The 42,975-nt window shown below is 73.8% G+C and carries 32 protein-coding genes; 23 read left to right on the forward strand and 9 right to left on the reverse strand.

Translation table 11 applies throughout. The annotated features are described in order from the left end of the window. Positions 1 to 61 precede the first annotated feature (61 nt). The gene (locus ACFV4F_RS28160; RefSeq protein ID WP_380439577.1) at positions 62 to 1,609 is read right to left on the reverse strand and encodes an MFS transporter; all 1,548 of its coding nucleotides are present in this window, start codon (positions 1,607 to 1,609) and stop codon (positions 62 to 64) included. Positions 1,610 to 1,790: 181 nt separating this feature from the next. On the opposite strand from ACFV4F_RS28160, the gene ACFV4F_RS28165 reads away from it, so the two are divergent. The 3 genes from ACFV4F_RS28165 to ACFV4F_RS28175 all read left to right on the forward strand — a co-directional run bounded on the left by ACFV4F_RS28165 (position 1,791) and on the right by ACFV4F_RS28175 (position 4,135). After that, positions 1,791 to 2,495: a TetR-like C-terminal domain-containing protein gene (locus ACFV4F_RS28165; protein ID WP_380439496.1), complete on the forward strand. Its 705-nt coding sequence runs from the start codon at positions 1,791 to 1,793 to the stop codon at positions 2,493 to 2,495. Between the two features lie 156 nt (positions 2,496 to 2,651). Then, positions 2,652 to 3,350, forward strand: a complete 699-nt coding sequence (locus ACFV4F_RS28170; RefSeq protein WP_380439498.1) for a ribonuclease HII — start codon at positions 2,652 to 2,654, stop codon at positions 3,348 to 3,350. 101 nt (positions 3,351 to 3,451) lie between these two features. Next, positions 3,452 to 4,135: a hypothetical protein gene (locus ACFV4F_RS28175; protein ID WP_380497491.1), complete on the forward strand. Its 684-nt coding sequence runs from the start codon at positions 3,452 to 3,454 to the stop codon at positions 4,133 to 4,135. Between the two features lie 190 nt (positions 4,136 to 4,325). On the opposite strand, the gene ACFV4F_RS28180 is transcribed toward ACFV4F_RS28175, so the two are convergent. After that, a complete protein-coding gene (locus ACFV4F_RS28180) occupies positions 4,326 to 4,997 on the reverse strand; it encodes a hypothetical protein (RefSeq protein ID WP_380439502.1) in 672 nt (223 codons plus the stop codon). A gap of 405 nt (positions 4,998 to 5,402) precedes the next feature. After that, a complete protein-coding gene (locus ACFV4F_RS28185; protein WP_380506556.1) occupies positions 5,403 to 7,601 on the reverse strand; it encodes a RecQ family ATP-dependent DNA helicase in 2,199 nt (732 codons plus the stop codon). A 229-nt stretch (positions 7,602 to 7,830) separates the two neighbouring features. Here ACFV4F_RS28185 and ACFV4F_RS28190 point away from each other — a divergent pair, with 229 nt between their 5' ends. Further along, positions 7,831 to 9,438 (forward strand): DUF4192 domain-containing protein, encoded by a 1,608-nt coding sequence (locus ACFV4F_RS28190; RefSeq protein WP_380506558.1) that lies wholly within the window; start codon positions 7,831 to 7,833, stop codon positions 9,436 to 9,438. Between the two features lie 43 nt (positions 9,439 to 9,481). Here ACFV4F_RS28190 and ACFV4F_RS28195 read toward each other — a convergent pair whose 3' ends face one another. Beyond that, positions 9,482 to 10,795 (reverse strand): alpha/beta fold hydrolase, encoded by a 1,314-nt coding sequence (locus tag ACFV4F_RS28195; RefSeq protein WP_380506561.1) that lies wholly within the window; start codon positions 10,793 to 10,795, stop codon positions 9,482 to 9,484. 695 nt (positions 10,796 to 11,490) lie between these two features. On the opposite strand from ACFV4F_RS28195, the gene ACFV4F_RS28200 reads away from it, so the two are divergent. The 7 genes from ACFV4F_RS28200 to ACFV4F_RS28230 all read left to right on the forward strand — a co-directional run bounded on the left by ACFV4F_RS28200 (position 11,491) and on the right by ACFV4F_RS28230 (position 21,294). Next, positions 11,491 to 13,572 (forward strand): glycogen debranching N-terminal domain-containing protein, encoded by a 2,082-nt coding sequence (locus ACFV4F_RS28200; protein ID WP_380439580.1) that lies wholly within the window; start codon positions 11,491 to 11,493, stop codon positions 13,570 to 13,572. 88 nt (positions 13,573 to 13,660) lie between these two features. Then, positions 13,661 to 14,419 (forward strand): NUDIX domain-containing protein, encoded by a 759-nt coding sequence (locus tag ACFV4F_RS28205; RefSeq protein WP_359964826.1) that lies wholly within the window; start codon positions 13,661 to 13,663, stop codon positions 14,417 to 14,419. Positions 14,420 to 14,627: 208 nt separating this feature from the next. Then, positions 14,628 to 16,121 carry an ATP-binding cassette domain-containing protein gene (locus tag ACFV4F_RS28210; RefSeq protein ID WP_380506564.1) on the forward strand — a complete coding sequence of 498 codons (1,494 nt, stop codon included), beginning with the start codon at positions 14,628 to 14,630 and terminating at the stop codon, positions 16,119 to 16,121. Positions 16,122 to 16,124: 3 nt separating this feature from the next. Next, entirely contained in the window at positions 16,125 to 17,030 is a 906-nt protein-coding gene (locus ACFV4F_RS28215) for a hypothetical protein (RefSeq protein WP_380439510.1), read from the forward strand. A gap of 162 nt (positions 17,031 to 17,192) precedes the next feature. Next, a complete protein-coding gene (locus ACFV4F_RS28220; protein WP_380439512.1) occupies positions 17,193 to 18,071 on the forward strand; it encodes a FadR/GntR family transcriptional regulator in 879 nt (292 codons plus the stop codon). A gap of 450 nt (positions 18,072 to 18,521) precedes the next feature. Then, entirely contained in the window at positions 18,522 to 20,177 is a 1,656-nt protein-coding gene (locus tag ACFV4F_RS28225; protein ID WP_380506567.1) for an RNA polymerase sigma factor, read from the forward strand. Positions 20,178 to 20,490: 313 nt separating this feature from the next. Then, positions 20,491 to 21,294: a S1 family peptidase gene (locus ACFV4F_RS28230; RefSeq protein WP_380506600.1), complete on the forward strand. Its 804-nt coding sequence runs from the start codon at positions 20,491 to 20,493 to the stop codon at positions 21,292 to 21,294. A 177-nt stretch (positions 21,295 to 21,471) separates the two neighbouring features. Here ACFV4F_RS28230 and ACFV4F_RS28235 read toward each other — a convergent pair whose 3' ends face one another. Continuing rightward, a complete protein-coding gene (locus ACFV4F_RS28235) occupies positions 21,472 to 21,705 on the reverse strand; it encodes a hypothetical protein (RefSeq protein ID WP_380439516.1) in 234 nt (77 codons plus the stop codon). 539 nt (positions 21,706 to 22,244) lie between these two features. Between ACFV4F_RS28235 and ACFV4F_RS28240 the strand changes: the two genes are divergently transcribed. The 6 genes from ACFV4F_RS28240 to ACFV4F_RS28265 all read left to right on the forward strand — a co-directional run bounded on the left by ACFV4F_RS28240 (position 22,245) and on the right by ACFV4F_RS28265 (position 29,300). After that, positions 22,245 to 24,356, forward strand: coding sequence for a type IIA DNA topoisomerase subunit B (locus ACFV4F_RS28240; RefSeq protein WP_380506570.1), 2,112 nt, complete (start codon positions 22,245 to 22,247; stop codon positions 24,354 to 24,356). Positions 24,357 to 24,515: 159 nt separating this feature from the next. Continuing rightward, positions 24,516 to 25,001: a DUF1453 domain-containing protein gene (locus ACFV4F_RS28245; protein ID WP_380506573.1), complete on the forward strand. Its 486-nt coding sequence runs from the start codon at positions 24,516 to 24,518 to the stop codon at positions 24,999 to 25,001. A 65-nt stretch (positions 25,002 to 25,066) separates the two neighbouring features. Next, entirely contained in the window at positions 25,067 to 26,224 is a 1,158-nt protein-coding gene (locus ACFV4F_RS28250) for a sensor histidine kinase (RefSeq protein WP_380506576.1), read from the forward strand. Beyond that, positions 26,221 to 26,922: a response regulator gene (locus ACFV4F_RS28255; RefSeq protein WP_380439524.1), complete on the forward strand. Its 702-nt coding sequence runs from the start codon at positions 26,221 to 26,223 to the stop codon at positions 26,920 to 26,922. The genes ACFV4F_RS28250 and ACFV4F_RS28255 overlap by 4 nt, the downstream gene beginning before the upstream one ends. 126 nt (positions 26,923 to 27,048) lie before the next feature. After that, positions 27,049 to 27,624, forward strand: a complete 576-nt coding sequence (locus ACFV4F_RS28260; RefSeq protein ID WP_380439525.1) for a DUF485 domain-containing protein — start codon at positions 27,049 to 27,051, stop codon at positions 27,622 to 27,624. Then, positions 27,621 to 29,300 carry a cation acetate symporter gene (locus ACFV4F_RS28265; protein ID WP_380439527.1) on the forward strand — a complete coding sequence of 560 codons (1,680 nt, stop codon included), beginning with the start codon at positions 27,621 to 27,623 and terminating at the stop codon, positions 29,298 to 29,300. Before ACFV4F_RS28260 ends, ACFV4F_RS28265 begins: the two co-directional genes overlap by 4 nt. Positions 29,301 to 29,352: 52 nt before the next feature. Here ACFV4F_RS28265 and ACFV4F_RS28270 read toward each other — a convergent pair whose 3' ends face one another. Next, positions 29,353 to 30,042 carry a response regulator gene (locus ACFV4F_RS28270; RefSeq protein WP_380506579.1) on the reverse strand — a complete coding sequence of 230 codons (690 nt, stop codon included), beginning with the start codon at positions 30,040 to 30,042 and terminating at the stop codon, positions 29,353 to 29,355. Further along, positions 30,042 to 31,634: an ATP-binding protein gene (locus ACFV4F_RS28275; protein ID WP_380439530.1), complete on the reverse strand. Its 1,593-nt coding sequence runs from the start codon at positions 31,632 to 31,634 to the stop codon at positions 30,042 to 30,044. Before ACFV4F_RS28275 ends, ACFV4F_RS28270 begins: the two co-directional genes overlap by 1 nt. Positions 31,635 to 31,958: 324 nt before the next feature. Here ACFV4F_RS28275 and ACFV4F_RS28280 point away from each other — a divergent pair, with 324 nt between their 5' ends. From ACFV4F_RS28280 to ACFV4F_RS28290, 3 genes are read left to right on the forward strand one after another with little or no spacing between them, the layout of a single operon-like run. Next, complete coding sequence (locus tag ACFV4F_RS28280; RefSeq protein WP_380439532.1) at positions 31,959 to 32,768, forward strand: ABC transporter ATP-binding protein; 810 nt, start codon at positions 31,959 to 31,961, stop codon at positions 32,766 to 32,768. Continuing rightward, entirely contained in the window at positions 32,758 to 33,627 is an 870-nt protein-coding gene (locus tag ACFV4F_RS28285) for an ABC transporter permease (protein ID WP_380506582.1), read from the forward strand. The genes ACFV4F_RS28280 and ACFV4F_RS28285 overlap by 11 nt, the downstream gene beginning before the upstream one ends. 36 nt (positions 33,628 to 33,663) lie before the next feature. Beyond that, positions 33,664 to 34,737: an ABC transporter substrate-binding protein gene (locus tag ACFV4F_RS28290; RefSeq protein WP_380506585.1), complete on the forward strand. Its 1,074-nt coding sequence runs from the start codon at positions 33,664 to 33,666 to the stop codon at positions 34,735 to 34,737. A 115-nt stretch (positions 34,738 to 34,852) separates the two neighbouring features. Here the strand turns inward: ACFV4F_RS28290 and ACFV4F_RS28295 are convergent, their stop codons facing one another. Together ACFV4F_RS28295 and ACFV4F_RS28300 are read right to left on the reverse strand one after the other, a co-directional pair. Then, the gene (locus ACFV4F_RS28295; protein ID WP_380439538.1) at positions 34,853 to 35,755 is read right to left on the reverse strand and encodes a sucrase ferredoxin; all 903 of its coding nucleotides are present in this window, start codon (positions 35,753 to 35,755) and stop codon (positions 34,853 to 34,855) included. Between the two features lie 152 nt (positions 35,756 to 35,907). Then, complete coding sequence (locus ACFV4F_RS28300) at positions 35,908 to 38,358, reverse strand: DNA topoisomerase (ATP-hydrolyzing) subunit A (RefSeq protein WP_380497510.1); 2,451 nt, start codon at positions 38,356 to 38,358, stop codon at positions 35,908 to 35,910. Positions 38,359 to 38,609: 251 nt separating this feature from the next. On the opposite strand from ACFV4F_RS28300, the gene ACFV4F_RS28305 reads away from it, so the two are divergent. The 3 genes from ACFV4F_RS28305 to ACFV4F_RS28315 all read left to right on the forward strand — a co-directional run bounded on the left by ACFV4F_RS28305 (position 38,610) and on the right by ACFV4F_RS28315 (position 42,856). Next, a complete protein-coding gene (locus tag ACFV4F_RS28305) occupies positions 38,610 to 39,956 on the forward strand; it encodes a M16 family metallopeptidase (RefSeq protein ID WP_380439542.1) in 1,347 nt (448 codons plus the stop codon). A gap of 20 nt (positions 39,957 to 39,976) precedes the next feature. Continuing rightward, positions 39,977 to 41,341: a M16 family metallopeptidase gene (locus ACFV4F_RS28310; protein WP_380439584.1), complete on the forward strand. Its 1,365-nt coding sequence runs from the start codon at positions 39,977 to 39,979 to the stop codon at positions 41,339 to 41,341. Positions 41,342 to 41,662: 321 nt separating this feature from the next. Further along, positions 41,663 to 42,856 (forward strand): RtcB family protein, encoded by a 1,194-nt coding sequence (locus ACFV4F_RS28315; protein WP_380439544.1) that lies wholly within the window; start codon positions 41,663 to 41,665, stop codon positions 42,854 to 42,856. Positions 42,857 to 42,975: the final 119 nt, after the last annotated feature.

A 42,975-nucleotide genomic window follows, 5' to 3' on the forward strand; every position in this document is an offset into this window, starting at 1 on the left:
GGCTGGGAGCGTGGTGCTCCCGGCCGGCCCGTCAGCCGTTCTGAGGTCGAGGCCCGGGGCCTCAGTGCATCGCGACGCCGGAGGTCTCCGACGGCAGGTCGCTCGCCTTGGCCTTGATCGCGAAGACCGCGACCAGCAGCGCGACCGCCGCGAGGGCGGCACCCACGATGAAGCCGTGCGAAGTGCCCTGGATGAGGACGGAGTTGGCCGCGTCGGTGCCCGCGGGGAAGTCGTGGTGCTCCTTGAGGTAGCCCAGCTGCTCCGGCGTGGCCGTCTCCATGAACTTCGGCAGCTGCAGCTTGGCCTCGGCCGTGGCGTAGTGGGCGAAGACCGTGGTCAGGATCGACAGGCCGAGCGAGCCGCCGATCTGCTGCATCGAGTTGAGCAGGCCGGACGCTGCGCCGCTCTCCTCGCCGGGGACGCCGGCGACGGCGAGCAGCATGACCGGGACGAAGATCAGGCCCATGCCGAAGCCGAACACCACCGTGGGGCCGAGAACCCCGTCGAGGTAGCCGCTGTCCTTGTCCATCTGGGTCAGCCAGGTCAGGCCGATGGTGACCAGCAGCGCGCCGCCGGCCATGAACGGCTTCGGGCCGTACTTGGCCTGGAGGGTGGACGCGACCTGCGCGGCGATGATGATCGCCACGCTGATCGGCAGGAACGACACGCCGGCCTTCAGCGGGCTGTAGCCGAGCGGGCCCTGCACGAAGAGCACGACGTAGAAGAAGATGCCGAACATGGCCGCGGCCAGGCAGAGCATCATCACCAGGCCGCCGGTGCGGTTGCGGTTGGCGAACAGGTGCAGCGGGGTGATCGGCTGGGCCGTCCGCCGCTCGATCACGACGAACGCGGCGAGCAGGATCACGCCGGCCGCGAAGGAGCCGATCGTGAGCCCGTCCGTCCAGCCGTAGTCCGGGTTGGCCGCGCGGATGAACCCGTAGACGAGGCCGACCAGGCCCAGCGTCGAGGTGAACGCGCCGGGCAGGTCGAAGCGGCCGTCGGTGCGCTCGGACTCGGCGATGTAGCGCGGCGCGGCGATCGCGATCAGCACCGCGATCGGCACGTTGACGAAGAAGACCCAGCGCCAGTCCAGGTACTCGGTGAGCAGACCGCCGGCCAGCAGGCCGATCGCCGCGCCCGATCCCGCCACCGCCGAGAACACGCCGAACGCCTTGTTGCGTTCGGGCCCTTCCTCGAAGTTGGTGGCGATCAGCGCGAACGCCGTCGGTGAACAGATCGCGCCGCCGATGCCCTGGAGCGCGCGGGCGGCCAGCAGCAGGGTGCTGTCCTGGGCGAACCCGCCCAGCAGCGAGGCCAGGCCGAACAGCAGGGTGCCGAAGATGAAGACCCGGCGGCGGCCGAGGATGTCACCCGCGCGACCGCCGAGCAGGAGCAGCCCGCCGAAGGTCAGCGTGTAGGCGTTGATGACCCATGACAGGTCGGTGGTCGAGAAGTTGAGCGCGTCCTTGATGCCCGGCAGCGCGATGTTCACGATGGTCGCGTCGAGTACCACCATGAGCTGCGTCGCCGCGATGACCGCCAGGGTGATGCCCTTGCCCCGGCTCGGGCCGCCGCGCGGTGGTGAGTTCTTGCTGAGAGTGTCGGAAATAGCCACGAAAATGCCCCCTGGCTGGCTATGTGCGTGATGTGCTGCGGACCGTGGGCCCGGCGGAGAACCTGCGCCGTGCTGCAGGCTAGGAAGGAACGGGATCGTTCACTAATCTGGACGATATCCTGGGCCAGTTTGTGAACGCAAGCGTTCCTTAAGGTTGGTGGCAATGGATCATTCGGTGCGACGCCAGGTGACGGACCGGTCGGCCGGCCCGGCCCCGGAGGGAGCGGCGGCGCCGTCGGCGCGGTCGGCGTCCGGCCCGCCGGCGCTGTGCCGGGTGCGGGTGGCCACCGAGGTCCTCACCCGGCCGGTGCGGCGCCGCGGGAAGGAACTGGAGAACGCGATCTTCGCGGCCGCGCTCGACCAGCTCACCTCCGGCGGGTTCGCGCGGCTGACGATGGAGGGCGTCGCCGCTGCGGCGCGGACCGGCAAGGCCGCGCTCTACCGGCGCTGGGCCTCCAAGGTCGAACTCGTCGTGGACGCCCTGGACTCCACTCTCCCACGGCCGAACGGCGTCCCTGACCTCGGGTCCACCCGCGATGAACTCCTGCAGCTCATCGAGGTGTTCGCGGGTGCGATGAACTCGCGCGCGGGCAGCGCCCTGCAGGCGTTGATGGGGGAGCTCGACCACGAACAGGCACAGCTGTTCAAGGACTTCATCGTGCAGCGGGTCGTCGCGCCGACCACCGGGACGATCCTCGACATCCTCCGCCGCGGAGCGGAGCGCGGAGAGGTCCGCCCCGGGGCCGTCACGCCGATGGTCGCGGACGTCGCCCCGGCGATGCTGCTCTACCAGGTCAAGATCTGCGGGCGCGAGAACACCCCGCCCGACTACGCCGTCCGCCTGGTCGACGACGTGCTGATGCCGATGATCGGGGCCTGAGGCGCGCCGGTGACCCGCGGTGACTCCGCGGTGGTTCCCCGGTAGCCGGTGGTGGCTCCGTGGTCGCCCCTCCGGCGTGGCGCGGGGCACCTCGGCGACGGGCTTAGGCTGGAACAGCCCCAGCTGAACGGGCCGCCCAGCCGAACGGAGCCTGTGATGCCCATCGTCCCGCCGACGCACTCCGTCGAGCGCTCGCTCCGCCGGGCCGGCGCCAAGGTCGTCGTCGGGCTGGACGAGGTCGGGCGCGGCGCCTGGGCCGGACCGGTCACCGTCGGCGCGGCCGTCACCGGACTGCGCCGGCCGCCGGAGGGGCTCACCGACTCCAAGCTGCTCACCGAGCTGCGCCGCCGCGCGCTCGCACCGGTCCTCGCCGACTGGGTCACCGCGTACGCGCTCGGCCACGCCTCGCCGCAGGAGTGCGACGAGCTCGGCATGACTGCCGCCCTGCGCCTGGCCGCCGTCCGCGCCTTGGAGGCGCTGCCGGTCGAGCCCGACGCGGTGATCCTCGACGGCAAGCACGACTACCTCGGCGGCCCCTGGCGGGTGCGCACGGTGATCAAGGGTGACCAGTCCTGCATCTGCGTCTCCGCCGCCTCCGTCCTCGCGAAGGTCCACCGCGACGGGATGATGGCCGAACTCGGCGAGCAGCACTCCGCGTACGGCTTCGCCGACAACGCCGGCTACCCGTCCCCGGTGCACCGCGCGGCGCTGGAGGAGTTCGGGCCCACCGAACACCACCGGCTCTCCTGGGCGTACTTGGACGCACTGCCGAAGTGGCGCCACCTGAAGCGGATCCGGCCGGGTCTGGAGGCGGCCGAAGGCTCCGCCGACGAACAGTTGACGCTCGGTTTCTGACGGTCCGTCTGGAATTGCCCCGGGTGGGTCCGGCAACGTCTTGGTGCCCAATGGGTGGGGCGCCCGTGCGCGTTCGACCGGCATTTGATAGATATCCGGGTATGCCTGTCTTCCCCGAGGAGCCGGAGATTCACGAGAGCCTCCCGGGCCCCGGCGTTCCCTTCCCCCGAGAGTCGGACGCACAAGCCCTCCGCGCGCCTGCCACCGGCAGTGCGCCCGCCACCGCACCCACCACCGTCGCCGCGCCCGCCCCGGTGCCCGGCCCGCGCCCAGCGCCGCCGCGCCCGGCACCGCCGAGCGCCGGCCGGCCCGGTCCGCAGCCGCGTCCGGTGCCCAAGCCCGGCCCGGCACCGCGCCGTCCGGCCCCGACCGCACCCCAGATCGAGGTCCGGCGGGTCGCGGCCACCCCGGCCGAGGCGCTGGAGCGCGCCGACGAGGTGGTCGACCAGTTGCTCGACGCCGGGCGCAGCCCGGGCGAGATCCTGGTGCTGACGGTCGGCGAGGCGCACCCGTGGCAGCAGCACGAACTCTCCTTCGGCGAGGAGCGCTACTGGGCGCAACTCGCCGAGGGCGGGGACGTGTTCTACGCGGACGCCGTGCCGACCCGCCCGGCCCGCCGCGAGGTGGTCGTCCTGGTCGCCAACGGCGGACCGGCCGCCCGTGCCGCGGAGGCGTACGCCGCGGCGCTCGGCCACGCGTCCGTGCTGCTCGTGGTCTGCGGCGACGCCGGCCCGGCTGCCAAGGGTGCCGCCGGAGCGGCGCCCGGTCGTCCGGTCAGCGCCTGAGCCGAGCGGCCCCGCCCGGGCCCGGTGCCGTACGGTGCCGGGCCCGCGGGCCGTCGTACCCCGCAGCCGGCCGCAGCCGGCCTGGGAGGCGTGGGGACGGCGGGGTCCTGGGAGCCCATGGCGGCTGCTTGGAAGCCTGTGAAGCTCATGGAGCCCGTGGAACTCGCGGAGCCCGTGGAGGACTCGGGGCTCAGCGGGTCCCGGTGCGGCGGGCCGGTTGGACCGCGGAGAGCCTGGCGGGCGTCCAGGGCCGCTCGGACGTCTGGCGCAGCGCGCGCCGGCCGCCCGGAGCGTCCAGGGCCGTGCGCGGGGGCAGCTCCGTCACGGTGTGGACCGGTCCGTCCGCCCACGAACCCGCGTGCGGATTGCGGCCCTGCCGCCCGTCCCCGAGGATCTGCCAGCCGGCCGGGGTCAGCCCGATGTAGGAGCCGCAGCGCAGTCCGTGCAGGACGGCCGCGTCCCGCAATGCCCACATCCAGGCCCCGTCCTGCTCGGTCCAGCCCGGGGCGCCCTCGCGGCAGCGCAGCAGCACCGCGGTGCGGGTCGGCACGGGCTGGCGCAGGTCGTGCGGGGTGATCTGGCGCAGGTGCGCGAGCAGGGCGTTCCGGTGCTGCCAGCCGTCCGTGTCGTGCGGCCAGGGCGTGAACGAGGCCGAGGCGCTGAGGTGGTGCACCGCGTCGAGGACGGCGACCACGACCGTGCCCGGCTGGGGCAGGTGGCGCTGGTGCAGCTCCAGGACGAAGTCGCGCGGATCGCGCAGCAACGGGATCCCCGAGGCGGTCCAGGTCTCCAGGTCCAGCAGCCGTCTGGGCGCCGAACTCCGGGCGAGGGGAGACTGACCTCGGCCGATACCGTTGATCACGATCCTCCTTCCCGACCCACGGGCACGCGGGTACCTGCGTACGCCGAAGGCAGGGTCCACCGGACCGGGTTTCGGGTACCCGCCAATTCTCGTGGCATCGGGGGCGGAGCGGCAACGATGAAATGATGAACGCCGCCCGAAAGCCCACGTTCTGCCGGATATATTCCCCTCTGGCGCAAGCGGTACTCAGGCATCTCCGCAGCCCGGCGAGGGCCAGGGTGAACGGCCCGTGAACTGGGTTCCGCAATGTCATCGCCCCTCTCCCGTCGTCGGTGCCGCGCGAGCGCCCCGCCGATGTGATCTCTCCCTCCTTTAGGCCATTCGAGTGAGTCCGTCCGAACGGACGGTCCACCTCCGTTCGGGTGTGCGGCCCGGGTGCGCGGCCCGCCGCCCGGGCCGCGCGGATCAGGCCTGCACGGCCAGCACCAGGGGCAGCACCGCGCTCGCCCCGGCCCGGCGCAGCAGGCGCGCGGCGACGGTGACCGTCCAGCCCGAGTCGACGAGGTCGTCCACCAGCAGCACCGGACCGCCCGCGGCGGCCACCGCCTGCGCCAACTCGGGCGGCAGGACCAGCGCTTCGGTCACCGAGCGCAGCCGCTGCGCGCTGTTGCTGCGGGCGCCGTGCGGGGGCCGCCCGTCCGCGTACTCGATCCGCCCGAGCAGCGGCAGCCGCCCGATCTCGGCGATCCGCGCGCCGAGCGTGCCGACCAGCTGGGGGCGGGCCGAGGAGGCCATGGTCACCACGCCGGCCGGCCGCTCCAGCCGGGCGCCGTCGGCCGAGGCCGGCCCGGCCCAGCCGCCCGGCCCGCGCGCCCAGTCGGCGAGCACCGTCACGAGGGCGTCCACCGCCTCGCCGGGGACGGGCACGTCCGGCGCCTGCTCGGCGAGCAGGCCGCGCAGCCGGGTGCCCCAGCCGATGTCGGACAGCCGGCCGAGCGCCCGGCCAGTCTCGGCCTGCTCCCCGGCCGGGATGCGCCCCTTGAGCGGCACGCCGACGGTCTCCATGCCGGTGGGCCAGAGCCGGCGCGGCTCGAAGCCGACCCCGGGGCGGCCGAGCGCGGCGCGGGCGGCCTCCAGCGTGGCGGCCGACACCTCCGGGGTGTGCAGCGGCCCGGCGCAGTTGTCGCACCGCCCGCACGGCGCGGCCTGCTCGTCGTCCAGCTGCCGCCGCAGGAACTCCATCCGGCAGCCGGTGGCCGCCGCGTACTCGCGCATCGCGCGCTGCTCGGCCTCGCGGGAGGCCGCGACCTTGGCGTAGCGGGCGGTGTCGTACTCCCAGCTCTGCCCGGTGGCCGTCCAGCCGCCCTTGACCCGGCGGACGGCGCCGTCCACGTCGAGCACCTTGAGCATGGTCTCCAGCCGGGTGCGGCGCAGGTCCACCCGGGGCTCCAGGGCTGCCGTGGACAGCGGGCGGCCGGCCTCGGCGAGCGCGTCGATCGTGCGGCGCACCTGCTCCTCGGGCGGGAAGGCCAGCGAGGCGAAGTAGCGCCAGATCGCCTCGTCCTCGCGACCGGGCAGGAGCAGCACCTCGGCCCGGTCGACGCCGCGCCCGGCCCGGCCGACCTGCTGGTAGTAGGCGATCGGGGAGCTGGGCGAGCCCAGGTGCACCACGAAGCCGAGGTCGGGCTTGTCGAAGCCCATGCCGAGCGCGGAGGTGGCGACCAGCGCCTTGACCCGGTTGGCCAGCAGGTCGGCCTCGGCGGTGCGGCGCTCGGCGTCCTCGGTGCGGCCGGAGTAGGAGGCCACGGCGAAGCCGCGCTCGCGAAGGAAGGCGGTGACCTCCTCGGCGGCGGCCACCGTCAGCGTGTAGACGATGCCCGAGCCCGGCAGGCGGTCGAGGTGGTCGGCCAGCCAGGCGAGCCGGTGCGCCGGGTCGGGCAGGGCGAGCACACCGAGGGTGAGGCTCTCCCGGTCGAGCGGGCCGCGCAGCACCAGGGCGTGCTCGTCGGTGGTGCCGGTGCCCAGCTGCTCGGCGACGTCGGCGGTGACCCGGGCGTTGGCCGTGGCGGTGGTGGCCAGCACCGGGACCCGGGGCGGGAGGTCGGCGAGCATGGTGCGCAGCCGGCGGTAGTCGGGGCGGAAGTCGTGGCCCCAGTCGGAGATGCAGTGCGCCTCGTCGACCACGAGCAGGCCGGTGGAGGCGGCGAGCTTGGGGAGCACCTGGTCGCGGAAGTCGGGGTTGTTCAGTCGCTCCGGGCTGACCAGCAGGACGTCGACCTGCCCGGCCGCGACCTCGGCCTGGATCGCGTCCCACTCCTCGGTGTTGGCCGAGTTGATGGTGCGGGCGTGGATGCCGGCCCGGGCCGCGGAGTCGACCTGGTTGCGCATCAGGGCGAGCAGCGGCGAGACGATCACCGTGGGCCCGGCGCCCCGGGCGCGCAGCAGGGCGGTGGCGATGAAGTAGACGGCGGACTTGCCCCAGCCGGTGCGCTGCACGACCAGGGCCCGGCGGTGGTCGACCACCAGGGCCTCGATGGCCGTCCACTGGTCGTCGCGCAGGGCGGCGCCGGGGCCGGCCAGCTCGCGCAGGACGGCCTCGGCCCGCGCCCTGACCTCGGCGCGGTCGGCGGCGGTGGCGGTGGTGTGGATCTCGTGCGGCTGCATGGCGTCCATGTAACCCCGAGGCGCCGACAACGGGCGAATGCCGGGGCACGTGAGAAGGGTGGAGCCGGGGTGTATGTCATCCGATCTTCGGCTGAACGGCAGTCAAATATCAGTCGGGAGAGTGGCGATGACGTGCTCCGAACGAGGGAAGCGGAATTCCGGCCCGGAGTTGTCCACAGGAAAAAACAAAAGTCAGCCGCGGATTTCGGGGCGCGGCACTCTTCCCGTCATGAACGCCATGAACAGCGACAGCGCCATGAACAGCGACAACGGCATGGACAACGAGAACGGCATGAACGACGACACCACGACGAACGGGGACAACGTGACGCTCTCCCTGGGCCCCGCCTCCGGCCACCGGCCGGTGACGATGCGCGGCCCGGCCGACATGGCCGAGCTGCTGCCCTACCTCCTCGGCTTCTTCCCCGACGACAGCATCGTCGCCGTCGGCCTGAACGGTCCCGACCTCCACCAGGGCGGGGTGCTCCGGGCGGACATCCCCGCGTCCCGCGCGCAGTGGCCGGCCGCTGCGGAGGAGACGGCCGCCCTGCTGGTCGACGTCTCGGAACAGCGCGGCAGCCGCCCGATCCAGGTGCTCCTCTACCTCTGCCAGGATCCCGTCCCCGGGCACGGGCCGCCGGTGGTGGACGGCCTGCGGCCGCTGGCCGACGGCCTCCGGGCCGCGTTCGCCCGCAGGGGCGTGCCGGTCAAGGAGTCGCTGTGCGTCTCGGACGGTCGCTGGTGGTCCTTCCTCTGTCGCCGGGAGGGCTGCTGCGATCCGGCAGGGAACCCGATCCGCCCCGCCCCCGCCCCGGGGCCGGCCGCCGCCGCGGCGACGTTCGCGGGCCTCGCCCCGCGAGGCAGCCGGAAGGCGATCATCGCGGGGCTGGCCCCGATCGGCCCGCCCGGTGCCGAGGTCCAGCGGACGGCCCTCGCACGGGTCGGGACGGCCGATCCGTCGGCGCCGGGGATCGCCCTGCTCGACCAGGCCTTCGCCGAGTTCGCGGCCGGTGCCCGCGAGCTCGACGAGGACCGGACGGCACGGCTGCTGCTCGCCCTGCGGGACCGGCACACCCGGGACCGCGGCGCCGAGTACGTCCGGCCCGCCGAGCTGGCGTCCGCCGAGCGGCTCTGGCGCTTCCTCGCCCGGCGCGCGGTGCCGCCGTACGAGGGCTGCGCGGTCGCCCCGCTGACCTTGCTGGCCTGGGCGTCCTGGGTCGCGGGGGACACGGCGACGGCCCGGGTGGTGCTCGGCCGCGCCCTCGACCTCGACCCGTCCTACCTGCTGGCCGATCTGCTGCACGAGTCGCTCAACGACGGCATGACCCCGGAGGCGCTGCTCGCGGCCGTCGAGGGCCAGCGGCTCCGCCGGGAGGCGAAGCGGGCGGGGGAGGCGAAGGAGGAGAACGGGGTGAAGGAGGAGACGACGGTGCCGGAGCCGACCGACGAGGAGAGCGGCGGCCCGGCCGCCGATCCGGGCGGAGCACCGGAAGGGACGCCGGATGGGACGCCGGACGAGCCGTCGGGCGGCCCCCGGGAAGGGGCGCCCGGGCGGGGGAAGGCCAGGCGCAGGCGCCGGGGCGGCCGTCGGGCGGGCGCCGCTGCTCCGGGGACGCCGGGCGGTGTTCCCGGTGGGCCCGCCCCGGCCCTGCCGGAGGCGGACGGCCCCGGGCCGGTCGCGCTGCTCGCGGAGCCGGGCCGCGGCCGGGGGGAGCGCCCCGACGCGACCCTGAGGCTGGGCCGCGGCCGGGCGTGCAGCGGGGCGGCGGTGCCGCTCGGGAGCGGGGCGCACAGCTGCATCGGGAGGTCGGCCCGGGGAGCCCGTCATGGGCGCTGACGTCCTTCTCCGCCCGCTCCGGGCTCCCCGGGGCCGGGCCGGGCTACAGCTCGCCGTGCGCCATCTTGATCAGGCGGTCCAGCACCTTGCCGCCGCTCACCCGCAGGCCGTCGTGCTCCCACTCGTTGGTGATCCAGGTCCGCAGGCCGCGCACCGCGCGGGCGGTCTCCAGCGAGTCGGCGGTGTCCACGTACATGTCGTCGTGGTACACGGCCGCCACGACGGGCACCTCGTTGGCGGCGAGCCGCTGCGGGTCGTAGAGGTCGGGCCAGTCGGTCCGGGCGGCCAGCAGCTCGGCGGCCTCCTTCAGCGGCCGCAGCGCCGGGTCGGTGTCGAACATCCAGGGGTAGATCATCTCCCCGGTGAACAGCACCGGGGCCTCTGTCTCCAGCGCGGCCCGGGCGTCGAACCCGGGGAACTCCTTGCGGAGCCGCTCTGCAGACCACGCGGTGCCGCCCGCGTCCACCGACCGCTGGCCGTAGATCGACTCGTGCAGCACGGCGTACAGCGGGCCCTCGGCGAAGGAGATCCTGGCCTGGACGCCGTACAGGAAGGTGTCGGAGAGCTCCGGCCCGTCCGGGCCCTCCACCCAGGCCTCCTCCAGCAGGTAGTGCAGGGTGCCGGAGCCGCTGCCGCCGCCCAGCATCATCCCGAGCGACTGGAAGGCCTCGACGGTGAGCAGGCCGCCGTCGGGCAGCGTCGCCGGGGCGGCGGCGAGGTGCGCGGCGATCCGCCGCACCGCTTCGACGTCCTGCGGGAACCGCTCGTAGTGCCCTTCGTTCTTGCGGACCACCCGCGGGTAGGCGGCCCGGTAGACGTCGTCCGCCGAGCTCCGCAGGCCCGCGAGGCCGCCGGTGACGAAGGCCTCCGTCAGGCCCTCGGGGGCGATCGAGAGGTAGGTGAGGGTGCAGAAGCCGCCGAAGCTCTGGCCGAGCACGCTCCAGCGCCGGTCCGCGCCGAGCAGGTGGCGGCGGATCAGCTCGGCGTCGCGCACGATCGAGTCCGCACGGAATTGCGCCAGGTAGTCCGCCTGCTCCCGGGCGCCGCCGCGCCGGGCGAGGGTCCGGCGGGTCGCGGGCGTCGAGCGCCCGGTGCCGCGCTGGTCGAGCAGGAGTACCCGGTAGTCGTCCAGGGCCCGGTCCAGCCACGCGTCCCGGCCGAGCGGGCGGGCCGCCTTGCCACCCGGGCCGCCCTGGAGGAAGAGCAGCCACGGCAGGTCGTCCCGCTCGCGGCCGGCGGCCACCACCTCGCGGGCGTACACCGAGATCCGCTCGCCCTCGGGGGCGGCGTGGTCCAGCGGGAGCTGGAAGACGTGGTCGGTCGTGACAATCCCGGGCAGCCGGCTGGCGGTGGACATACAACTCCTCGGTCTCTGCAGGTCACAGCGGTCACGTCGCCGTTCACGGTGTCACCGGGTGCGGGCGCCGCGACACCCGCACCGTATCCTGGCCGCCGTCGGGCGCCGGTCCGACGGCCGTGCTCCTCCCCGGGGCGCGCCCGGGACCGGCCGCCGCCGGGGTCGCGCGGTCCGCTGCCGGGCCCGCGATGACGGCCCGCCACCGACCGTCCGGGTGCGGCGCGACAGGAGCGCCCGAGCCCGGAGCCTCCGGCCGAGCGTGACCTGGGGCCGGTGTGCGGCGTTGACTCCGGGGGCCCTGTGCGCGCACCGCGGCGGGAACCGCGCCGTACCGGCGTCCCGAACGCCGGACTCGCGAGCGGCCGCACACGGCACCGCGACCGGCCGCCGCGCGCGAGCGGCCGACCGGGGCGACGGGCCACGGGGAGAGGGCGCCACCGGCCTGCCGGTGCGCGAGGCCCGACGGCGGGCCGGGCACACCGACGTGCCCGGCGCGGCGACCCGGCGCGCGGGTACCGGCCCGGTACCGCGCACCGCATGGCACGACCCGCCACCGGGTACGGCCAGACACGGCAGAACCGCCGACGGGACACCCCGCCGGCCCGGCACCATCAGCACGCGATCGAGCATGCTCGCGGCCCACCGGCCTGACCCGGCCACCGGACCGCCGAGGGGAGGAGAGTCCGGTGACCGCCATGAGGCCGCCCCAGGCCGCGCCGGCCGAGACCGTGGTCGGCGCGCCGCGACCGGTCGGCCGCCCCGACCAGGTCCCGGCCGGCCCGCCCCGGCCGCAGCCCGCCGCCGTCCACCACGCGGTGCTCTGCGTCAAGGCCCCCGGGATGGCCGCCTCCGGGCCGGACGGCCAGCTGCGCGGGCACGGGCTCCACGGCTTCTACCGCAACGGCGTCCGGGTCGTCGCGCGGATGGAGCTGCGCCTCGGCGGCATGGAGCCGCTGCCCCTCCAGGGCACCCAGACGAGCGCCGCCGAGGCCCGGTTCCTCGGTGCCGTCCGCCTTCCCGGCGACCTCGACCCGGACCCGGCGCTCACCGTGGAGCGGCTGCGCCAGGCGGACGGCGTGGAGACGGTGATCGTGCGCAACACCGGGGCCCGGCCCGCCCGGCTCCCACTGGAGATCGCGCTCGGCACCGACCTCGGCCCGGTCGGCGAGATCGCCGCCGGGCACCGCTCACCGGACCTGCCGGGCCAGGTGCAGTCCGCGGGCCTGCGCTGGGCCGGCCCGGCGCACAGCGCGGTGGTGTCCGCGAAGCCGTCCCCGCACGCCGTCCTCGCCGGTGCCGGGGTGCTCCGCTGGGACCTGGAGGTGCAGCCGGGCGCCCGCTGGTCGGTCGAGCTGCGTGCCGAGCTGGAGAGCACCGTGCCCGGCGCGCGTCCGCCGGGCGGTCGCGGCACGGGCGTCCCGCTGCCCTGGTCCGAACCGGAGGTCCGCGCCGACGACGGCCGGGCGGCGCTGCTGGTCACCCGCTCCCTCGACGCCCTCGGCGGCCTGCTCTTCGCCGACCCGGACCGACCGACCGACCTCTACCCGGCCTCCGGCGCGCCCTGGCGCTTCGGCCTCGCCCCGGCCGACGCGCTGTGGGCCGCCCGGCTGACCCTCCCGCTCGGCACCCGGCTCGCCGCCGGCACCCTGCGGGCGCTGGCCCGGCGCCAGCAGCTCGCCCCGGCGCCGGGCCGCACCGAGGGGCTGCTGCCCGGCGCCCTGCGGCACGGCGGTCCCGAGCTCCCGCCCACCTGCACCGCGACCGAGGCCACCCTGCTGTTCGTCACGGTGCTGGCCGAGGCCTGGCGCTGGGGCCTGCCGAGGGCCGAGGTCGCGGACCTGCTCCCGGCCGCCGAACGGGCCCTCGGCGCCCTCCGGGACGGTCTGGTCGACGGCTTCGTCACCGACCTGAGCCGTCCGGCCGAGGACCGCGCCGCCCACCCGGTGGCCGCCCGCGCCGAGGTCCAGGCCCAGGCGCACCGCGCCGCCCTGCACGGCGCCGAGCTCCTGGAGGCCTTCGGCCGCCCCGGCGCCGAGGAGTGGCGCGGCTGGGCCGCCGGGCTGCGCGGGCGCTTCCGCGAGCGGTTCTGGATCGACGACCTCTCCGGCGGGCGCCCCGCCGCGGGCCTGGCCCCGGGCGGGCAGCCGCTCCCGGCCGTCGCCTCCTCCTTCGTCCACCTGCTCGACACCGGCCTCGCGGTCGACGGCGGCCGCCACGAGAGCCTGCTGGACCGCGAGCAGACGCGGCTGCTCGCCCAGCGCCTCGTGGCCCCGGAGCTGGACAGCGGCTGGGGTCTGCGCACCCTGAGCGCCAAGTCGCCCCGCTTCAACCCGCTGGGCCACCGGGGTGGCGCCGTGCGGGTGCACGAGACCGCCCTCGCGATCGCCGGGCTCGCCGGGGCCGGCCACGAGAACGAGGCCGGCACCCTGCTGGAGGGCCTGCTCGCCGCGGCCACCCACTTCGAGGGCCGTGTGCCCGAGATGTACGCCGGCGAGCAGCGGATCCCCGGCTGCCCGCCCGTCCCGCACCCGGCCGCGTGCCGTCCGGCGGCGGTCTCGGCCGCCGGGGCCGCCCACGCGGTCTTCGCCCTCGCCGGGGTCCGCCCGGACGTCCCCGGCGGCCGGGTCAAGGTCCGCCCGGCGAGCACGGCCCCGCTCGGCGAGCTGGAGCTGACCAACCTGAGGGTGTCCGGGGAGCGCTTCTCCGTCCGGGTGAGCCGCATCGGCGTGGCCATGGTCGAGGAGGCGCCCGCGGACCTCCAGCTCGTGGCGCGCTGACCCCCGCCCGGGCCTGCCCCGCGGGCCATGGGCACGGGTTGTACACGGGCCTGTGCTTATCGTCAGAGAGACGACTATGATCGTCGCCATGTCGCGCTATGACCCGTCGGCCTTCCCCCCGTTCGCAGTCACCGTTGACCTGGTGGTGCTGACGGTGCGCGACCATGAGCTGTGTGCCCTGCTGGTGAGACGGGGCGAGCCCCCGTTTCAGGGGTACTGGGCGCTGCCCGGCGGGTTCGTGCGGCCGGACGAGGGCCTGGCCGAGGCGGCCTCCCGCGAGCTGGCCGAGGAGACCGGGCTGCGGGCGCACTCCGCGCCCGGACACGACGCCGTCGGCCCGGGCGCGGCCGGCGCCCACCTGGAACAGCTGGCCACCTACGGCCACCCGCAGCGCGACCCCCGCATGCGGGTGGTCAGCGTCGCGTACCTCGTCCTCGCTCCCGACCTACCGACGCCGCGGGCCGGCGGGGACGCCAGCAGCGCCCGCTGGGCGCCGGTCGCCGAGCTGCTCGGGCAGAGCCCGGCCGACGGGGTGCCGCTCGCCTTCGACCACGGGCTGATCCTGGCCGACGGGGTCGAGCGCGCCCGCTCCAAGATCGAGTACTCCTCGCTCGCCACCGCCTTCTGCCCGGCCGAGTTCACCGTCGGCGAGCTGCGGAGGGTCTACGAGGCCGTCTGGGGCGTGGTCCTGGACCCGCGGAACTTCCACCGCAAGGTCACCGGCACCCCCGGCTTCCTGCTGCCCTCCGGCGGCACCACGACCCGTCAGGGTGGGCGCCCGGCGCAGCTGTTCACCGCGGGCGGTGCGACGGTGCTCAACCCGCCCATGCTCCGCCCGGAGTCCTGAGGTCGCGCGCCCCCGTACGTCGGCCCGCCTCGGTCCGGTCCCAGCCCGCCCGGCCCGTCGGCCGGGGAATCGCAGGATCGGATTGTCCCCTGATCGGGTGAGGTGGGTGGCCCGCGGGCCCGCGCCGCTCCCGTAATGCCCGGAATCTCCTCCGCCGACCCCTAATGTGCTGGCGCGGGGCCGGTCGAGGGCATGGGAGCAGGCAGCGATGATCCAGATCACCGGACTGACCAAGGTCCGCGGCAAGGGCGCTCCGCCGGTCTTGCTGGACCTGACCTTCGACGCCAGACCCGGCCTCGTGACGGCGCTGCTCGGCCTCGAGGGCGCCGGCAAGTCCACCGCGCTGCGGCTGATGGTCGAACTCGACCGCGGGCAGGGCGTCACGCTCTTCCACGGCCGCACCTACCGCCGCCTGCGCCGCCCCGAGCGCGAGGTCGGCGTGCTGCTGCAGGGGCCGGGGGAGGGGAGCGCGGCCGTGGCCGGGCACCCGGGCCGCACGGCGCGCGGTCAGCTGCGGATGCTCGCCGCAGCCGTCGGCGTGCCCGCCCGCAGAGCCGACGAACTTCTGGAGCAGACCCGGCTGGCCACCGTCGCTGGGCAGCGGCTGCGCACCTTCTCGCCCGGCATGCACCGGCGGCTGGCGCTCGCGGCCGCGCTGCTGGGCGACCCCGGCGCACTGCTCCTGGACGCGCCGACCGAGGGCCTGTCCCCGCGCAACGTGGAGTGGTTCCACTCCTTCCTGCGCTCGTTCGCGGTCGCGGGCGGGACGGTCCTGGTGACCACCCGCACCCCGCAGGAGGCGTCCCGGCTGGCCGACCGCGTGATCACGCTGGACCGGGGCCGGCTGATGGCCGACCAGCCGGTGGTCGAGTTCCGCCGCACCCGGCTCAGCCCCGAAGTGGCCGTCCGCGGACCGCAGATGGCGCGGCTGGCCGACCTCCTGGTGGGCCAGGGCGCCCAGGTGCGCCGGGACGGCGGCGCCGGTCTCGCCGTGGCGGGCATCGGGCGCACCGAGATCGGCGAACTGGCCTACCGGCACGGCATCCTGCTGCACGAACTGGCGGACCGCGTGGTCGAGCAGCCCGCCCCGAGGGCCGTCCTGCCGACCGCCTCCGGCCGCTCCGGCCAGATCCACGTCCAGCCGAAGTCCGCCGATGAGCGCAAGCCCGTCGCACAGCCGCAGCCGCAGCCGCAGCCGCAGCCGTCGGCCGGACCGGCCGGACCGGCCGGAACGCCAGAACCGGCCGAGCCGACCGAGCCGATCGCCCCGAGGCCCCACGGCGACGCCGCCTTGCCCACCCGGGCCCTGCCGGTCGCGTCCGTCGCGACCGCCCTCTCCGCCCTCGCCGTCACCGGGGCCACCCGCGAGCGGCCGGCCGAGCCCCCGCGCGCGCACGACGCCTCGGATGAGTCCGGGGCCGAGTCCGAGCCCGCACCGGAGCCCGTGCTCCGCCCCGTCCGGGTGCCCAAGCCCGATCTCCGTTCCGCCGACAGCGCCGCGACGACCGTGGCGGTGGACCGCCTCTTCAGAGCCGGGCCCACGGCTCCGGCCGCCGCCCTGCTGTCGGACGACACCGTCCGGCTCGGCCGCGTGACGCCTGCGGCATCCCCGGCCGCTCCCGTCACCCCCACCACCTCCACCACCGCCCCCACCACCTCCACGACCACCTCCGCCACCCCCGTCGACCCCCGGAGCGAGTGAACCGTGCGCGTCCTGGCCTACGAGCTGCGCCGGCTGCGCGGCCTCCGTTCCACCTGGCTGCTCCTCGCCGCCGTGCTGCTCTGCGACGCCGTCGTGGCCGCCGTCCTGGCGGGCCAGCGGCCGGAGGGCCCGCTGCCCGGCCCGGCCGGGGTGCGGCTGCTGACCGCGGCCTTCCCGCTGCTCCCGCTGCCCTTCGCGGCGCTCGGGGCCGGCCTGCTGGGCGCCCTCGCGTACGGGCACGAGGTCCGCTTCCCGGGGCTGCCGGCCTCGTGCGTGTCGTATCCGCGCCGGGTCCGGCTGCTGGTGGCCAAGCTGCTGGTGATCGGCCCGGTGGCGGGGCTGCTGGCGCTGGCCACCCTGGTGGTGGACACGGTGGCCGTGCACCTCGCGCTGCCCGCCGGGGTGACGGTGGCGGCCTGGGCGGACCCGTCCGCGTTGTCCGGGCGGGTGTCCGGGGCGCTGACCTCGGCCGGGCTGTCCGGGCTCGCCGACCTGCCGGGAGCGTTCGGGCCGGTGGCCCTGGTCGCCGGGCACGGGGTTCCGGGCGCCCTGCTGGCCTTCGTCCTCCTGACGGTCGTGGCGGGCTGGACCGGCGTCCTGACGGCCTCGCTCACCCGCAGCGCCGTCGCCGGCGTGCTCGTGCTGTGCGCGCTGCCGCCGCTGCTGGAGTCGGGCGTGGCCCTGCTGCTGCGGCAGACCGGCACGCCGTGGCCCACCCGGGCGGCCGAACTGCTGCCGTTCCAGTCGGGCGTCGAATGGGCGTACGGGTGGGTTTACGGCGGAGACCGGCGGGTGGCACCCGGAGGCACCGCGCTGACGGACCCGGCGCTCCTCGCGGCGGTGGCCGCCCCGGCGGCCGTCCTGCTGGTGGCGGCCCTGGTGATCCAGACCCGGCGCCGCGCGCTCTGATTCCCGGGCCGCCGACCCGAAGCACCAAGATCGACCAGCAGTGACCGTAATGCGCGGTTCTTCCTGATAAGAAGTCAATTATCCAGTCACGGCCGATCACCCTTTCGTGTGCTTTTCACGAGAATTCTCAAGCTGCGCCTGCCGATCGCCGACAAAGGACCTGTGAGTACCCTTGCGCACCCCACCATGACCCCCGCCCGTTCCGCCGATGGGCCCATCCACGGCCCCGGCGATCTGGACCGCTTCTCGTACGCCGACCGGCCGACCCCGCCGGCGCCCCGCTGGGAGGGCGCCGAGTCCGAGCTCGCCAGGGTCGGCCGCAAGACCACCAGCAGCCGCGGCCGCGGTCTGCACGGCCAGCTGGTCCAGCAGCTCGGCCAGATGATCGTCTCCGGTGACCTCGGCGCCGACCGCCCGCTGGTGCCCGAGGAGATCGGTCAGCGCTTCGAGGTCTCCCGCACGGTCGTCCGCGAGTCGCTGCGCGTGCTGGAGGCCAAGGGTCTGGTCAGCGCCCGGCCGAACGTCGGCACCCGGGTCCGTCCGGTCGGCGACTGGAACCTGCTCGACCCGGACATCATCGAGTGGCGCGCCTTCGGGCCCCAGCGGGACGAGCAGCGCCGGGAGCTCTTCGAGCTGCGCTGGGCCATCGATCCGCTGGCCGCCCGGCTGGCCGCCGGCCACGGCCGCGAGGACGTCCAGCAGCGCCTGGTCGAGCTGGTCGAGATCATGGGCCACGCCGCCGCCCAGGCCGACCTCTCGACCTACACCCGGGCCGACGCCGAGCTGCACGGCCTCGTGCTGCAGATGGCCGGGAACCGGATGCTGGAGCACCTCTCGGGGATCATCTCCTGCGCGCTCCAGGTCTCGGGCGGCCCGACGACCTCCTGCGAGCGCCCCTCCGAGGCCTCGGTCAGCCTGCACTCCCGGCTGGTGGACGCGCTCGGCACCGGCGACGGCACGGCGGGCGAGGCCGCGATGCGGGCGCTGCTCACCGTCCACCCCGAGATCGAGCCGTCCGTCCCGGCCCCCCGGGAGCACTGAACGGTCTGGTTCGGTCCGCCCGCCCACGGCCCTCCGGCCGCACCGCCCGGTGCAGCCGGAGGGCCGTTCTGCCGGGCGCGGAGGGACATCCCGGCGGGGGCCGGGACGGCCTCCGGGCCGGGTGGGCATGTGCATGGCGGCAGATTCCGGCGCGAGTGCGCGATGATGGAGTCCGGCCCCGGGCCGCGGGCGCCCGAGCGGTGTGACCCGCGACACGAAGGCCATGCGTAACACTTGACGAGTAGCAGCGATGTGTCCTGAGCGGAAGCAGCTCCGGAATACTCCAGCACGCCACGTGGCTGTGTTGGTCCGCGGCGCTGCTGCCGTCCTGCAAACCCAGTCCTCAAGCCCGAGTCGGTCGGAATCGACACCGCGCGTCCGACGCGCGATCTCCTTCCCCGCCCGCTCGGGCGGCCGGTACGGGTTCGAGTCCACTCATCGTCCGAGAGGTTGTTCGTGTCGGCCAGCACATCCCGTTCGCTTCCCCCCGAGATCGCCGAGTCCGCGGCTCTGCTGGCTCTCATCGAGCGGGGCAAGGCCCAGGGGCAGATCGCCGGTGACGACGTGCGCCAGGCGTTCGAGGCGGACCAGATCCCGGTCACCAAGTGGAAGAACGTCATGCGCAGCCTCAATCAGGTGCTGATTGAGGAGGGGGTGGACCTCATGGTGAGCGCGGCCGAGCCGGCCGGTGCCAAGCGCAAGAGCGTTGCCGCCAAGAGCCCCACGAAGCGCACCGCCACCAAGGCTGTCACCACCCGGACCCCGGCCGCCCCGTCGGCCCCGACCAAGCCGCCCGTGCGCATCGCGCCCGGCGCCCCCGTCGCGGCCCCGGCCGTGGCGGCCGCCACCGCGCCCGCGCCGACCGTGTCCGCCGAGATCACCGCCGAGGAGACGACCACGGTCGTCACCGAGGTGAAGGCGGCCCCGGCGAAGAAGGCCGTCGCCAAGAAGGCCGTGGCCAAGAAGGCCGCCGCGCCGGCCAAGAAGACCGCCGCCAAGAAGACCACCGCCGCCAAGACCGCCAAGGGCGGCGAGGAGGAGCTGCTCGGCGAGGAGGAGCTGCTCGAGGACGTCGCGCTGCCCGGCGACAAGGCCGAGGCCGAGGCCACCGGTCCCGAGGAGGAGTCGGAGGGCTTCGTCCTCTCCGACGACGACGACGAGGACGACGCGCCGGCCCAGCAGGTCGCCGTCGCCGGTGCCACCGCCGACCCGGTCAAGGACTACCTGAAGCAGATCGGCAAGGTCCCGCTGCTCAACGCCGAGCAGGAGGTCGAGCTCGCCAAGCGCATCGAGGCCGGCCTGTTCGCCGAGGACAAGCTCTCGGCCGCCGACAAGCTCGCCCCCAAGCTCAAGCGCGAGCTGGAGATCATCGCCGAGGACGGCCGCCGCGCCAAGAACCACCTGCTGGAGGCCAACCTCCGCCTCGTGGTCTCGCTGGCCAAGCGCTACACCGGCCGCGGCATGCTCTTCCTGGACCTGATCCAGGAGGGCAACCTCGGTCTGATCCGTGCGGTCGAGAAGTTCGACTACACCAAGGGCTACAAGTTCTCCACCTACGCCACGTGGTGGATCCGCCAGGCGATCACCCGCGCCATGGCCGATCAGGCCCGCACCATCCGCATCCCGGTGCACATGGTCGAGGTCATCAACAAGCTGGCCCGCGTCCAGCGCCAGATGCTCCAGGACCTGGGCCGCGAGCCCACCCCGGAGGAGCTGGCCAAGGAACTCGACATGACCCCCGAGAAGGTCATCGAGGTCCAGAAGTACGGCCGCGAGCCGATCTCGCTGCACACCCCGCTCGGCGAGGACGGCGACAGCGAGTTCGGTGACCTCATCGAGGACTCCGAGGCGGTCGTGCCGGCCGACGCGGTCTCCTTCACCCTGCTCCAGGAGCAGCTGCACTCGGTGCTGGACACCCTGTCCGAGCGCGAGGCCGGCGTCGTGTCGATGCGCTTCGGCCTGACGGACGGTCAGCCGAAGACCCTCGACGAGATCGGCAAGGTGTACGGGGTCACCCGTGAGCGCATCCGCCAGATCGAGTCGAAGACCATGTCGAAGCTGCGCCACCCGTCGCGGTCCCAGGTGCTGCGCGACTACCTGGACTGATCCGACACCGCGCGGGCCCTGCCTGCGCGAGCACTCACGAGAAGGCCCGGAGCCCCACGGCTCCGGGCCTTCTCGGCCGTCCGGAGGGGGTTCGTCACCGTCCGAGTGGCGCTTGTCGCTCGTCCGGGTGGCCGTCCGCCGGGAAGCGGTCGCACAGTGTAGCCGGTCACCTACGCTGTGCCGGTTGCCTGCTGCCGAGCCACCTGGAGAAACGGTGCTGCCCAACCCGGACCGCGCGGACCTGACGACCGCCGCCCCGCCCCCGGCGACCCCGGCCGCCGCCCGGCCGGGCCGCCGAAAGCGCGCCGCCGTGCTGGCGCTGCTGGCGGCCGCACCCGTCCCGCTGGTGGCCTTCGGCACCGCCGCGCCCGCCGAGGCCCAGCGCCGGGTGGTCGGCGGCGGGGTGACGAGCACCGCGGACCACCCGTGGATGGTGGCGCTGGCCAGTCGCCAGCAGTTCGGATCCGGGCGTTCCGGGCAGTTCTGCGGGGGAGCCCTGGTCACCCCGACCAAGGTCGTGACGGCCGCGCACTGCTTCTTCGACGAGCCCAAGGGCGTCCGGGTGGACCGGCCCGGCCTCAAGGTGATCGTCGGCCGGGACGACATGCGCGGCACCGCCGGATACGAGGTGCCGGTCAGGAAGATCTGGATCCACCCCGACTACAGCTGGTCCGCCAACATGAACGACGTGGCCGTGGTCACGCTCGGTGAGTCCCAGGGCTCGCGGCCGGTGATCGACCTGCTCGGCCAGGGCGAGAGCGAGCCGTACGCGGCCGGGACCAGGGCGCAGGTGTACGGCTGGGGCGACACCACCGGGCGCGGCGACTACTCGGCCCCGCTGCGCACGGTGGACGTGCCGGTCGTCGCGGACCAGGTGTGCGCGCGCGACTACCCGGGCGGGCCGGAGGGGAAGTTCGAGGCCCGGGCGATGGTGTGCGCGGGCGAGGAGGAGCAGGGCGGCAAGGACGCCTGCCAGGGGGACAGCGGCGGCCCGCTGGTCATCGGCGGGCGGCTGGCCGGCCTGGTGTCCTGGGGGACGGGTTGCGCGGAGGCGCACCACCCAGGGGTCTACACGAGGATCGCCGCCCTCTCGGACGCGGTGCACTCGGCACTGTGACGGCGGAACGTGACCGCACGGTCACGTTCTGACGTTCCGTCGGAGGGGTGGCGTGCCTCGGGGAACAGCAGAGCCGGGCGACCGGCCCCCGGAGGGGTCGATCGCCCGGCCCACCGGTCGCGCGCAGTGCGCGACCGGACACACAGCTCGACGCTGGCTGCTGGGTGGCGCCCGGGATCAGCGCTCGTCGTCGGTGGCCGTCGCAGCGGTGGTGCCGCTCAGGCGACCGCTCTCGTCCTGTATCTCAACGGCGATCTTCTTGAGCTCCGGCTCGAACTTCCGGCCGTGGTGGGCGCAGAAGAGCAGCTCTCCGCCGCTGGCGAGTACGACGCGCAGGTAGGCCTGGGCGCCGCAGCGGTCGCAGCGGTCAGCCGCGGTGAGCGGGCTCGCAGGTGTCAGAACAGTAGTCACGTCGCCTCTTCTCTAGCTCGACGAGCTGTCGTACCAGGGTCAACATCCAACCAGGCCGAAAACGTTCCCGCTCGTGGCTTTTCTTCTCTGAGGATTCTGCTGTGTTGATGAGGACGTGCCCCGGGGGCCGGTGGTTCATGCGTACCGGATCCCAGGATCCGCCCGTGCCTCGAACGCCCGATCGGGACCGGGTGCGAGGTCCGCGTAGCATAATCCTCTGCCGGGTTGGAGCATAAGCCCCGTCCCAGGCCCCGGTAGCCTGCATAACGGCAGTTCCGGAGCCTGCGCCGGACCCCACGAACCGCCAGGACCGGTGGTACCGGGAGGAGATGGCGCCCCGGAGCCCCGGACTCCGGCCCAGCCCGTGTTCGCGCAGCGCGTACAAGCTGCGCGGGACCGGCCCGCCGTGCTGGGCACCCAGCGGAGGGGTGCGCACACGCCGGGCGACGGCTGTCGGTGCGGCGTGCTGCACTGGCGGCCGGTCCGGACGCGTTCCGGATGTGACCGATGAGACAGAACTTCACCGAGGAGAGTGCCGCGTGAGTGCCGAAACGACCGTGCCGTCCGCACTGCTGGCCGGTGACGACGGCTCCAACTACACCGCTCGGCACCTGCTCGTCCTGGAGGGGCTGGAGGCGGTCCGCAAGCGCCCCGGCATGTACATCGGCTCGACCGACAGCCGCGGCCTGATGCACTGCCTGTGGGAGATCATCGACAACTCGGTCGACGAGGCCCTGGGCGGCCACTGCGACCGCATCGAGGTCCTCCTGCACCCCGACTCCTCGGTCGAGGTCCGCGACAACGGGCGCGGCATCCCGGTCGACGTCGAGCCCAAGACCGGGCTGTCCGGCGTCGAGGTCGTCATGACCAAGCTGCACGCCGGCGGCAAGTTCGGCGGCGGCTCCTACGCGGCCTCCGGCGGTCTGCACGGCGTCGGCGCCTCCGTCGTCAACGCCCTCTCGGCCCGCCTGGACGTCGAGGTCGACCGCAGCGGGCACACCCACGCGATGAGCTTCCGCCGCGGCACCCCCGGCATCTTCACCGAGGCCGGCCCGGACGCGCCCTTCGAGGCGGCCAACGGCATGACCAAGGCCCGCAAGGTGCCCAGGACCCGCACCGGCACCCGGATCCGCTACTGGGCCGACCGGCAGATCTTCCTCAAGGACGCCCGCCTCTCCCTGGAGAACCTGTACAACCGGGCCCGGCAGACCGCCTTCCTCGTCCCGGGCCTGACCATCGTCGTGCGTGACGAGCGGCTCACCGAGAGCGAGAAGGCCGAGGAAACGGTCTTCCGCTACGACGGCGGCATCGCCGAGTTCTGCGAGTTCCTGGCCCCCGACAAGCCGGTCTGCGACGTGCTGCGGCTGCGCGGCGAGGGCACCTTCAAGGAGACCGTGCCCGTCCTGGACGACCTCGGCCACATGACGCCCACCGAGGTCACCCGCCACCTCGGCGTGGACATCGCGCTGCGCTGGGGCGCCGGCTACGACACCACTCTGCGCTCGTTCGTCAACATCATCGCCACCCCCAAGGGCGGCACCCACGTCACCGGCTTCGAGCGCTCGCTCGCCAAGACCGTCAACGAGGTGCTGCGCGCGAGCAAGCTGCTGCGCGTGGCCGAGGACGACATCACCAAGGACGACGCCACCGAGGGCCTGACCGCCGTCGTCACCGTCCGCCTCGCCGAGCCGCAGTTCGAGGGCCAGACCAAGGAGGTCCTCGGCACCTCGGCGGCCAACCGGATCGTCGCCGCCGTCCTCGCCAAGGAGCTCAAGGCCTTCCTCACCTCGGCGAAGAAGGACGACAAGCTCCAGGCCAGGGCCGTCCTGGAGAAGGTCGTCGCCGCCGCGCGCACCCGGGTCGCCGCGCGCCAGCACAAGGAGGCCCAGCGCCGCAAGACCGCGCTGGAGACCAGCTCGCTGCCGGCCAAGCTCGCCGACTGCCGCAGCGACGACGTCGAGCGCAGCGAGCTGTTCATCGTCGAGGGCGACTCCGCGCTCGGCACCGCCAAGCTCGCCCGCAACTCCGAGTTCCAGGCGCTGCTGCCGATCCGCGGCAAGATCCTCAACGTCCAGAAGGCCTCGGTGAGCGACATGCTCAAGAACGCCGAGTGCGCCGCGATCATCCAGGTGATAGGGGCCGGCTCCGGCCGCACCTTCGACATCGACCAGGCCCGCTACGGCCGCGTCATCTTCATGGCCGACGCCGACGTCGACGGCTCGCACATCCGCACCCTGTTGCTGACCCTCTTCCACCGCTACATGCGGCCGATGGTCGAGCAGGGCCGGGTGTTCGCCGCGGTGCCGCCGCTGCACCGCATCGAGCTCACCGCCCCCAAGCGCGGCCAGGAGAAGTACCACTACACCTACTCCGACGCCGAACTGCGCTCCACGCTGCTGGAGTTCCAGCGCAAGGGGATGCGCTGGAAGGAGCCGGTGCAGCGGTACAAGGGCCTCGGCGAGATGGACGCCGACCAGCTGGCCGAGACCACCATGGACCCGCGCCACCGCACGCTGCGCCGGATCAACCTGGGCGACCTGGAGCAGGCGGAGAAGATCTTCGACCTGCTGATGGGCAACGACGTCGCCCCGCGCAAGGAGTTCATCGTGGACTCGGCGGCGACCCTGGACCGCTCCCGCATCGACGCCTGACCTGCCCGACCGCCCGCGCGAGGGCCCTCCACCCACGGGTGGAGGGCCCTCGCGCGTGTGCTTCCACCCCCGGTCCACCCGGGCTCCGATCACCGGGCGGCGCCCGATCCGTAGCGTCGGTGAGGTCAGCACACAGCTTCCGTCGGGACGGAGAATCCGATGACCGCCCTCGTCAACATCGTCGTGATCATCGCGGTACTGGCCCTGGTGGTCCGGCGGCAGATGCGCGCGCAGCGCCTGGACGCCGAGCGCCGGTTCTGGCTGCTGCCGCTGATCCTCGGGGTGCTCGCGCTGCGCGACCCGCAGCTGATCGACCACGACCACGCGGCGCTCTCCGCCGTCCTGCTCGGCGCCTCCCTCGTCGCGGTGCTCGCCATGGGCTCCGTCTGGGGCTGGACCGTCCGGCTCTGGCGGGCCGCGGACGGTTCGGTCTGGGCCAAGGGCACCAAGGCCACGGTCGCCGCGTGGGTGGGCATGATCGCCATCCGGCTCGGCCTGTACGGGATCGGCTCGGCGATGCACGTCCACCAGGCGGGCAGCGCCCTGATGCTCGGCATCGCGGTCATGCTGCTGGTCCGCTCGCTCGTGGTGAACTGGAGGGCGCGGACCGCCGAGCTGCCCCGGCAGGCCGCCGTGATCGGCTGACCGCGCCGCCGCCCCGCCGCCGCGTTCGAGCCGCCGCCGTGTACGACACCCCCGAGGAGGACCCCGTGACCGGGTACTGGACCCGCTGGCCGGCCCGCGAGGGACTGGAGCGCGAGGCCGAGAGCGGCCCGCGGCGGGTCCTCACCGTGCTCGGCCGGATCGTGATCCTCGTCAGCGTCACCTGGGGGACCTTCGCCGACGGCCGCTTCACCGGCTGGGCGGCGGCGGCCGCAGCCGGCGGGCTGGTGGCCATGGTCGGGCTGAGCACGGTCTACCTGAATACCAGCCGGGCGCAGCGGCTCGTGCCCTCGCTCGCCGCGGCCGGCGCCCTGGTCGGCCTCGGGTGGCTGGCCAACTGGGGCCACGCCATCGTGCTGGCGGACGTCACCTGGCTCGGGCTGGCGGTGATGGCGCTGGTCCGGCTGCCGCCCGCGCCCGCGGTCCTCGTCGCGGTGGCGTCGCTGGGCTCGTACACCGCGGCCAGCTGGGCGAGTTGGCTCAGCGTCGTGACGTCGGTCGGCGGGCTCGGGCTCCTCGGCTTCCTGCTGCGGCTGGACATCGAGGCGCGCGGCACCGCCCGCCGCCTGCTCGCGCAGGAGCGGGCCGCCCGGGCCGCCGAGGCCGAGAGCGCGGCGCTCGCCGAACGGGCCAGGATCGCCCGGGAGATCCACGACGTGCTCGCCCACAGCCTCTCCGCCCAACTCGTCCACCTGGAGGCGGCCCGGCTGATGCTGGACGCCGGGACCGACCGCGAACAGGTCCGCGAACGCGTCGTCGCCGCCCGGCGGATGGCGCAGGACGGGCTGGCCGAGACCCGGCAGGCGCTGTCCGCGCTGCGCGGCGAACTCACCCCGGTGGGGGACTTCCTGGTCGAACTGACCGGACGCGAACGGGCGGTGTTCGGCGTCGTCGGCACGCCCCGGCCGCTGGCCGCCGAGGCCGCGCTCGCCGTGCGGCGCACCGCTCAGGAGGCGGTGACCAACGTGCGCAAGCACGCGCCCGGGGCCCGGTGCGAGGTCGAACTGCGCTACCTGCCGGACGCGGTGGAGCTGGAGGTGCGCAACTCCGCGTCCCCGCGCGGTGCGGCGCCGGGGGAACTGGCCGCCAGCGGCAGCGGGTACGGTCTGCTGGGGATGCGCGAACGCGCGGAACTGCTCGGCGGCACCCTGCTGACGGGCCCGGAGGACGGAGGGTGGCGCGTGCTGCTGCGGGTGCCGGCGTGAGCGCGGGAACGACCAGGGTCCTGGTCGCGGACGACCAGACGGTGGTGCGCGAGGGCATCGTGATGCTGCTCGGCCTGCTGCCCGGGATCGAGGTGGTCGGCGCGGCGGCGGACGGGGAGGAGGCCGTCGCCCTGGTGGAGCGGCATCACCCGGACGTGGTGCTGATGGACCTGCGGATGCCGCGCGTCGACGGCGTCGAGGCGACCAGGCGGATCCGGGCGGCGCACCCGGAGACCGAGGTCGTCGTCCTCACCACCTACGCCGACGACGACTCGCTGTTCCCCGCGCTCCAGGCCGGCGCGCGCGGCTACCTCACCAAGGACGCCGGCGGCGAGGAGATCGCCCGGGCCATCGCGGACGTGCGCTCGGGCGCGGCCGGGCTCTCGCCGCAGGTCCAACTCCGGCTGCTGGAGCGGCTATCGGAGGGCCGCAAAGCCTCCCCGGCGACCCCCGAACCGGCCCCCGCGCCCGCCGCCCGGGCCGCGGAACTGCCCGACGGACTGACCACCCGGGAGGCCGAGGTGCTCGCGCTGATCGCCGAAGGCCTCTCCAACGGTGAGATCGCCCAGCGGCTGTTCGTCAGCCCGGCCACCGTGAAGACGCACATCAACAACCTCTTCGCGAAGACCGCCGTGCGGGACCGGGCACAGGCCGTCGCGTACGCCTTTCGGCACGGAATCACCGGTACGCATCAGTAGTCGGATGAGTGTCTGTCGGATCATCGATCACCTCATCGAGTGAACGTATCTGCAATGGTCAAAACCGCTGCTCAGAGGCCCTCATGATGGTTCGGGTCAGAGTGCCCGCCCGGTTCAGGAGCAGCAGTGCCACAGCAGCAGACGAGCAGTCCCGGGCAGGGGCAGCGATTCGACTGGTGGGCCGCTCCGGCCACCGCGAACGCGCCCGCCGCCGGTCGGCCCAACCAGGGCACCCGGTCGGCCGCCCCCCGGACGGACCGCACGGTGCCGGCGCAGCCGGTGCCGCCCGTCCCGGCCGCCGCGCCGACCGTGCCCGCCGCACCGGCCGTTCCCGCCGCGGTGCCCGTGCCGGCCGCGGTGCCCGCCGCCGCACCGGCCGGCAGCGCGGACAGCACCGAGGTGTACCGGACGGTCCAGGCCAGCGAGGCCTTCCAGGACATCCGGCGCAGCTACCGGTCGTTCGTCTTCCCGGTCAGCAGCGCCTTCCTCGCCTGGTACCTGGCCTACGTCGCCGCCCAGGCCGCCGCGCCCGAGCTGATGCGCACCCCGGTGGCCGGGCCGCTCAACGTCGCCTGGCTGCTCGGCCTGCTGCAGTTCGCCAGCACCTTCCTCCTCACCTGGCTCTACGCCCGCAACGCCCGCACCAAGCGCGACCGCGCCGCCCTCGGCCTGCGCTGGGACACCCAGGACCAGCTCCGATGACCACCGCGGCGTCGACCGCCACCCCACCGCCCGTCGCCCCCACCGGCGACCACCACGACCTCGCGATCCTGCTCTTCGCCGTGATCGTCCTGGTCACCCTCGGCATCACCCTCTGGGTCGGGCGCCGCGGCAGCGCGGCCGAGGACTTCTACGCCGGCGGACGGGACTTCACCCCGCTGCAGAACGGCTTCGCGCTCTCCGGCGACTACCTCTCCGCCGCCTCCTTCCTCGGCGTCGCCGGACTGATCGCCCTCTACGGCTACGACGGCGTGCTCTACAGCATCGGCTTCCTGGTCGCCTGGCTCGTCGTCCTGATGCTGGTCGCCGAACTCGTGCGCAACGCCGGCCGGTACACCCTCGCCGACGTGCTCGCGCTGCGGCTGCGCCGGCGCAAGGTGCGGGCCGCGGCCGGCGGCGCCAGCGTCGTCGTCACCCTGCTGTACCTCGTCGCGCAGATGGTCGGCGCCGGCTCGCTCGTCGCCCTGCTGCTCGGCACCAACAGCGCCTCCGCCCGGACCTGGACCATCGTCGCGGTCGGCGGCCTGATGATCGTCTACGTGACGGTCGGCGGCATGCGGGCCACCACCTGGATCCAGATCGTCAAGGCGTTCCTGCTGATCGCCGGATCGGTGCTGCTCACCGTGCTGCTGATGGTCCACTACCACGGCGACCTCTTCGAGCTGATGCGCCAGGCCGCCCGGCACAGCGGCGCCGGCCGGCGCTACCTCGAACCCGGGCTCAAGTACGGCGCGACCTCCACCAGCCGGCTCGACTTCTTCAGCCTCGGCCTCGCCCTCGTGCTCGGCACCGCCGGCCTGCCGCACATCCTGTCCCGCTTCTACACCGTGCCCACCGCCCGGGCCGCCCGCCGCTCCACGATGTGGGCGATCGGCCTGGTCGGCGGCTTCTACCTGATGGCCATCGCGCTCGGCCTCGGGGCCACCGCCCTGGTCGGCTCGGCCGAGGTGCGGCACGCCAACTCGGCCGGGAACACGGCCGTTCCGCTGCTCGCCCTGGTGCTCGGCGGCGGCAACGGCAGCACCGGCGGGGTCGTCCTGTTCGCGGTGATCTCCGCGATCGCCTTCGCCACCATCCTCGCCGTCGTCGCCGGACTCACCCTGGCCTCCTCCGCCGCCTTCGCCCACGACATCTGGGCCGGCGCCTTCCGCGGCTGGTCGCTGCGCCGGCGGACGGACGACGGGGCGCCGCGCACGGAGGAGCCCGTGAGCGACCGCCAGGAGATCGTCGTCGCCCGGATCGCCGCCGTCGGGATCGGCGCGGCGGCCATCGCGATCAGCCTCTTCGCCCAGCAGCTCAACGTGGCCTTCCTGGTCGGCCTGGCCTTCGCCGTCGCCGCCTCCGCCAACCTGCCGGTCCTGCTCTACACGCTGTTCTGGCGGCGCTTCACCGCCCGCGGCGCCGTCTGGTCGGTGTACGGCGGCCTCGTCCCGGCCATCGTGCTCGTCACCTTCTCGCCGGTCGTCTCCGGTACCAAGGTCGCGCTCTTCCCCGGCGTCGACTTCCACTGGTTCCCGCTGGAGAACCCCGGCATCGTCTCCATCCCGCTCGGCTTCCTGGCCGGCTGGATCGGGACGCTCACCTCGCCCGAACCTGCCGACTCCGACCGCTTCGCCGAGCTGGAGGTGCGCGCCCTCACCGGTGCGGGCGCGGCCTGAACCGCGCCCTCTGGGACCCCCGGCGGCGGTGAGGCCGCCGGGGGTCCCGTGCTCAGGGCCGGGCCGCCAGCCCGTACCGGTGCTCCGGCCGCCCGGTGTCGCCGTAGCGCAGCGTCAGCCGCAGCCGGCTGTCCCGCTCCAGCTGCTTGAGGTAGCGCTGCGCCGTCGACCGGCTGAGCCCCGTCCCGTCGGCGACCTCCTGCGCGGACAGCGGCCGGCCCGCCCGGCGCAGCACCCCGAGCACCAGGTCCGTCGTCGGCGCCGAGTGGCCCTTCGGCAGCGCCCCGGCCGGGACCGCGGCGCTGCGCAGGGTCGCGAACAGCCGGTCCACCTCGTCCTGGCCCGCCTCCCGCGCCGCCGGACCGGCCAGCGCGTGCCGCAGCTGCGCGTACGCCGTGAGCTTCTCGCGCAGCCCGGCGAACGTGAACGGCTTGACCAGGTACTGCAGCGCCCCGTGCTGCATCGCCGCGTGCACCGTCGACACGTCCCGGGCGGCCGTCACCATCATCACGTCGCACGCCACCTGCCGCTCCCGCAGCCGGCGCACCAGGGCCAGGCCCGTCTCGTCCGGCAGGTGGTGGTCGAGCAGCAGCAGGTCCACCGGACGGCGCTCCAGCGCCGCCAGCGCCTCCCCGGCCGAGTGCGCCGTGCCCGTCACCCGGAAGCCCGGCACCTTCGCCACGTAGGCGGCGTGCACGTCCGCGACCCGGAAGTCGTCGTCCACCACGAGTACGTCGATCATCACGCCTCCACGAGCCGAGCGGTGAGCAGGGCCTCCGGCAGCTCGACCGTGAACCGGGCGCCGCCCAGCGGCCCCGCGTCGAGCACGATCCGGCCGCCGGTGCGCTCCACCAGCCGCCGCACCATCGCCAGCCCCAGCCCGCGCGGACGGTGCGCGGGCGCGTCCTTGCTGCTCCACCCCTCCTCGAAGACCTGCTCGCGCAGCTCCTCCGGCACGCCCGGGCCGCTGTCCGCGACCTGGAGCAGCAGCGTGGAGCCCGCCGCGGCCAGGGTCACCTCCACCCGGCCGCCCCCGCCCGGTGCCAGCGCGTCCACCGCGTTGTCGACCAGGTTGCCGAGCACCGTCACCAGCGCCCGCGCGTCCACCACCGCGTCCGGCAGGTGCGCCGCCGGGGCCAGCACCAGCCGCACCCCGCGCTCGCCCGCCACCGCGGACTTGCCCGCCAGCAGCGCCGCCACGTGCGGGTCCTGCACCTGCTCGGCGATCCGCGCCGCGACCGCCGCGTGCGAACCGGACTGCTCCGAGATGAACGCCACCGCCTGCTCGTGCCGGCCCAGCTCCAGCAGGCCCAGCAGTGTGTGCATCCGGTTGGCGTGCTCGTGGTCCTGCGCCCGCAGCGCCTCGGTCAGGCTGCGGGTCGTGTCCAGCTCCCGCACCAGCGACTCCAGCTCGGTGCGGTCGCGCAGCGTCACGACCGCGCCCTCGGCGGTCGCCGTCCGGTTCACCACGAGGACCCGGTCGTCCCGGACGGCGGGCAGGTCCGGGCCGGTGATCCGCCCGGCCAGCACGTCCGCCAGCCGCCCCGGCGGCAGCACCTCGTCGGTGCGGCGGCCGGTGCAGTCCGGCGGCAGGCCGAGCAGCCGCACCGCCTCGTCGTTCGCCAGCCGGATCCGGCCGTGTTCGTCCAGCGCCACCATGCCCTCGCGGATGCCGTGCAGCATCGCCTCCCGCTCCACCAGCAGCGCCGAGATGTCGGCCAGCGCGATGTTGTGCGTCCGGCGCTTGAGCCGGCGGGCCAGCACCAGCGTCGCGACCGTGCCCGCGGCCAGGCCGGCGCCGGCGCACAGCAGGATCCCGGTCAGCATCTTCAGCAGCCGGCGGCGGATCGAGTCGTCGCTGATGCCGACCGACACCTCGCCGACGATCCGCCCGTCCGCGAGCCGCAGCGGCACCTTGCCGCGCGCGGTGCGGCCCAGCGTGCCCTGCTGGATCGCGGTGACGCTGAGCCCGCTGAGCGCGGGCTCCGGGTCGGTGCTGACCCGGTGGCCGATCCGGTCCGGGTCGGTGTGCGAGAGCCGGATCCCGTCCAGGTCGGTGACCACGACGAAGCTCGCGCCGGTGGCCAGGCGGATCTGCTCGGCGTTGCGCTGGGCGGTGGCGGAGTCCCGGGCGGCGGCGGCCCGGGCGATCACCTCGTCGGTGGCGGTGGCCTGGGCGATGGACAGGGCGCGCTGCATCGCGTCGTGGTCGAGCTCGCTGCTGACCGGGGCGAGGAACAGCCCGGCGGTCACGGCGGTGACACCGACGGTGACGACGGTCTGGCTGAGCAGCAGCTGCGCGAAGACCCGGCGGGGCCAGCGGGGGAGCTTCATCCGGGCCTCCTCTCGGCGGCCGTGGGGGCGTGGGGGCGGCGTGGGGGTCGTACCGGGGGCGGACGGGGGTCGGGACACCCTACGTTTCCGGCGTGTTTCTGTCAGCCGCGTCCCCGCAGTTGTAGCGGAAGCAAAACGAGCAGAACACCCCTCAACGCGGAGAAGCCGCACTACGCGGAGAAGGCTCCCGCCGGGGCCCGGCCCGCTCCTACCTTCTCGGGGCAAGCACTGACCCGGGAGGTCACACATGAGCGAGCGCAGCGAGCGAATCATCAAGAGGTGCCGGTCCTGCGAAGCACCTGCCGAGCGAAGCGAGGCGGGGGCATGAGCAAGACCCCGGCGATCGAGCTGTCCGGCGCGACCAAACGGTTCCGCACCCCCTCGGGGGCGCTGCACACCGCCGTCCGCGATCTCGATCTGACCGTCGCCCAGGGCGAGTTCGTCGCCGTCGTCGGCCCGACCGGCTGCGGCAAGTCCACCACGCTGACGCTGGTCAGCGGCCTGGAGGAGCCCACCGAGGGCGAGGCCCGGGTGTACGGGGAGCCGGTCCGCGGGATCCACCCCCGGGTCGGGTTCGTCTTCCAGCAGGACGCCGTCTTCCCCTGGCGCACCGTCCTGTCGAACGTCATGGCCGGCCCCCGCTTCCGGGGCGTGCCCGCCGCCGAGGCCAGGGAACGGGCCCGGGACTGGCTCGGCCGGGTCGGGCTCGGCGCCTTCGAGGACCGCTACCCGCACCAGCTGTCCGGCGGCATGCGCAAGCGCGTCGCGCTCGCCCAGACCTTCGTCAACGACCCGGACATCCTGCTGATGGACGAGCCGTTCTCGGCGCTGGACGTGCAGACCCGCGCGCTCATGTCCGACCAGCTGCTGGAGCTGTGGGCCGGTACCGGCTCGTCGGTCGTCTTCGTGACCCACGACCTCGACGAGGCCATCGCGCTCGCCGACCGCGTGGTGGTCATGACCGCCGGTCCGGCGACCGTCAAGGAGATCTTCACCGTCGACCTGCCGCGACCGCGCACCGTGGAGGCCGTCCGCCTGGAACCGAGGTTCGTCGAGCTGTACCGCGAGATCTGGGCCTCGCTCGGCGAAGAGGTGCGCATCACCCGGGAGAGAGGAGCGGGTCGTGCCGCTTGAGACCGCGTCGGCCGTGCCTGGTGCACCGGTCGCCCCCACCACGAGGACCGAGGCCCGCGAACGGGCCGCGCGCAACCGGAAGCTGGGCGTGTACGGCGCCCGGTTCGCGGTGCTCGTCGCCTTCCTGGGCCTGTGGGAGGTGTGCGCCCGCACGGAGGTCATCGACCCGTTCAACTTCTCCCAGCCGTCGCGGATCTGGGACCAGATCCGGCAGTGGATCACCCACGGCACCGCCCAGGGCTCGCTCGGCGAGCAGATCGGCTACACCCTCTACGAGGCCCTCTCCGGCTGGGTGATCGGCGTCGTCGCCGGCGTGCTGCTGGGCATCGCGCTCGGCCGGATCCGCTTCCTGGCCGACGTGTTCGGACCCTACGTCAAGGTGCTCAACGCGATCCCGCGCATCGTCCTCGCACCGATCTTCCTGATCTGGTTCGGCCTCGGCCCGGCCTCCAAGGTCGCCTCCGCCGTGGTGCTGGTGTTCTTCCCGGTGTTCTTCAACGCCTTCCAGGGCGCCCGCGAGGTGGACCGCAACCTCGTCGACAACGCCCGGATCCTCGGCGCGGACAACCGCAAGGTCACCCTGCAGGTCGTCATCCCGGCCGCCACCACGTGGATCTTCACCAGCCTCCACGTCAGCTTCGGCTTCGCGCTGATCGGCGCCATCGTCGGCGAGTACATCGGTGCCACCAAGGGCCTCGGCCTGCTCGTCGCCGCCGCCCAGGGCACCTTCAACTCGGCCGGTGTGTACGCCGCGATGACGATCCTCGCCGTCGTCGCGCTGCTGACCGAAGGCCTGCTGACCTTCGCCGAGAAGAAGCTCTTCCGCTGGAAGCCCGCAGACGCGGGCGACGGCCGCTGAACCCCCCTCGTCCGCAGTAGAGAGGCACCCCCACCCATGCGCCCGAACCCGACCGGCAGAGCCGCTGCCGCCGCCCTCGCCGCCGCCCTCCTCCTCCCGCTCTCCGCCTGCGCCAACGACGCCGCCACGTCCGCCCACGGCGCCGCCGCCCCGGCCGGCCGGCAGGTGGACGGACCCAAGGTCAAGATCATGGTCGGCGGCCTGGACAAGGTCATCTACCTCCCCGCGATGCTCACCCAGCGGCTCGGCTACTTCGCCGACGCCGGCGTCAACGTCGAGCTGCTGACCGAGCCCGCCGGCGTCAACGCCACCACCGCCCTGCTCGCCGGCGACGTCCAGGGCGCCGTCGGCTTCTACGACCACACCATCGACCTCCAGGCCAAGGGCAAGAACGTCGAGTCCGTCGTCCAGTTCGCCCAGGCCCCCGGCGAGGTCGAGCTCGTCTCCGCCAAGCAGGCCGACGCCATCAAGTCCGGTGCCGACTTCAAGGGCAAGAAGCTCGGCGTCACCAGCATCGGCTCCTCGACCGACTTCCTCACCAAGTACCTCGCGGTCAAGAACGGCGCCTCCGTCAGCGAGTTCAGCCCGATCGCCGTCGGCGCCGGCCAGACCTTCGTCGCCGCGCTCCAGCAGGGCAGCATCGACGCCGGGATGACCACCGACCCGACCGTCGCCAATGTCCTCGACAAGGGCCTCGGCAAGATCCTCTACGACATGCGCACCCCCGAGGGCTCGCGCCAGGCACTCGGCGGCCTCTACCCGTCGTCCTCGCTCTACATGGCCACCGACTGGGTGGAGAAGAACAAGGACACCACCCAGAAGCTCACCAACGCCTTCGTCAAGACCCTCAAGTGGATGTCCACGCACACCCCCGAGGAGATCGCCGCGCAGATGCCCGCCGACTACGCGCAGGGCGGCGCCGAGCAGTACGCGGCCGCGATCAAGTCGACGCTGCCGATGTTCACCACCGACGGGGTGATGCCGGCCGACGGGCCGAAGACCGTCCTCGCCGTGCTCGCCGCGTTCCACCCGGACGTGAAGGGCAAGGAGGGCTCGATTGACCTCTCCCGCACCTACACCACGGAGTTCGTCGGCAAGGCCGCCGGCTGACCCCGAACAGGCCACCGGCTGACCCCGGACCGGTCCGGCGGTCCCGCGCTCACCCCCACGGGCGCGGGGCCGCCGCTTCCGGCCGCCCGGGTCGCCGCCTCGGGGCGCCCCGGTCTCAGACGCCCCGGACGCTCAGCACGTCCATCCGCGACGGCGTGCCCTCCGCCTTCCCGCAGCTCTCCGGACGCGGCGGCTCACTCCGGCCCTCCAGCACGTCCGCCTCCCACGCCCGGCCGTCCGCGTGCAGCACCGTGACCAGCCAGCGGCCCTCGCCGTCCGGCCGCTGCAGCACGGTCAGCGCGTCCACCCGGGTCTCGCCGATCGCCAGCCGCACCGCGTGGTCCGCCGCCTGGCCCGGACGGTCCCAGCCCGAGCAGCCCCGCGACCACTCCGGCACCATGTGCCCGGCCGCCGTCGCCGCCAGCACCTCCTTGGCCGTCTCCGCCGTCAGCCGGCCGTACGCGTAGCCGGACGGCAGCACCAGCATCGTGGGGGAGAAGCGGTGGCCGCCCAGGTGCGTCACCTCCCACACCTCGCTGTGCCCGGCCGCCGCCAGGTCCGCCGCCAACGGCCGGCCCAGCAGCGCGCAGCAGCGGTCGCGCCGCCCGTTCGTGCACACCAGCGCCACCGGGCCGCCCACGTGCTCCGCGCCGAAACCCGCGTGGTCGCCAACGCCCAGCGCCGCGAAGTCCAGGCCCAGCAGCTCCGCCGGATCGGCCACGGCGGCCCGGCGCACCCAGCCGCGGCCCGGCACCGTGTGCGCCACGATCACCTCGTGCCGCGCCGTCGGCAGGCAGTCCGCGTGCCGGCCCGGCCGGCGGATCAGCGCCACCCGCACGCCCGTCCCGGCCGCGGCGGCCTCCAGCGCGTGCCCCGTCTCCGCGTCCAGGTGGCTCTCGCCCAGCGCCTTCGCGCCCCACGGTCCGTTCTGCTCCACCAGCAGCCAGGTGGTCGCCACCGCCGCCGTGGCGGCCAGCGGCTCCGAAAGTTCACGCGACCGCGTCGCACAGGTGCTCACGCGGGCAAGGCTACCCTCAGCCCTCCGGGCCGCCCCCTCGCGTCGCGGCACGGCCGACCGGCCCCCCAACGGCGGAGGAGGGGCACCCGACGGGCACCCCTCCTCCGCTCACCCGGCCGTACCGGCCGCGCTGACCACGCCGGCCGCGCCGGTCACGCCGGACCCGCGACCACCGCGATCGGCGTCGTCACCGGCGTACCCGAACCGTCCCGGCGCGGATCCCGCTCCGGCAGCTCCACCGGCGCGCCCTTCGCCGTCGCCGCCCGGGCCGGCACCGCACCCGCCCACGCGAACGTCAGCAGGTCCTCACCGCGCAGGAACCGCTGGCAGCGGACACCGCCCGTCGCCCGGCCCTTGCGCGGGTACTGCTCGAACGGCGTCACCTTCCACGTCGACTGCTCCTCGCCCGTCAACGTGCCCGACGCACCCGCCACCGACACCACCACCGCGTCCGCCGCCGGATCCACCGCCGTGAACGACAGCACCCGCGCCCCGTCCGCCAGCTTGATCCCCGCCATGCCACCCGCCGGACGCCCCTGCGGACGCACCTGACCCGCCGGGTACCGCAGCAACTGCGCGTCCGACGAGATGAAGACCAGGTCCTCCTCGCCGGTGCGCAACTCCACCGCACCCACCAGCTCGTCACCCTCCTTGAGGGCGATCACCTCGAATTCGTCCTTGTTCGCGGGCCACTCCGGCACCACCCGCTTCACCACGCCCTGCACCGTGCCCAGCGCCAGCCCCGGCGACGACTCGTCCAGCGTCGTCAGCGCCAGCGCCCGCTCACCCGCCTCCAGCCGCAGGAACTCCCCGACCGCCGCCCCGCCCGCCAGCGTCGGCGACGGCGTCGGCGGCAGCGCCGGCAGATCGATCACCGGCAGCCGCAGCACCCGGCCCGCCGACGTCACCACACCCACGTCCGCCCGCGCCGTCGCCGGCACCGCCGACACGATCACGTCGTGCCTCGCCCGCGCCTCCGACAGCTCGAACGGCTCCCCGTCCGCCGTCCGCGCCAGCAGACCCGTCGACGACAGCAGCACCCGGCACGGATCGTCCGCCACCTCCAACGGCACCGTCAGCGCCGCCGACGGCACCGCGCCCGCCTCCAGCAGCACCGTGCGCCGCTCCGTCCCGAACTGCTTGCCCACCGCACCCAGTTCGGACGACACCACGCTGCGCAGCTTCGCGTCCGACTCCAGGATCTCCGTCAGGTCCGCGATCTCCGACAGCAGCTTCGCCTGCTCCTGCTCCAGCTCCACCCGGTCGAAACGCGTCAGCCGGCGCAGCGGCGTGTCCAGGATGTACGCCGTCTGCGTCTCCGACAGCGAGAAGCGCTCCATCAGACGCTCCTTCGCCTGCCCCGCGTTGTCGCTCGACCGGATGATCGCGATCACCTCGTCGATGTCGACCAGCGCCACCAGCAGGCCCTCGACCAGGTGCAGCCGCTCCTGCCGCTTGCGCCGGCGGAAGTCGCTGCGCCGCCGCACCACCGTGAACCGGTGGTCGACGTACACCTCCAGCAGCTCCTTCAGCCCCAGCGTCAGCGGCTGGCCGTCCACCAGCGCCACGTTGTTGATGCCGAACGTCTCCTCCATCGGCGTCAGCTTGTACAGCTGCTCCAGGAGCGCCTCCGGCACGAAGCCGTTCTTCACCTCGATCACCAGCCGCAGCCCGTGCACGCGGTCGGTCAGGTCCTTGACGTCCGCGACGCCCTGCAGCTTCTTCGCGTTGACCAGGTCCTTGATCTTCGAGATGACCTTCTCCGGGCCGACGTTGTACGGCAGCTCCGTCACGACGATGCCCTTGCGGCGCGCCGTCACCGCCTCCACCGTCGCCGTCGCCCGGATCTTGAACGTCCCGCGGCCCGACTCGTACGCGTCCCGGATCCCCGCCAGGCCCACGATCCGCCCGCCCGTCGGCAGGTCCGGACCCGGCACGAACCGCATCAGCGTGTCCAGGTCCGCGCTCGGGTGCTTGATCAGGTGCCGGGCCGCCGCCACCACCTCGGACAGGTTGTGCGGCGGCATGTTCGTCGCCATGCCCACCGCGATGCCCGTCGCACCGTTCACCAGCAGGTTCGGGAACGCCGCCGGCAGCGCCAGCGGCTCCTGCTCACTGCCGTCGTAGTTCGGCCCGAAGTCGACCGTGTCCTCGTGGATCGACTCCACCAGCGCCATCGCCGCCGGCGTCAGCCGCGACTCGGTGTACCGCATCGCCGCCGGCGGGTCGTCGTTGCCCAGCGAACCGAAGTTCCCGTGCCCGTCGATCAGCGGCAACCGCATCGAGAACGGCTGCGCCATCCGGACGACCGCGTCGTAGATCGACTGGTCACCGTGCGGGTGCAGGCGACCCATCACCTCGCCCACCACACGCGCGCACTTCACGTGCGCGCGCTCCGGACGCAGGCCCATCTCGTTGGCCTGGTACAGGATCCGCCGGTGCACCGGCTTCAGACCGTCCCGCGCGTCGGGCAGCGCGCGCGAGTAGATCACCGAGTAGGCGTACTCCAGGAAGGAGCCCTGCATCTCGTCCACGACGTCGACATCGAGGATCCGCTCCTCGAAGTCTCCGGGCGGCGGGGTCTGCGAACTGCGGCGGGCCATCGCGGCGGGGCTCCCTTACGTCTCGCTTGCGCTGTGTCTCGGTCAGTCTCTGTCGCCATGCCGGCTGCCCCCGTCAACAGGGCGCGGCGCCCCCATTGTGGACCCTCGCACCGACACTCCCGGCCAGCGCCCCTCTTCCGCCCCTGGCGAACGCCCCCTCCGCGCGGACACATCCACGCCCCTCGCGCGTTGCACCACAATGGGGGACGCCACACGAACCCCGACATCGACGACGGGAAGGACCCGAGCGCATGGCCAACCCGGCCCCCGCCTCCAGCCGAGGCATCGCCATCACCGAGCACCGCCTGGAGAACGGCCTGCGCGTCGTCCTCTCCGAGGACCACCTCACCCCGGTCGCCGCGGTCTGCCTCTGGTACGACGTCGGCTCGCGCCACGAGGTCAAGGGCCGCACCGGCCTCGCCCACCTCTTCGAACACCTCATGTTCCAGGGCTCGGCCAACGTCTCCAACAACGGCCACTTCGAGCTCGTCCAGGGCGCCGGCGGCTCGCTCAACGGCACCACCAGCTTCGAGCGCACCAACTACTTCGAGACCATGCCCGCCCACCAGCTGGAGCTCGCCCTCTGGCTGGAGGCCGACCGCATGGGCTCCCTCCTCGCCGCACTCGACGAGACCTCCATGGAGAACCAGCGGGACGTCGTCAAGAACGAGCGCCGCCAGCGCTACGACAACGTCCCCTACGGCACCGCCTTCGAGAAGCTCACCGCGCTCTCGTTCCCCGACGGCCACCCGTACCACCACACCCCCATCGGCTCCATGGCCGACCTCGACGCCGCCACGCTGGAGGACGCCCGCACGTTCTTCCGCACGTACTACGCGCCCAACAACGCCGTCCTCTCCATCGTCGGCGACATCGACCCCGAACAGACCATCGCCTGGGTCGAGAAGTACTTCGGCAGCATCCCCGCCCACGACGGCAAGCAGCCCCCGCGCTCCGGCGAACTCCCCGACACCATCGGGCGCGAACTGCGCGAGGAGATCCACGAGGACGTCCCCTCCCGCGCCCTCATGGCCGCCTACCGCCTCCCGCACGACGGCACCCGCGAAGCCGACGCCGCCGACCTCGCCCTCACCATCCTCGGCAGCGGCGAATCCAGCCGCCTCTACAACCGCCTCGTGCGCCGCGACCGCACCGCCGTCGCCGCCGGCTTCGGCCTGCTCCGCCTCGCCGGCGCCCCCAGCCTCGGCTGGCTCGACGTCAAGACCTCCGGCGACGCCACCCTCCAGCAGATCGACACCGCCGTCGACGAGGAACTCGCCCGCTTCGCCGCCGAAGGCCCCACCCCCGAGGAACTCGAACGCGCCCAGGCCCAGATCGAGCGCGAATGGCTCGACCGGCTCACCACCGTCGCCGGCCGCGCCGACGAACTCTGCCGCTACGCGGTCCTGTTCGGCGACCCCAAGCTGCTCAACGACGCCCTCCCCAAGGTCCTCGACGTCACCGCCGAAGAGGTCAGGGCCGTCGCCAAGGCCCGACTCCACCCCGACAACCGGGCCGTCCTCGTCTACGAGCCGACCACGGCCGACACCGACGCCGCTTCCGACGCCGCTTCCGAAGAGGAGGGTGCCGCCGCATGAGCACCGACTACGTCCCCGCCATGACCTTCCACCCCCAGCCCCGGCCCGGCACCCCGAGCCCCTGGGCCTTCCCCGCCCCCGAGCGCACCGCCCTCGCCAACGGCATCACCGTCCTGCACTGCCACCGCCCCGGCCAGCAGCTCGTCGCCGTCGAGGTCCTCGTCGACGCCCCGCTCGCCGCCGAACCGGCCGGCCTCGACGGCGTCGCCGCCATCCTCGCCCGCGCCCTCAGCGAAGGCACCGACACCCTCACCGCCGAGGAGTTCGCCGGCGAACTCGAACGCGCCGGCGCCACCCTCGACGCCCACGCCGACCACCCCTGCATCCGCGTCTCCCTCGAAGTCCCCGCCTCCCGCCTCCAGCGCGGTCTCGCCCTCCTCGCCGACGCCCTGCGCGCCCCCGCCCTCCCCGAGGACGAGATCGAGCGCCTCGTCGCCAACCGCCTCGACGAGATCGTCCACGAGCAGGCCAACCCCGCCCGGCGCGCCGCCAAGGCCCTCTACGCCGAACTCTTCGACGCCGCCGACCGCCTCTCCCGCCCCCGCAGCGGCACCGCCGACACGGTCAAGTCCATCGACCGCGCCGCCGTCAAGGCCTTCTACGACGCCCACGTCCGGCCCGCCACCAGCACCGTCGTCGTGGTCGGCGACCTCACCGGCGTCGACCTGCCCGCCCTCCTGGAGAGCACCCTCGGCACCTGGACCGGCACCCCCGCCGCGGCCTCCGTCCACGCCCCCGTCACCGCCGACGACCACGGCCGCGTCGTCATCGTCGACCGGCCCGACTCCGTCCAGACCCAGCTCCTCATCGGCCGCATCGGCCCCGACCGCCACCACCCCGACTGGCCCGCCCAGACCCTCGGCACCTACTGCCTCGGCGGCACCCTCACCTCCCGCCTCGACCGCGTCCTGCGCGAGGAGAAGGGCTACACCTACGGCGTCCGCTCCTTCGCCCAGCCGCTGCGCTCGGCCGCCGACGGCAGCGGGCGCGCGCTGCTAGCCATCAGCGGCTCGGTGGACACCGCCTCCACCGCCCCGGCCCTCAAGGACGCCTGGACGATCCTGCGCACCCTCGCCGCCGAGGGCCTCACCGACGCCGAGCGCGACGAGGCCGTGCAGTTCCTGGTCGGCGTCGCCCCGCTCAAGTACGAGACCGCGGGCTCGGTCGCCGGCACCCTCGCCGACCAGGTCGAGCAGCACCTGCCCGACGACTACCAGGCCGAGGTCTACCGCCGGCTCGCCGAACTGCCCACCGCCGAGGCCACCGAGGCCGTCGTCGCCGCCTTCCCGCCGGACCGGCTGGTCACCGTGCTGGTCGGCGACGCCGCCGTGATCGCGGACGACGTGCGGAAGCTCGGCATCGGCGAGGTCACGGTCGTCAGCTGACCCTCTCCGGTGCACGGCAGGCCCGTTGGAGCGATCGCCGCTCCGGCGGGCCTGCCGCGTTTTTAAATCCGTTGCGGGCCGCGGCCGTTCCGTGGATAGATGTTCCCCGGCACAGACGTACGAAGTCTGACTCTGACGAACGAAGGGAGGCGGTCACCATGCGGGTCGAGCGAACCATACGACGACGCTCCCCAAGGCCGCTCTCCCCCTGTGCCCTGGGCGCCTGAGCCCCCCTTTTTCTGGTCTTCCCCGAGCCGCGCCGGGATCTGTTCGCGTGCGGCAACTTCCTGTGAACCAAGCGACCTTGGAGGTCGAACACCCATGTCGTACACCGAAGTGCCCGGAATCCGGGTCCCCATCCGGATGTGGACCGACCCGGCCACCGTCGAGGGCGAGGCCATGCAGCAGCTGCGCAACATCAGCTCCCTGCCCTGGCTCCACGGCCTCGCCGTCATGCCCGACGTCCACCTGGGCAAGGGCGCGACGGTCGGCTCCGTCATCGCCATGAAGGGCGCCGTCTGCCCGGCGGCGGTCGGCGTGGACATCGGCTGCGGAATGAGCGCGGTGAAGACCTCCCTCACCGCCAAGGACCTCCCGGACGACCTGTCCCGCCTCCGCTCCAAGATCGAGCAGGCCATCCCGGTCGGCCGCGGCCTCCACACCGACCCGGTCGACCCGCGCAAGCTCCACGGCTTCGCGACGGCGGGGTGGGACGACTTCTGGCAGCGGTTCGACGGTGTGGCAGATTCGGTCAAATGGCGTCGCGAACGTGCCATGCAGCAGATGGGAACGCTCGGAAGTGGGAATCACTTCTCGGAAGTGTGCTTGGATGATAGTGGGACTATCTGGCTGATGCTGCACTCCGGATCGCGCAACATCGGCAAGGAGCTGGCTGAGCATCACATGGGTGTCGCTCGCTCGCTGCCGCACAATCAGGGGCTGGTGGACCGGGATCTCGCAGTCTTCATCGCGGACACGCCGCAGATGGCGGCCTACCGCCAGGACCTCTTCTGGGCCCAGGAGTACGCCAAGAACAATCGTGCGGTGATGATGGCGCTCTTGCAGGACGTCGTCCGCCGCGAGTTCCCCAAAGCGAAGGTCACGTTCGACGAGGTCATCAGCTGCCACCACAACTACGTTGCGGAGGAGAGCTACGACGGCGTCGATCTGCTCGTGACCCGCAAGGGTGCGATCCGGGCCGGCTCCGGCGACTACGGAATCATCCCGGGCTCGATGGGCACCGGTTCGTACATCGTCCGCGGCCTCGGCAACAAGGCGGCGTTCAATTCGGCCTCGCACGGCGCCGGTCGCAAGATGAGCCGGACCGCCGCGAAGAAGCGGTTCACCACGCGCGACCTGGTCGAGCAGACCAAGGGCGTGGAGTGCCGCAAGGACAGCGGCGTCGTCGACGAGATCCCGGGTGCTTACAAGTCCATCGAGAAGGTCATCGAGCAGCAGAAGGACCTCGTCGAGGTGGTCGCCCACCTGAAGCAGGTCGTCTGCGTCAAGGGCTGACACCGGCGGTCGGCAATGCGGAGAGGGGTGGGCCCCCAAATCCGGGCACCCCCCCCGGGCGGGTGCGGGACCCCCCGCACGCGGGGGGGGGGGGGTCTTGGGGGGCGACGGGGCCCAGG

It is taken from the genome of Kitasatospora sp. NPDC059722 (assembly GCF_042733235.1).
Classification (GTDB): domain Bacteria; phylum Actinomycetota; class Actinomycetes; order Streptomycetales; family Streptomycetaceae; genus Kitasatospora.

Excerpts from the sequence above, each read along its gene's own strand:
- ACFV4F_RS28265 (WP_380439527.1), top strand. The coding sequence starts at position 27,621 with ATGACCACCGCGGCGTCGACCGCCACCCCACCGCCCGTCGCCCCCACC.
- ACFV4F_RS28205 (WP_359964826.1), top strand. The coding sequence starts at position 13,661 with ATGTCGCGCTATGACCCGTCGGCCTTCCCCCCGTTCGCAGTCACCGTT.
- ACFV4F_RS28280 (WP_380439532.1), top strand. The coding sequence starts at position 31,959 with ATGAGCAAGACCCCGGCGATCGAGCTGTCCGGCGCGACCAAACGGTTC.
- ACFV4F_RS28310 (WP_380439584.1), top strand. The coding sequence starts at position 39,977 with ATGACCTTCCACCCCCAGCCCCGGCCCGGCACCCCGAGCCCCTGGGCC.
- ACFV4F_RS28305 (WP_380439542.1), top strand. The coding sequence starts at position 38,610 with ATGGCCAACCCGGCCCCCGCCTCCAGCCGAGGCATCGCCATCACCGAG.
- ACFV4F_RS28290 (WP_380506585.1), top strand. The coding sequence starts at position 33,664 with ATGCGCCCGAACCCGACCGGCAGAGCCGCTGCCGCCGCCCTCGCCGCC.
- ACFV4F_RS28315 (WP_380439544.1), top strand. The coding sequence starts at position 41,663 with ATGTCGTACACCGAAGTGCCCGGAATCCGGGTCCCCATCCGGATGTGG.
- ACFV4F_RS28270 (WP_380506579.1), bottom strand. The coding sequence starts at position 30,042 with ATGATCGACGTACTCGTGGTGGACGACGACTTCCGGGTCGCGGACGTG.
- ACFV4F_RS28245 (WP_380506573.1), top strand. The coding sequence starts at position 24,516 with ATGACCGCCCTCGTCAACATCGTCGTGATCATCGCGGTACTGGCCCTG.
- ACFV4F_RS28200 (WP_380439580.1), top strand. The coding sequence starts at position 11,491 with ATGAGGCCGCCCCAGGCCGCGCCGGCCGAGACCGTGGTCGGCGCGCCG.
- ACFV4F_RS28300 (WP_380497510.1), bottom strand. The coding sequence starts at position 38,358 with ATGGCCCGCCGCAGTTCGCAGACCCCGCCGCCCGGAGACTTCGAGGAG.
- ACFV4F_RS28175 (WP_380497491.1), top strand. The coding sequence starts at position 3,452 with ATGCCTGTCTTCCCCGAGGAGCCGGAGATTCACGAGAGCCTCCCGGGC.
- ACFV4F_RS28210 (WP_380506564.1), top strand. The coding sequence starts at position 14,628 with ATGATCCAGATCACCGGACTGACCAAGGTCCGCGGCAAGGGCGCTCCG.
- ACFV4F_RS28195 (WP_380506561.1), bottom strand. The coding sequence starts at position 10,795 with ATGTCCACCGCCAGCCGGCTGCCCGGGATTGTCACGACCGACCACGTC.
- ACFV4F_RS28275 (WP_380439530.1), bottom strand. The coding sequence starts at position 31,634 with ATGAAGCTCCCCCGCTGGCCCCGCCGGGTCTTCGCGCAGCTGCTGCTC.
- ACFV4F_RS28185 (WP_380506556.1), bottom strand. The coding sequence starts at position 7,601 with ATGCAGCCGCACGAGATCCACACCACCGCCACCGCCGCCGACCGCGCC.
- ACFV4F_RS28170 (WP_380439498.1), top strand. The coding sequence starts at position 2,652 with ATGCCCATCGTCCCGCCGACGCACTCCGTCGAGCGCTCGCTCCGCCGG.
- ACFV4F_RS28190 (WP_380506558.1), top strand. The coding sequence starts at position 7,831 with ATGAACGCCATGAACAGCGACAGCGCCATGAACAGCGACAACGGCATG.